This window comes from Roseateles sp. GW821-FHT09B06, from assembly GCF_059418245.1.
In genome coordinates, this window is the sequence record NZ_JBWKPM010000004.1 from 163,751 (window position 1) to 219,532 (window position 55,782).

The window sequence follows — 55,782 nt, forward strand, 5'->3', positions numbered from 1 at the left end:
GGGTCCAGGTGATGGGCGTCGGAGCGTTTTTCCTTGCGCTGGGCAGGGGTCAGTTGAATAGCAGGCATGGCCGTATTATCGGTGCAAGATGAAAATTCAGACAAAAAGCAAGAAGGTCAACAAGGCTTGGCTGCATGGACACATCAACGATCCCTATGTAAAGCTGGCGCAGAAAGAAGGCTTTCGGGCCCGTGCGGCCTACAAGCTGAAGGAAATCGACGAGGAATTGAGGCTGATCCATCCGGGTCAGGTGGTCGTCGATCTGGGCGCCTCGCCGGGTGCCTGGAGCCAGTATCTGCGGCGCCGTTTCGCGCCCAAGGAGGCCGGTGTGGGCGGCGCGGCGGTCGGCGCGCTGAACGGCACCATCATCGCCTTGGATCTGCTGGATTTCGAGCCGATCGAGGGCGTGCAGTTCATCCAGGGGGACTTCCAGGAGGAGGCGGTGCTGCGGCAGCTGGAGGCTGCCCTGGCCGGCCGGCCGGTGGATCTTGTGGTTTCGGACATGGCCCCCAATCTTTCGGGCATCGAGGGCGTGGATGCCGCGCGCGTCGCCGGCCTGGTGGAACTGGCCATCGACTTCGCCCAGCAACACCTCAAGCCGGAAGGTGCCCTGGTGGCCAAGGTCTTTCACGGCAGCGGGTACAACCAGTTGCTCGATGCCTTCAAGAAGAGCTTCAAAAAGGTCAAGGCCATCAAGCCCAAGGCCTCGCGCGACCGCTCCTCCGAGACCTTTCTGGTCGGTATTGGTTTGAAGTAAGGGGCGCCAGCCCGGCAATCTCTATCGCCGAGCATGGGAAAGCCAATCGGTTGCCGGCCTTGACTGCAATAGAATCAACCCCATATGCCGTGCAAGGGCCGTCGTTGGTACGGTCCAGCTGAATGGAATCAAAGGAGTCGCGGTGAACAATCAGTGGTTCTCGAAAGTAGCTGTTTGGATGGTGATCGCCCTCGTGCTGTTCACCGTCTTCAAGCAGTTTGATCGGGGCGCGACTCAGGGCAACCAGATCGGTTACTCCGACTTCCTCGAGGAAGTCCGCGCCAAGCGTGTCAAGCAGGTCACGCTGCAGGAAGGCAATGGCGGGACCGAGATCATCGCCATCACCAATGACGACAAGCGTCTGCGCAGCACGGCCACCTATCTGGACCGCGGCCTGGTCGGCGACCTGATCAACAACGGCGTCAAGTTCGACGTCAAGCAGCGCGAGGAACCCTCGCTGCTGATGAGCCTGCTGGTCAGCTGGGGCCCGATGCTGCTGCTGATCGGTGTCTGGGTCTACTTCATGCGCCAGATGCAGGGCGGCGGCAAGGGCGGGGCGTTCAGCTTCGGCAAATCCAAGGCCCGCATGCTGGACGAGGCCAACAACTCGACCACCTTCGCCGATGTCGCCGGTTGCGACGAGGCCAAGGAAGAGGTCAAGGAACTGGTCGACTTCCTGAAGGACCCGCAGAAATTCCAGAAGCTGGGTGGCCGCATTCCGCGCGGCGTGCTGCTGGTCGGCCCTCCGGGCACCGGCAAGACCCTGCTGGCCAAGGCGATTGCCGGCGAAGCCAAGGTGCCGTTCTTCTCGATCTCGGGCTCCGACTTCGTCGAGATGTTCGTCGGCGTCGGCGCGGCCCGCGTGCGCGACATGTTCGAGCAGGCCAAGAAGAGCGCCCCCTGCATCATCTTCGTCGACGAAATCGACGCCGTCGGTCGCCATCGTGGCGCGGGCCTGGGCGGCGGCAATGACGAGCGCGAGCAGACGCTGAACCAGATGCTGGTCGAGATGGACGGCTTCGAGACCAATCTCGGCGTCATCGTGATGGCCGCGACCAACCGTCCGGACATCCTGGATCCTGCCCTGCTGCGTCCCGGCCGTTTCGACCGCCAGGTCTATGTGACCCTGCCGGACGTGCGTGGTCGCGAGCAGATTCTGAATGTGCATATGCGCAAGGTGCCGGTCGGCCAGGACATCCGCGCCGACATCCTGGCGCGCGGTACCCCGGGCTTCTCCGGTGCCGATCTGGCCAATCTGGTCAACGAGGCCGCCCTGTTCGCCGCGCGCCGCAGCGGCCGCGTGGTCGAGATGGTCGACTTCGAGAAGGCCAAGGACAAGATCATGATGGGCCCCGAGCGCAAGTCCATGGTCATGCCCGAGGAAGAGCGCAAGAACACCGCCTATCACGAGGCCGGCCATGCGCTCGTCGCGCGCCTGATGCCCAAGACCGATCCGGTCCACAAGGTCACGGTGATCCCGCGCGGCCGCGCCCTGGGCGTGACCATGCAGTTGCCGGAAGGCGACCGTTACAGCCTCGACAAGGAGCGCATGCTCTCGACCATCTCGGTGTTGTTCGGCGGCCGCATCGCCGAGGAAGTGTTCATGCACCAGATGACCACCGGCGCCAGCAATGACTTCGAGCGCGCCACCGCGATTGCTCGCGACATGGTGACCCGCTACGGCATGACCGACGAGTTGGGCCCGATGGTCTACGCCGAGAACGAGGGCGAAGTGTTCCTGGGCCGCTCGGTGACCAAGACCACCAGCATGTCCGAAGAGACCATGCGCAAGGTCGACGAGGTGATCCGTCGCATCATCGACGAGCAATACGGCATTGCCCGCAAGCTGATCGAGGACAACCAGGACAAGATGCACGCGATGGCGACCGCCCTGCTGGAATGGGAAACCATCGACACGGAACAGATCGACGACATCATGGCCGGCAAGCCGCCGCGTCCGCCCAAGGACTGGACACCGCCTTCCGGCGGCAGGCCGGACGGTGGTGGCACGCCGGCGGTCAGCGCCGACGGCGCACCTGCCGCGGCCTGATCCTCTCGCCTTCGCGACGGGGCCTGTCTGGCAAGGACGGGCCCCGTTTTCGTTTTGCTTTCCTTGAGCCGCCGAGATGTATTGGCAGACCACCCGCTTCGCGATCGATCTGAGCCGCCCCCGGGTGATGGGCATCGTCAATGTCACGCCCGATTCCTTCTCGGAGGGCGGCCGGCATGGCGAGACGACGGCGGCGATCGACCATTGCGAGCGGCTGCTGGGTGAGGGCGTCGATATCCTGGACATTGGCGGCGAGTCGACGCGCCCGGGCTCGCAGACGGTCACGCCAGATACGGAATGGCTGCGCATTGCGCCGGTGCTGCGGGCCGCGCTGAGCATGGGCGTGCCGGTCTCGGTGGACACGCGCCGAGTCGATGTGATGCGCCGGGCGCTGGACCTCGGTGCCGACATCATCAACGACGTGCAGGCGCTCAGCGCATCGGGCGCGCTGGAGTTGCTGGCGGCCCAGCCCTATGCCGGCATTTGCCTGATGCACATGCGCGGCGAGCCGGACACGATGCAGGGCCTGACCGACTATGGCGATCTGGTCGGTGAGGTCAGCGCCCATCTGGCTGCGCGCGCCGATGCCGCCCGCGCGGCCGGCATTGCGGCCACGCGCATCACGCTGGATCCCGGCTATGGCTTTGCCAAGACCGCCGAGCAGAACTGGGAGCTGCTGCGCCACCAGCGCAAACTGCTGGCGCTGGGCTATCCGCTGCTGGTCGGCTGGTCGCGCAAGCGCACCCTGGGCGACCTGACCGGCCGCGCGGTGGACGAACGCCTGGCCGCCAGCCTGGCGGCGGCGCTGGCGGCCGTAGCACATGGTGCGCGCGTGCTGCGTGTGCATGATGTCGCGGCAACGGTGGACGCGCTGAAGGTCTGGGCCGCGGCCGGCGGCCCCGGCGTAGCGGACAATAGCGGGCATTAGATAAACATCAGGAGGCTGCTCGCGATGAGCCGTACCTATTTCGGAACCGACGGTATCCGCGGCACCGTCGGCCAGGCGCCGATCACGCCGGACTTCATGCTGCGCCTGGGCCATGCGGTCGGGCGCGTGCTGCGCAAGGAGATGGACCGCCCCAGCGTGCTGATCGGCAAGGACACGCGCATCTCCGGCTACATGCTCGAGTCCTCGCTGGAGGCGGGCTTTGCGTCGGCGGGCGTCGACGTGCGACTGACCGGCCCGCTGCCTACCCCCGGGGTGGCCTATCTGACCCGTGCGCTGCGCCAGCAGCTGGGTGTCGTGATAAGCGCCTCGCACAACCCCTTCGCCGACAACGGCATCAAGTTCTTCTCGTCCAAGGGCGAGAAGCTGTCCGATGCCTGGGAGCTGGCGGTGGAGCAGGCCCTGGCCGACGAGCCTTCTTGGGTGGACTCGGCCAGCCTCGGGCGGGCGCGCCGCATCGAGGATGCACGTGGTCGCTATATCGAGTTCTGCAAGAACAGCTTTGGCTCCGACCTCACCCTGCGCGGACTGAAGATCGTCGTCGATGCCGCCCATGGAGCGGCCTACAACGTGGCGCCGGACGTGTTCCACGAACTGGGAGCCGAGGTGGTGGCCATCGGCTGCAGCCCTGACGGTTTCAACATCAACGCCGGTTTTGGTGCCACCGCACCGGCTGCGCTGATCCAGGCCGTCAAGGATCATGGTGCGCATTACGGCGTGGCGCTGGATGGCGATGCCGACCGGCTGCAGCTGGTCGACGCCCAGGGGCGCCTCTACAACGGCGACGAGCTGCTCTATGTGATGGTGGCCGACCGCCTGACTCAGGGGCAGCGCGTGCCCGGCGCCGTCGGCACCTTGATGACCAATATGGCGGTGGAACTGGCCCTGAAGGCGCGCGATGTGGACTTCGTGCGCGCCAAGGTGGGCGACCGCTATGTGCTGGAGGAACTGGCCGCACGCGGCTGGCAGCTGGGTGGCGAGGGCTCGGGCCATCTGCTGGCGCTGGACAAGCACACCACCGGCGACGGCATTGTCAGCGCCCTGCTGGTGCTGCAGGCGGTCTGCCGCACCGGCAAGAGCCTGGCCGAGTTGCTGGCCGGCGTGGACCTGTTCCCGCAGACCCTGATCAATGTGCGTCTGCAGCCTGGGCAGGACTGGAAGGGCAATGCCCGCCTGGCGCGGGAGCAGGCCGAAGTGACGGCCGATCTGGGTGCCAAGGGCCGGGTGCTGATCCGAGCCTCCGGCACCGAGCCGCTGCTGCGCGTGATGGTGGAAGCCAGCGACGCCGGCTTGGCCCAGCAATGCGCCCAGCGCCTGGTGGACGCCGTCAAGGCCTGAGCCTCGCCGGTCCCCAAAAGACAAAGCCACCGCGGCTCGCGCCCGGTGGCTTTTTACTGTGGTTCGAGCTTTACTTCTTCGGGGGCATCAGCACGCGGTCGATCACATGGGCCACGCCATTGGTGGCCGTGATGTCGGCCTGCTGCACCATGGCGTCTTCCACGGTGACGAAACTGCCGGCCTTGGCCAGGGCCACGTCGCCGCCCTGCAGGGTCTTGGCATTGCCGTTCTTCAGTTCGGTGCTGGCCAGCTTGCCGGCCACCACGATGTGGTAGCTCAGCATGGCCTTCAGCTGGGCGGGATCCTTGGCCAGCGCGTCCATGGTCTTGGCCGGCACGGCCTTGAAAGCCTCGTCGCTGGGGGCGAACACGGTCAGCGGGCCGGCGGCGCGCAGGCTGTCCTTCAGGCCCGCCTGTTCGACCAGGCGGTTGAAGGTGCTGAGCTGCGGGTCGCGGCCCAGGGTGTCGGCCAGCGGAGCCGGGGCGGGCGTGCTGGCGCAGGCCACGAGGCCCAGGGCCACGGCGGCCAGGGCCAGGAATTGCGAGGGTTTGTTCATGGGTTTGTGGTCTCCGGTCGGGTGGGCGGGGGCCCTGGGCGGCGACTCTAGGCGGGGTACATGACAACTCCATGAATCGAATGTGACAATTCTGGTGGGATCGGATCCTGGCGCCAATTCAGTCACGGGCCTGTCATATTGGCTTCATAGGATGACGGTCATCGTCAACCAAGCACTTCGATAGGGCTGCTATGAATTTCATGCAACTGAGCAAGGGTTTTGTCTTTGCGGCCGGCGTGGCCGTCGCGCCGCTGGCCCTGGCACAGGACGTGACCGGTGCCGGCGCCTCTTTCCCCGCGCCGGTCTACGCCAAGTGGGCCGATGCCTACAACAAGGCCACCGGTGCCCGCATCAACTATCAGTCGGTCGGTTCCGGCGCCGGCATCCGTCAGATCAAGGCCAAGACGGTGGACTTTGGCGCCTCGGATGCGCCGCTGAAGGATGACGAGCTGGCCAAGGACGGCATGATCCAGTTCCCCACCGTGATCGGCGGCGTGGTGCCGGTGGTCAATATCAAGGGCATCACCCCGGGGCAGATCAAGATGACCGGCCAGGTGCTGGGCGACATCTACCTGGGCAAGATCACCAAGTGGAACGACGCGGCCGTGACGGCGCTGAATCCCGGCGTGCCGCTGCCGGACGCCGCGATCGCCGTGGTGCGCCGCGCCGACGGTTCGGGCACCAGCTTCCTGTTCACCAACTACCTCTCCAAGGTCAACGCCGAGTGGAAGAGCAAGGTGGGCGAGGGCACGGCCGTCAACTGGCCGACCGGCGCGGGTGGCAAGGGCAATGAAGGCGTGTCGGCCTTCGTGACCCGTCTGCCGAACTCGATCGGCTACGTCGAGTACGCCTATGCCAAGCAGAACAAGATGTCCCATGTGCAGATGAAGAACCAGGCCGGTGCCTTCGTCAACCCCGACGACAGCGCCTTCAAGGCCGCCGCCGCCGGTGCCGAGTGGAACAAGAGCTTCTATCAGGTGCTGACCGAGCAGCCTGGCAAGGACAGCTGGCCCATCACCGGTGCCACCTTCATCCTGATGCACAAGAACCAGGAAAAGCCCGCCAGCGCAGTGGCCACCCTGAAGTTCTTCGACTGGGCCTATGCCACCGGCGACAAGATGGCCGATGATCTGGACTATGTGCCGCTGCCGACCGCGGTCAAGGACCTGATCCGCAAGCAGTGGGCCGACAATCTGAAGGACGGCGCAGGCAAGGCCATCGCCTACAAGTAAACCTCTCTGGGTTGACCGCTGCTCGAAATTCGGCAGCCCGGCAGTCTGATTCAGCCTGCCGGGCTGTTGTCGAATCTAGCCACCCCACTCGCACGACCCGTAAGGAGCCTCCGTGGCCGCCATACTTCCCGCCAACAGCTACGAACCGGACCGCCCGCTGGAGCGCGTCCAACCCCAGGGCGGCCCGCCTGCGCGCCGCAAGGTCGCCCCTTGGGCCGATGCTGTGTTCTCTTTCCTGGCCCATGGCGCGGCCTGGCTGACTTTGGCCCTGCTGGCCGGCATCATCGTCTCGCTGCTGATTGGCGCGGCGCCGGCCATCAAGCATTTCGGCCTGTCCTTCCTGTGGACCAGCGACTGGGATCCGGTGCAGGAGAAGTTCGGCGGCCTGGTGATGATCTACGGCACGCTGATGACTTCCTTCATCGCGCTGCTGATTGCGGTGCCGGTGAGCTTCGGCATCGCGTTGTTTCTGACCGAACTGTCGCCCAACTGGCTGAAGCGGCCGCTGGGCATCGCGGTGGAACTGCTGGCCGCCGTGCCCTCGATCGTCTACGGCATGTGGGGCCTGCTGGTGTTCGGCCCCATCCTCGCCACCTTCGTGCAGCAGCCGCTGCAGAGCCTGCTGTCGGGCGTGCCCTTCCTGGGTGCCCTGGTGTCGGGGCCGCCGGTGGGCATCGGCATCCTGTCGGCCGGCATCATCCTGGCCATCATGATCATCCCCTTCATCGCCTCGGTGATGCGTGACGTGTTCGAGGTCACGCCGCCGATGCTGAAGGAATCGGCCTATGGCCTGGGTTCCACTACCTGGGAGGTGGTCTGGAAGGTGGTGCTGCCCTACACCAAGACCGGCGTGGTCGGCGGCGTGATGCTGGGCCTGGGGCGCGCCCTGGGCGAGACCATGGCGGTCACCTTCGTGATCGGCAATATGAACCAGCTGAACTCGCTGTCGGTGTTCGAGGCTGCGAACAGCATCACCTCGGCGCTGGCCAATGAGTTCGCCGAGGCCGGCGAGGGCCTGCACCAGGCCTCGCTGATCTATCTGGGCCTGGTGCTGTTCTTCATCACCTTCGTGGTGCTGTCCTGCTCCAAGCTGCTGCTCAACAAGCTCAAGAAGAACGAGGGAGCGCGTTCATGAATATCTCCGTGATGGATGCCAAGCGCGCGGCCATGCATGCCAAGCGCAAGCGGGTCAACACGGTGGCCCTGGCCCTGTCGCTGGCGGCCATGGCCTTCGGCGTGTTCTGGCTGCTGTGGATCCTGTTCGAGACGGTGCGATTGGGCGTCGATGGTCTGGCCCTGACCACTTTCACCGAGATGACGCCGCCGCCGCAGGCCGAGACCGGCGGTCTGGCCAATGCGATCTTCGGCTCGGCCGTGATGGTCGGGCTGGCCACCTTCATCGGCACGCCGGTGGGCGTGCTGGCCGGCGTCTACTTGGCGGAGTATGGCCAGAAGGGCTGGCTGGGCAGCACGGTGCGCTTCATCAACGACATCCTGCTGTCGGCACCGTCCATCGTCGTCGGCCTGTTCATCTATGCGGTCGTGGTGGCCAAGATGAAGAGCTTCTCGGGCTTCGCCGGCATCCTGGCCTTGGCACTGATCGTGATCCCGGTGGTGATCCGCACCACCGAGAACATGCTGAGCCTGATCCCGAACGCGCTGCGCGAGGCGGCCTATGCCCTGGGTACGCCGAAGTGGAAGGTAATCCTGTCGGTGACCCTGAAGTCGGCGCGCGCCGGTGTGCTGACCGGCATCCTGCTGGCCCTGGCACGCATCTCGGGCGAGACCGCGCCGCTGCTGTTCACGGCATTGTCCAATCAGTTCTGGACCGCCAATCTCGGCGAGCCGATGGCCAGCCTGCCGGTCACGATCTTCAAATTCGCGATGAGCCCCTACGAGAACTGGCAGAAGCTGGCCTGGGCGGGCGTCTTCATCATCACCATCGGCGTGCTGCTGCTGAACATCCTGGCGCGCGTGCTGTTCAAGAACAAGCATTAAGAGAAAAGGGATCCACCATGGACGCCAAGGTCGACATGCCCGTCACCGAAAAAGCCAAGCTCTCGGTGCGCAATCTGAACTTCTATTACGGCAATTTCCACGCGCTCAAGAACATCAACCTGGACATTCCGGAAAACAAGGTCACGGCCTTCATCGGCCCCTCGGGCTGCGGCAAATCCACCCTGCTGCGCACCTTGAACCGCATGTTCGAGCTCTACCCCGAGCAGCGTGCCGAAGGGCAAATCCTGCTCGACAGCTCGGACATCCTGACCAGCCGCGAGGATGTCTCGCTGATCCGCGCCAAGATCGGCATGGTGTTCCAGAAGCCGACCCCGTTCCCGATGTCGATCTACGACAACATCGCCTTTGGCGTGCGCCTGTTCGAGACCCTGCCGCGGGTCGAGATGGACGAGCGCGTCGAATGGGCGCTGAAGAAGGCGGCGCTGTGGACCGAGGTCAAGGACAAGCTGAACCAGAGCGGTTCCGGCCTCTCCGGCGGTCAGCAGCAGCGCCTGTGCATCGCGCGCGGTATCGCGATCAAGCCAGAGGTCCTGCTGCTCGACGAGCCCTGCTCGGCACTGGATCCGATCTCCACCGGCAAGATCGAGGAGCTGATCCATGAGCTCAAGAGCGAGTACACGGTGGCCATCGTGACCCACAACATGCAGCAGGCCGCGCGCTGCTCGGATTACACGGCCTATATGTACCTGGGGGACCTGATCGAGTTCGGCCCGACGGCCGAGCTGTTCATGAAGCCCAAGCGCAAGGACACGGAAGACTACATCACGGGCCGCTTCGGCTGAGCCCAGGGAGACGACATATGAGCGACAAGCATCTCTCCACCCAGTTCGACGCCGAACTGAGCGGCATCTCCACCCGCGTGCTGGAAATGGGCGGCATGGTCGAGGCCCAGGTGGCCCAGGCCGTCGAGGCCCTGGTGCAGTTCAGCAGCGAACAGGCCAACACCGTGCTGCAGACCGAGGAGCGCGTCAATGCGATGGAGGTCGAGATCGACCGCGATCTGCACAGCATCATCGCGCGCCGCCAACCCACCGCGCGCGACCTGCGCCTGCTGATCGCCATCTCCAAGACCATCGCCAACCTGGAGCGCGTCGGCGACGAGGCCTCGCGCGTGGCGCGTACCGTGCAACGCCTGATCAATGCGGGCGTGTCCAGCCGGCTGCGTCTGCCGATGTCCGATCTCAGCTTCGAGGCCGATCTGGCCGTGGCCCAGCTGCGCAAGGCGCTGGACGCCTTCGCCCGCCTGGACGTGGAGCGGGCCCTGGAGGTGCTGAAGCAGGACGACGCGATCGACAAGGAGTTCGATGGCCTGCTGCGCAAGCTGATCACCTACATGATGGAAGACCCGCGCACCATCTCCTCGTCGATCGACCTGGTGTTCGTCGCCAAGGCGATCGAGCGGGTGGGCGACCATGCGAAGAACCTGGCCGAGGCCATCATCTATGTGGTCAAGGGGACGGACGTGCGCCACAACACGCCCGAAGCCGTCGAGACCATGGTGCGCTGATGCTGCCCCCTGGCCGATGGGCACATCGGCCGATCCCTCCGAAGGGATCGATGGCCGCGGCTCCAGGCTCGCGTGCGCGAGCTGGTCGACCCGGGTGCCAACCGCGTCTTGCGGTCGGCAGGGGTCGGCTAGGGAGCGGCCCAGCGCTTGACAGACTCCACAGGAGCAAAGAATGAGTCGAATTCTCGTGGTGGAAGACGAATCGGCAATCGCCGAACTGATCTCCATCAATCTGCGTCACGCCGGCTTCGAAGTGACCCTGGCCAACACGGCCGATCAGGCCCAGCTGGAGGTGGATCGCGTGTTGCCCGACCTGGTGGTGCTGGACTGGATGCTGCCCGGCCAATCCGGCCTGGCGCTGGCGCGTCAGTGGCGCGGCGCGGCCCGCACCAAGGAACTGCCCATCATCATGCTGACCGCCCGCGCCGAGGAGGGCGACAAGGTCTCCGGCCTGGATGCCGGCGCCGACGACTACCTGACCAAGCCCTTCTCGACCAACGAACTGCTGGCCCGCATCCGCGCGGTGCTGCGCCGCAAGGCGCCCGAGGCGCTGGATTCGGTGGTGGAGGTCGGTGGCCTGAGCCTGGATCCGGGCACGCGCCGGGTCAGCCGCGAGGGCGTGGAGGTCAAGCTGGGTCCGACCGAGTTCCGCCTGCTGCATTTCTTCATGACGCATCCCGAGCGCGTGCACAGCCGCTCGCAGCTGCTGGACCGCGTCTGGGGCGATCATGTCTTCATCGAGGAGCGCACGGTGGACGTGCATGTCAAGCGCCTGCGCGAGGCACTGGAGCGCGTGCAATGCGCGCGCATGATCGAGACCGTGCGCGGAGCCGGCTACCGGCTGACGCAGCAGGCCAGCGCCCTGTCGGCCTGAGGTACTGAACCGCGTGGCTGAATCGCTGAACTGGCTGGTGCCGCGCCTCGTGATCGCCGCGCTGGCGGTGGCGCTGGGCACCTTCGTGGGCAACTGGGCCGGCGGCTGGTCCAGCCTGCCGCTGCTGGGCGAACTGCTGGGGGCCGCCAGCGGCGTCGGCGCCCTGGTGTTGCTGGATGCGGTGCGCGGTCACCGGCTGATTCAGTGGCTGCGTGGCAACCAGCAGGGCGGCGCACCGCGCGATACCGGCCTGTGGGGCGAGCTGGGCTACCGCATCGAGCGCACGATCCGCGAGCGCGACCGGGCGCTGAGCCGCGAGCAGGGGCAGCTGCAGCAGTTCCTGTCGGCCATCGAGGCCTCGCCCAACGGCGTGCTGATGCTGGACGCGCAGGACCAGATCGTCTGGTGCAACCGCGTCGCCGGCGACCATTTCTCGCTGGACCCGATCCGCGACCTGCGCCAGCGCATCACCAATCTGGTCCGCTTCCCGGCCTTCGTGGCCTATCTGCAGGCGGGCCAGTACACCGAACCGCTGACGCTGGCGAATGCGCGCGGGCGCGCCACGCTGTCGGTGCTGGTGCGTGCCTACGGCGATGGCATGCGCCTGGTGCTGAGCCTGGACGTCACCGAGCGTGAACGCGCCGAGGCCATGCGGCGCGACTTCGTCGCCAATGTCTCGCACGAGATCCGCACCCCGCTGACCGTGCTGACCGGCTTCATCGAGACCATGAGCAGCCTGCCGTTGACCGAGGTCGAGCGCAAGCGTGTGCTGCAGCTGATGGACCAGCAGACCCAGCGCATGCTGGGCCTGGTCTCGGACCTGCTGACCCTGGCCACCCTGGAGGGCAGTCCGCGGCCGGCGCCGGACCGCTGGGTGGCGCTGGATGCGCTGCTGCTGCGCATCGCCTCGGACGCGCAGGCGCTTTCCAATGGCCGGCACCAGATCCGCGTGCAGCAGGACACCCAGATCGAGCTGGCCGGCGTCGAATCGGAGTTGCTCAGTGCCGTGGCCAATCTGGTCACCAATGCCGTGCGTTACACGCCGGAGGGCGGCGAGATCGAGGTGGCGTGGCGCCTGCTCGGTGATGGTGGCGGCGAGCTGAGCGTCAGCGACACCGGCCCGGGCATCGCGCGCGAGCATCTGCCGCGCCTGACCGAGCGTTTCTATCGCGTCGACGGCAGTCGCTCGCGCGAGACCGGTGGCACCGGCCTCGGCCTGTCCATCGTCAAGCATGTGGTGCAGCGCCACGGCGGCGAGCTGCAGATCCAGAGCGAGCTCGGCAAGGGTTCGAAATTCCGCCTGCTGCTGCCGGCCGTGCGCGTGCGCGGCCGCAACGGCGAGGTCGAGGTGGGCGTCGAGGCGGCGATGCCGGCAAGCGGCCGCTGAAATGCGCCGGCTGGCAGCTGAGAGCTGACCCCGCTCAGCCCGGGCGGCGCAGCACCAGGTAATGCTGGGCGCGGTCGGTGGGGCGCCGTGCGATGCCGGCCAATTGCCAGCCCGTCGGCACCACCGGCAGGGCCTGCACCTCGCCGCTCAGCAGCGCGTAGGGGCAGCTGGTCTGCTGCAAGCTCTTGCGGCCCTCGACCTTCCAGCCGCCCTGGAACTCCAGCGCCGCCAGCAGCGACAAGGGCTGGTCCGGCGCGGCCAGGCAGGCCACGTCGCGCGGCACATGGGTGCTCAGGCGTTCCACCAGCGGACGGTTGCTGCGCGCGTAGTCCAGCACCGGCAGCCACAGGGTCAGGCCCAGCAGCCAGACCAGGGCCACGCCGCCGGCCGGCAGCACGAGGCTCTTCCACAGCGCGTGCTGATGGCGAGCGGTGCGCCAGCGCACCAGGAACAGCCAAGCGAGCGTGCCGGCCAAGGCCATCGCCAGCGCCAGCGGATGGAAGCTCGGTTCGAAGCCCTGCGCCAGCTTGCGCACATTGGCCAGTGCCTTGGCGGGCCAGCCCAGCTGCATGGCCGCGTAATAGACCCAGATGAAGAGCGCGCCGGCGCTGAAGAAGAACACCGAGAACCAGTCCATCGCCGCGGCCACGCCGCGCCTGAGGGTCGGCAGGGCGAAGCTGGCCAGCACCGCCAGCGCGGGCAGGGTCAACAGCAGGGCGCGGTCGGAGGCATTCATCAGCAGGCAGGTCAGCAGGGGCACGATCACGACCAGCAGCGGCACGCTGACATGGCGATGCTGCCAATGCCGGCGCCAGCGCCACAAGGTCCACAGCGCCATCGGCCAGGCCGGCCAGCAGAACCAGGCCAGCAGGCTGAAGACGCGCAGCGGTTCCTGCACATAGCCGTCGAAGCCGATGCGCCAGGCCCAGCCCTTGAAGGCCCAGGCGCTCAGGGCGCTCAGCACGGTGGCGGCCAGGACCCAGGGCAGGAGCTTGCGCACCTGCTCGAAAGTCGACTGCCGGCACAGCAGGGCGCCGCCCAGCCCCAGGGCCAGCGCCACCGCCGGCGCTCCGCTGGCCGACAGCACCGGCAGGGCCAGCAGGGTGGCGAACCGTGCCTTCGCGCCGCGGTAGGGCGCAGCGGCCAGGCCGTAGAGGAACAGCGCGCAGGCCAGCAGCTGCATCAGCTCCGGCGTGGTTTCATGGCCCAGCAGCAGCAGGCCCAGCGAGGCCACCAGGGCCAGCACGGCGCCATCGGCCAGGGCGCGGGCATAGTCGATCGCATGGGCCTCGCCGCCGAAGGCGAAGGCCACCGGCTGGGCCGCATCGGTGCGGGCCAGGTGGAAGCAGCTGTACCAGACCAGCAGCAGTACGCCCGCCAGCGCCAGACCGAAGGGCAAGCGCGCCGCCAGCGCGGGATCCAGGAAGGGCAGGGCCTTGATCGCCAGCGCCCCCACCCAGTAGGGCAGCAGGCCGCCCTCGGCCGCCACGTCGGCGATGGCCGGCTGCCACCAGGGCGCATGACCTTGGGCGATGCTGGCCATGAAGCCGAAGGCGCTCAGATCGGCGTTGCGCCAGGGATCACGGCCGAACAGGCCGGGCAGCACATAGGCGGCGCAGAACAGCAGCAAGGCCAGACGCGGCAACGCTTGGGCGCTGCGCTCGGGCACGATGGCGGGATTGGGCAGATTCACGCGGATGTCTTTGTTCTTGGTTCTGCTGGTTCGCGATCATGCCGCAGGGCGCATTAAAAAAGGCAGCCGAGGCTGCCTTTGTCGATCGCTTTGCGCTTCTTCTTACTTCTTGACGCCGCCGAGACGGGCGAACTTGTTGCGGAACTTCTCGACACGGCCGCCGAGGTTGTCCACGCTCTTCTGCGTACCGGTGTAGAAGGGATGCGACTCGCTGGTGGTTTCCAGCTTCACCAGCGGCATGGTCTTGCCGTCGATTTCGATGCTTTCCTTGGTCTGGACGGTCGAACGCGTCACGAACTGGAAGCCGTTGGACTGGTCCACGAACACGACGTCGCGGTAGTTTGGGTGAATGCCATCTTTCATGGAAACCTCTCGCCTGTGGAGTTCAATGCCGGGAGCCACGCGCGCACCATGCGCGCGCACTTTCTGGCGGCGGAAAAACGCGAAGTATAACCTGAAACGACAACGCCGCCCGGGGGGCGGCGTGCGGAAGTCTCGTGGAATCGGGCTGTCTCAGCCGCCGCGACGCATCATGTCGAAGAAGTCGTGGTTGTTCTTGGAGGCCTTCATCTTGTCGAGGATGAACTCCATCGCCTCGATCTCGTCCATGTTGTAGAGCAGCTTGCGCAGGATCCAGCTCTTTTGCAGGATCTCGGGCTTGAGCAGCAGCTCCTCGCGGCGGGTGCCGGACTTGTTGATCAGGATCGAGGGGTAGACGCGCTTTTCGGCCATGCGGCGATCCAGATGGATTTCGCAGTTGCCGGTGCCCTTGAACTCCTCGTAGATCACCTCGTCCATGCGGCTGCCGGTGTCGATCAGCGCGGTGCCGATGATGGTCAGCGAGCCGCCTTCCTCGACATTGCGAGCCGCGCCGAAGAAGCGCTTGGGGCGCTGCAGCGCATTGGCGTCGACGCCGCCGGTCAGCACCTTGCCGGAGCTGGGCAGCACGTTGTTGTAGGCGCGGGCCAGGCGGGTGATCGAGTCCAGCAGGATCACCACGTCCTTCTTCAGCTCCACCAGGCGCTTGGCGCGCTCGATCACCATCTCGGCCACCTGCACATGGCGCGCGGCCGGCTCGTCGAAGGTCGAGCTGATGACCTCGCCGCGCACGGTGCGCAGCATCTCGGTCACTTCCTCGGGACGCTCGTCCACCAGCAGCACGATCAGGTGCGCGTCCGGGTGATTGGCGGTGATGGCATGGGCCAACTGCTGCATCATCACCGTCTTGCCGGTCTTGGGCTGGGCGACGAGCAGGGCGCGCTGGCCTTTGCCGATCGGGGCGATCAGGTCGATGATGCGGCCGACGATGTTCTCGTCGCCCTTCATGTCGCGCTCGAGCTTGAACTGCTCCTTGGGGAACAAGGGCGTCAGGTTCTCGAACATGATCTTGTGCTTGCTCTCCTCGGGGGTGAGGCCGTTGACACGGTCCACCTTGACGAGCGCGAAGTAGCGCTCGCCATCCTTGGGCACGCGCACCTCGCCCTCGACCATGTCGCCGGTGTGCAGGTTGAAGCGGCGGATCTGGCTCGGCGACAGATAGATGTCGTCGGTCGAGGCCATATAGCTGGCCTCGGGCGAGCGCAGGAAGCCGAAGCCATCGGGCAGCACTTCCAGCACGCCGTCGCCGAAGACCTGCTCGCCGGCCTTGGCGCGCTTTTTCATGATCGCGAACATCAGCTCCTGCTTGCGCAGACGAGCGACGTTGTCGATCTCCAACTCCTCGCCCATCTTGATCAGGGCGGAGACGTGAAGCGCTTTCAGTTCGGAAAGATGCATGGGGTGGATACCCTCGGGTAGCGTCCAAGACCCTGCCAAGGGTCGGGAACCATCACTTCGGCGGCAAGCTGGCTACGCGTTCGGGGCACGGCTGCAATGCATCAGCTCGTGACCAGAGAACAAGACGGAAAACGCGGGAGCTTGGGCGCCGAGTCCATGCGCCGAAACCCTTGATTGGGCCGGGCATGTTGGCAATCTGCTGCTCGCGGTCTCGGGTGGGAACCCGAAGAGCCGCGAGCAGATGAGGGGGATTATAGGTTAGCGTCCAGGAAGGCCGTCAACTGGGCCTTGGAGAGCGCACCGACCTTGGTGGCGGCCAACTGGCCGCCCTTGAACAGCATCAGCGTGGGGATGCCGCGGATGCCGAACTTGGCCGGCACTTCGCGGTTCTCGTCCACATTCATCTTGGCGATCTGCAGCTTGTCCTGGTAGCTGCTCGACACCTCGTCCAGGATGGGGGCGATCATCTTGCAGGGGCCGCACCATTCGGCCCAGTAGTCGACCAGCACGGGCTTGTCGGCTTGGATCACGTCGGCTTCGAAAGACGAGTCGGAAATATGTTTGATCAGTTCGCTGCTCATAGCTTGTCCTTGGGCTGGCCGCAGTTCCATGATCCTTCATGGGTCGGCAACAGGGCACAATCATTCTGACACAAAGCCCTGCATCCCGAGGGAGAGGGGTCCTGAAGCCTCAGATCGGGCCAGACAAGAACATTCATAGTCCTGCAGAACCGGTGCACAGCATTCGCCAATTTCCTCTTGACAAGCGCCACGGCACGGCCGAATTCTGGCTGCGTCTGGCCGAAACCGCCCAGGCCTGGCTGGAGGCCGAGGGGCTGGCCGCGCGCGATGCCGTGTTGCTGCTGCCCTTCGCCCAGCACCTGGCGCCGGCGCGACGCGCCTGGATGCAGCTGCGTTCGCGCTGGCAGCCGCGCATCGAGACCACGCACAGCCTGGCCTCGGCCCTGGGCCCCAGCCCCTTGCCGCAGGCCCAGCAGATCAGCTTCGATGCCGCGATCGACGGGCTGGCCGCGCGCAGCCTGCTGCAGGGGCAGAGCTGGGCCCAGGCGCTGAAGGCCGGCGATCCGCGCGCCTTCGATCTGGCGGTGCAGCGCCTGGTGGAGGCCGCGCATGCTTTCGCGCGTGCCGCCGCGCAGCGCGCGCCGGCCGAGCGCGCGGCCTTCTGGACCGAGGGCCGCGAGGCCTTGGTGCTGCAGGCCGGCCCCGGCGGGACGGAGCGCGCGCTGGCCCTGGTGGCGCTGGAATGGGCCGCCTCCGACCCGCGCAGCCCGGCCACCGATGCGCTGTTCGAGTTGCGCCCCGATGCCTGGATCCATCTGCAATGCGGTGGGCCGGACCCGCTGGCCGAGAGCCTGCTGGCCCAGGCCGAGGCGCAAGGGCTGCGCTGTCTGCGCCTGTCGGCCGACCTGCCGCTGGACGAGGCCTTTGCCGTGAGCCCGCCGCCGGGCCGGCTGGAACAGGCGCTGTGCCAGGACTTCGAGGACCTGGCCCAGTGCAGCGCCGCGGCGGTGCTGGATCATCTGAACGCCGGCCGCGCGCCGGTGGCCCTGATCGCGCAGGACCGCGTGCTGCTGCGCCGCGTGCGGGCGCTGCTGGAGCGGCGCGGCATCGGCATGGCCGACGAGACCGGCTGGAACCTGGCCACCACGCCGCCGGCCGCCCAGCTGATGGCCCTGCTGCGGGCCTGCCGGCGCGAGGCCTCGCTGGACGAATGGCTGGCCTGGCTGAAGACCGGCCTGGCCGCGGCCTTGGGCGAGCGCGCCGGCAGCGGCGCGCTGACGCTGCTCGAGGCGCGCTGCCGCAGCCGCGGCTGGTCGCGGCCGCAGGCCCTGCGGGTGGACAGCCTGGCGCCCGCCAGCGCGCGCCTGTGGCGTTCGGCGCAGGAGGCGGTCGAGCCTCTGTTGCAGCATGGTGCGGCGCTGAGCCTGGCGGACTGGCTGGAGCGGCTGCGCGAGGTGCTGCTGCGGCGCCTGAATGTGCAGGCCCTGCTGGAGGAATTGCCGGCCGGCCCCGAGCTGCTGGACGCGCTGTGGCTGCGCCGCCAGCCCTGGCCCGATTCGGCGCACGAGGCGGTGCTGCAGCGTTCGATGCTGAGCCAGGCCGACTTCCTGGCCTGGGTCGATGCGACGCTGGAAGCGGCACAGTATGTGCCGCCACCGGCCGGGCCGGTGGAGGTGATGATCACGCCGCTGGCGCGCGCGATGCTGCGGCCCTTCGGTGCCATCGTGCTGCCGGGCGCCGACGCGGCCACGCTGGGGCCGGTGCCGGCCGGTCCGGCGCTGATCGGCGATGCGCTGGCGCGGCGTCTCGGACTGGCCACGCTGGAGGGCAAGCGCCAGGCCCTGGCCTGGCAGTTCGCCCAGGCCCTGCGCGCGCCGGCCCTGACCCTGCTGCGCTGCCGCAGCCAGGGCAGCGAGCCGCTGGCACCCAGCCCCTTGCTGGAGCGGCTGTCGCTGGCGCTGCAGGCGGGCGGTCATGGGCCCCTGGAAACCTGGCGGGACGCCCGCGTGCCGGAGCCCGTACCGGCACGGGCGAGCGCGCGTGCCGAGGCGCGGGCCGGCGGGCGCCTGCCGGCGGCGCTGAGTGCCAGCGCGGTCGATGCGTTGCGGCGCTGCCCCTACCAGTTCTTCGGCCGGGTGCTGCTGGGCCTGCGCGAGCAGGAGGAGCTGGAGGCCGAGGCCGACAAGCGCGACTACGGCACCTGGCTGCATGCCGTGCTGCACCAGTTCCATCAGGAGCGCCTGGCCCCCGACGAGGCCCTGCCCGACGAGGCGCGGCTGCAGCGCGCAGCGGCCGCGCAGATGCAGGCGCTGGGCCTGGCGCCGGCGGAGTTCCTGCCCTTCTCGGCCAGCTTTGCACGCTTCGTGCCGCGCTACCTGGGCTGGCTGCAGGAGCAGGAAGGGTCAGGCCTTGCCTATGCGGCCGGCGAACTGGCGCGCGAGGTGCGGCCCTGGGCTGGCCTCGACGACGTGTTGAGCGAGCTGCTGCTGCGCGGCCGGCTGGACCGGGTCGACCGGGGTGCCGAGGCGCGCGTGCTGATCGACTACAAGACCGGCAGCCTGAAGGGTCTGAAGGACAAGGTGGCCGAGCCGCTGGAGGACACGCAGCTGGCCGTCTATGCCGTGCTGATGCAGGGCGCCGAGGTTCCGGCCGGCCCGCCGGCCCTGGCCGCGCGATACCTGGCCCTGGACGATGCCAAGGGCATCGCGGCGGTCGAGCATCCCGAGGTGGCGCATAGCGCGGCCCTGCTGCTGGAGGGCCTGCGCGGCGATCTGCGCGCGCTGGCGGGGGGGGCGCCGCTGCCGGCCCTGGGCGAGGGTCTGGCCTGCGCCTATTGCGAGATGCGCGGCCTGTGCCGGCGCGACGATTGGGAGAGTGTGGCCCTATGAGCATCCTGACTCGGGCCGCCTACACGGTGGACGGCGCGCCGGTGGCGCGCGAGCGGTTCTATGAGCTGGCCTGCGACCCGCGGCGCAGCGTGGTGGTCGAGGCCTGCGCCGGCGCGGGCAAGACCTGGATGCTGGTGTCGCGCATCCTGCGCGCGCTGCTGGAAGGGGCGCAGCCGCAGGAGATCGTCGCGATCACCTTCACCCGCAAGGCCGCGGGCGAGATGCGCGAGCGCCTGTCCGAATGGCTGGACGAATTCGCCCATTGCGCGCCGCCGGCGCGGCGCGAAGCGCTGGTGCAGCGCGGCATGTCGGCCGCCGAGGCCGAGGCGCTGGAGCCGGCGCTGGCCGCCCTGCAGCAGCGCCTGCTGCAGGGCGGGCGCATGGTGGAGATCCGCACCTTCCACGCCTGGTTCTCGCAGTTGCTGCGTGCGGCGCCGCTGGAGCTGCTGGAGGCCGAAGGGATCGCCGCCGAGCTGCAGCTGCTGGAGGACGAGGCCGAGCTGATGCCGGAACTCTGGCAGCGCTTCCATGCCGCGGTGCTGGCCGATGCGGCCTTGCTCGCGGACTATCAGGATCTGGTGCTGAGCCAGGGCCGCAACAAGCTGCAGAGCTGGCTGGAATCGGCCTTCGCCAAGCGGGTCGAGATCCGCCTGGCCCAGGCGCAGGGCCGGCTGTTTCCCAGCGTGCCGGACGCCACCATCGATCCGCTGGCGGCCTTTGCCGCGCAGCGCGCCGAGCTGCAGGCCTTGGCGATCCAGCTGGGCCAGGCCAGGAACGCCACGCCCAAGAAGGCGGCGACCGCCGTCGAGCAGGCGCTGGCGCTGGACGACGAGGCCGCGTTCGAGGCCATCTGGGGCGCGCTGTTCACCGACAAGGGCACGCCGCGCAAGAATCTCGGCGAGGCGCCCGAGCTGCAGGCCGCCTGCGACGCGCTGGCCGCGATCAGGCAGGCGTCGGAGCAGCGCCGGGCGGCGCGCTGGCACCGCCAGATGTGCGGCCTGGCGCTGGTGCTGCTGGACGAGTTCGAGCGGCTCAAGCGCACGCGCGGCCTGGTCGACATGAACGATCTGGAGCGCGGCGCGCTGGCCCTGCTCTCCGATCCGGTGCTGGCCGGCTGGGTGCAGGAGCGGCTGGACAGCCAGATCCGGCATCTGCTGATCGACGAGTTCCAGGACACCAGCCCCTTGCAATGGCATGCGCTGCATGCCTGGCTGGCCGGCTATGTGGGTGCGGGCGGGGGGCAGAGCGGCCAGCGGCCGCCGGCGGTCTTTATCGTCGGCGACCCCAAGCAGAGCATCTACCGCTTCCGCCGCGCCGAGCCGCGCGTGTTCGCCGCCGCGCGCGATTTCGTGCGCCAGGGGCTGGACGGCGTGCTGCTGGCCTGCGACCACACGCGCCGCAACGCGCCGCCGGTGCTGGCGGCCGTCAATGCGGTGTTCGACATGGCCAGCCGCGCGCAGGAGTATGCGGGCTTTCGTCCGCACACGACCGAGTCGTCCGGCGCCGCGTCCGCGCTGGAGGGCGTGTTCTTTATCGACGATGCCGTGGCGGGCACCGAGGAGGATGAGGTCGCCGAGGTCGATGAGCAAGCCGGCGAGGCCTGGCGCCCCAGCCTGACCGAGGCCCGCCATGAACCTGAGCTGCACCGCCGCGCGGCCGAGGCCCGGCGCATTGCTGGCTGCATCGGCGCGCTGCTGGCCGAGGGGCAGATCTTGCCCGGCGAGATCTTCGTGCTGGCGCGCAAGCGCGAGGGCCTGCGCGTGCTGGCCCAGGTGCTGAAGGCTCAAGGGCTGCCCCATGTGGCGCCGGAGGACCAGCTGTTGCTGGAGGCGCCGGACGTGCGCGACCTGCTGGCCCTGCTGGACGTGCTGGCCTCGCCCGGCCACAACCTCTCGCTGGCCCATGCGCTGCGCAGCCCGCTGTTCGGCGCCGACGAGACCGATCTGCTGCTGCTGGCCGAGCGCTCGGGCAGCGCCGAGTGGCTGGGCATGCCGCGGCCCGAGGAGCGCTGGTCCTGGTGGGCCGCGCTGATGGAAGCGCAAGACCTGTCCCCGGCGCTGGCGCGCGCCCGCGAACTGCTGGTGCGCTGGGCGCGGCTGGCCCTGGAGCGCAGCCCGCATGACCTGCTGGATGCGATCGTGCACGAGGGTGAGCTGATGGTCCGGCTGGCGGCCGCGGTGCCGGCCAGCGAGCGGCACTCGCGTCTGCATGCGGTCGATGCGTTGCTGGCCCTGGCGCTGGATCTGGACGGCGGGCGCTATGCGGGGCTCTACGGCTTCGTGCGCGCCTTGAAGAGCCGCGCGCTCAATCTGACGGCCCCGGCCGAGGCCGAGGCGGTGCAGCTGCTGACCGTGCATGGCGCCAAGGGGCTGGAGGCCAGGGTGGTGTTCCTGATGGACTGCGAGGCCGGCCCGGCACGGGCCGAGAGCAGCAGCCTGGCGATCGCCTGGCCGGTGCAGGAGGAGGCGCCGAGCACGGTGGCCTTCCTGGCCTCGGAAAGCCGGCCGCCGCCCTCGCTGCAGGCCCTGCTGGACGACGAGCGCGAGCAGCGCCAGCGCGAGGAGTTGAACGCGCTGTATGTGGCGATGACGCGGGCGCGCTCGCGCCTGGTCGTCAGCCGCACCGTCGCCAAGCGCCAGAGCGGCAGCGCCACCTGGTGGCAGCGCCTGCAGCCGCTGGCCACGGGCCTGACGGCGCCGGCCGCGCTGCCGCCCTTGGCACAGCAGGGGGACTTCGTGCTGCGCCAGCTGCCGCCGGCACCGCCGCGGCGCCTGGTGGAGGAGGCGGTCGCCGCGGTGGGGCAGGGCCCCGAGGTGGTCGACGACAGCGCGGCGCTGGGCGAGGCCCTGCACCGGGTGCTGGAATGGCACAGCGGCCCGCGCGGCGCGGCCCAGCCGCTCGAGCGCCTGCTGGCCGCGGCCAGCCAGATGTACGGGCTGGATGCCAAGCGCAGCGAGCGGCTGGAGCGCAGCGCCCGCGCCATCCTGGCTAGCGCCGAATGCGCCCCGTTCTTCGACGCCCCGGCGCTGCACTGGGCCGGCAACGAGGTGGCGGTGAACTGGCAGGGTCAGGACATGCGGCTCGACCGGTTGGTGTGCCAGAGGGCGCCCGAGGGGCCTGTCTGGTGGGTGCTGGACTACAAGCTCAACCCCGCGCCGCATACCAAACCGGAGTATCTGGAGCAGCTGCGCCGCTATCTGGCGGCGGTGCGGGAGATGCAGCCCGGCGAGATGGTGCGCACGGCCTTCATCACCGGCCAGGGGCGGCTGATCGACTGCACCGAACGTTTGTAGCCGGGTGAGTCGGGCGGAGGCAAAACCCAGGCTACAATGCACGGCTCAGTCGGGGCGTAGCGCAGCCTGGTAGCGCATCTGCTTTGGGAGCAGAGGGTCGCGAGTTCGAATCCCGCCGCCCCGACCAAGAAAAAAAGCGAGCCCGCCACAGCGAAAGCTGCGGCGGGCTTTTCTTTGAGAGGCCGGCCCAAGAGGCCATGCCCGACGAGACAAGCACAGGACCGACCCCATGGCCATTCAGCAACTCACCGACGAGCAGACCCGCAGCTGGACCCGCGCGCAAAAAGACGAGTGGTGGTTCAGGAACGTGTTCCGCGGCGACATGCCGCAGCTGACCCTGCGCTCGGCGCTGACCGGTTTCCTGCTGGGCGGCATCCTTGCCGCGACCGGCCTGTACATCTCGGCCAAGACCGGCATCACGATCGGCGTGGGCCTGACCTCGGTGATCATGGCCTTCGCGATCTTCCGCATCATCGCGAGCAGCGGACTGGCCTCTGACTACACGATCCTGGAGAACAACTGCACCCAGTCGATCGCCACGGCGGCCGGCTATGTGGTGTCGCCGCTGACCTCCTCGCTGGCGGCCTATATGCTGATCACCGAGCGCATCGTGCCCTGGTGGCAGATGATGATCTGGATGGTGGTGATCTCCATCCTCGGCGTGCTGGTGGCCTTTCCGATGAAGCGCCGCTTCATCAACGAGGACCAGCTGCCCTTCCCGGAAGGGCGCGCCAGCGGCGTGGTGCTGGATTCGCTGTACAGCGGCGCGGCCGGCGACGGCATGTTCAAGGCGCGCCTGCTGGGCGTCACGGCGCTGATCACCGGCACCTATCAGGCCCTGGTCAGCGACGGCTGGATGAAGCTGATCCAGTTCAAGCTGCTGCGCCTGGACCAGTGGGCCGGCATGAAGGAGCCCTGGGTCTTCCACGAGCGCTTCGATACCTATTACTACCAGGCCGCGGTGAAGGCCGAGCTGTGGATCCCCAAGATCCTGGGCACCGATTTCCGCGCGCTGGGTCTGCGCTTCACCTTGGATGCGGCGATGCTGGGCGTTGGCGGGCTGATGGGCATCGCCGTGGCCACCAGCTGCCTGCTGGGCGGTTTCATCAATTTCGTGATCCTGGCGCCGCTGATGATCCAGGCCGGCGACATCGTGCAGCGCGTGGCGCCCAACGGCGCGGTAGTGCCGATCTCGCGCGCTGAGATCGTCAACCAATGGTCGATGTGGTGGGGCGTGACCATGATGGTAGTCGGCTCCCTGGTCAGTCTCGCGGCCAAGCCCGAACTGTTCACCAGCACCTTCAAGTCCTTCTTCGGCCGCAAGAGCGGGCCGGCCGTCGCGGCCAAGGGGCCGGACCTGCTGGCGCATATCGAGGTGCCGCTGTGGGTGTCCTATGTGGGCGTGCCGGTGTTCAGCGTGCTGGGGGCCTGGGTGACGCACCATTTCTTCGGCGTCTCGATGGGCCTGGCCCTGGTGTCGCTGCCGCTGATCTTCGTGCTGACCGTGATCTGCACCAACTCGATGGCCCTGACCTCCTGGACACCGATCGGCTCGCTGTCCAAGATCACCCAGTTCACGATGGGCGCGATCGACCGCACGAATCCGGCCAGCAACCTGCTGCCCGCCGGCATGACGGCCGAGATCGCCTCCAACGCGGCCAACCTGCTGTCGGACATCAAGCCCGGCTATATGCTGGGCGGCAAGCCGCGCCACCAGGCCGTCGGCCATGTGATCGGCATCTTCGCCGGCGTGCTGGCCTGTGTGCCGCTCTATTTCCTGCTGTTCCTGCCGGCCGACGTCAACGGCCTGCGCAGCACCGCCACCATCCTGTCCGAGCAGTTCGCGATGCCCGCGGCACTGCAGTGGAAGGGCGTGGCCGAGCTGATCGCCAAGGGCTTGCAGGGCCTGCCGAACTCCGCGCTGATCGCGATGGCCGTGGCCGCGGTGGCGGCGGTGGCCATCGAGCTGGCGCGCGTGTTCACCAAGGGGCGTTTCCCGCTGTCGGCCGTGTCGATCGGCCTGGGCGTGGTGCTGCCGCCGGAAGCGGTGCTGGCCATGTTCGCCGGCGCGCTGCTGTTCTGGGTGATGGGGCTGCGCCACAAGAACAAGGCACCGGGCACGCTGGCGCGCCGCATCTGGGTGGAAGGCGCCGAGCCCGTCTGCGCCGGCCTGATCTCGGGCGCCGCGCTGATGGGCATCGGCAACGCCCTGGTCAATGTGCTGCTCTGATCCTCAGGCACAATTTCAAAGATCTGTTCATAACGTCTGCCCGTAGCTCAACTGGATAGAGCAGCTGCCTTCTAAGCAGCAGGTCGGGGGTTCGAGTCCCTCCGGGCAGGCCAAATCAGAGTCGCACAACGGCTCACCACCTCTCAAGCGTCTAGGTAAATCAAAGACCTAGGCGCTTTTTTTATTGCAGGACGGATCAGGAAGCCTCTTTACAACGCGGGGGAACAGGGGGGACATGTAGGGGAATAAATCGCCAATTCCCCCGCCGTGGGGGAACGCGCTCCGCCAAGAGGCTGTTTCCCATGCTCACCGACGCCGCCTGCCGTAACGCCAGTTGCCCCGCCGACAAGCCCCGGGCCAGGTTCGCCGACGCTGGGGCCTGTACCTGGAAGTGGCGGCCAGCGGCTCCAAGCGCTGGTTCGTAAAGTACCGGTTCGGCGGTAAGGAAAAGCGGCTGGCGCTGGGCAACTACCCGCTGGTGAGCCTCAAAGAGGCCAGGGACGGGCGCGACAAGGCCAAGAAGGCCCGCGGCGACGGGGAAGATCCGGTCCAGGCCCGCCGCGTGGCCAAGGTCCTGAGCTTGACCGCCAGCGCTCAGAACTTCGAGGTGGTCGCTCGAGAGTTCTTCGAGACGAAGAAGGGGGGATGGAGCCCTAAGTACGCCGCCCGCTGGATCGAGCGCATGGAGAAGGATCTGTTCCCCCACCTCGGCGCGTTGCCCATGGGGAACATCCCGGCCCCACTGCTGCTGGAGGCGCTACGCCGGGTTGAAAGGCGGGGCGCCATCGAGACGGCCCACACATTGCGCCAGTCCGCAGGCCAGGTGTTCCGCTATGGCGTCCAGACGGGCCGCTGTGAGCGCAACCCGGCGTTGGACCTACACGGCGCCCTGAAGCCCGTCCAGGTCACGCACATGGCTGCCGTGCTGGAGCCGACCAGCGCTGGCGACCTGATGCGCGCAATCGACGGGTATTCCGGTCACCCTGCAGGCCGGGTTTGCGCTTGAGGGCTACGCGCTTCATCGCCGCGACGATGGGCTGATGCTGGTCGATCGCGCCGGCCTGAGGCGCCGGCTTGATTCCGTCGACCAAGCCAGACTGGTTCTCGCAGAGATCGGCGGTGCGAGGTGAGCCAGTTGTTCCCCATCACCCCACCGGATCGCGTTAGAGCACTGCACGCGATCCGCGACGCCGTCGCCCGTGCGGCGCCGGTTACCGCGACGAACACCGGCCTCTTCTGACCCCCTCGGCCCCGCAGCGGGCCGGCATTCGACAAGGAAAATTACCATGCAAGACGATCTGTCCACCATCGAGCGGGCCTGGATGCACAGCGACGCGATCCGCGACGGAGTCTTTCGCGTCAACTTTCAGAGCGACCAAGAGCGCCTGCGCCGAATCAAGGCCGCCGAGCCCGGACTTCAATTCGAGGCCGCCGCGCGGGCACTGCCCGATGCCTTGTTCGACGACGATCCCGAGATCCGCGCCCTGGCCAGCGAAGCCGACGCGCACGAGCACCGCATCGATCGATTAGAGCGCGCCGTCCCTCGCGCTGCATTGCAAGAGATCGTCACCCGGATCGAAGCCGAACTGGATCAGGCTCAGACCGAAATGCGCCGCGCCGCTGTGGATGACGCGCTCGACGGCGACATGAGCTTCGCGCGCGCCGGCGTCCACCGCGGCTGCATGGAAGCCTTGCGGAACCAGTTGGAGTGCACCCGCGCTGCGCTGGAGATCATCAACCTGACGCCATCGGCTCGCGTCGGCAGGTTCGCCAACGACGCCCAGCGCGCCCGGGCGGCCTTGCAGGATGCCTTGATCCTCAAGAAGCGCGCCCATCTCAAGGCGCACCCCGAACTGCTGGCTGAATCGGGCGCAGGAAGCTAGACCCCAATGAGGAATCCCCTGCAGCTCAATGGGTTGACGCAGCAGCCGCCGCCGATGGCGTCGACCTGACTTCAATCCGCTCTGCAGGGGACGTGCGTAGTTTAGCGGAGCAGGTCGAGCGCGGCGGCGCCGAAACTGCAGCAAAATCTCACCGTCCCCCGCTCCCAGGACGCCGTCGCTAGAGTCAGCGGCGCTCTGCGTAGGGCGCTTAGCGTCATTGGCCGCCTGTTGTTCACCGGGGGCCTGTCGGAAATCCGGCCCCCCCTTGGCAACGCGCAACGACGACGATGTATCTCCCGACTCCTGACGACGACCCAAACGATCCGAAGCTTCACTCGCGGCGCGTGACCGTGGTACTGCCAGACACGTTCGACGAGGAGGGCAGGCCGCTGGAGATCACGTTCTTTGGTTTGTCCAAGGCCAAGTACGAGGAGTTGAAGCGCTCCGAGAAATCGAGCGAGCCTTCGGGGCCCGGGGCCAGCGCTTCGACCTCACCCCTGACCTTCTAGGGTCGGATCGCGAGCGCCAGGCTTTTTAATCCGTCTAGCCGCGCGCCTTGCTGTCCACGTGTTGGCAACAGGCGCTTTCGGTGCGGCGAGCGGGCAGCAGTGGCTGGGCGCTGACGGCCTTCGAAGCGAGGCCCGATGCAGAGGTGGGGGGCGACCCGACCCTCTGCTACGCAGAACACCCCTATACGTTCTCGTGGTGAGCTGGGAGCGAGCGAAAACATTGTCACCGCAGTTCATCCGCGCCCGCCGCCGAAGCCAAGGTTAGTGCGGTGATGGTTAGCGACGAAGTTAGCGCACAAACCAAGGCCATGGAGCGCCAGGACATCGAACGTGACCCGAGTCTGCCGTGCACCGTCGAAGCGGCCGACTTCGATGAAAGGCCCCCTGCAGCTCAATGGGTCGCCGCATCTGCCGATGTCGATGGCATCAGCCTGACTTCGATCCGCTCTGCAGGGGACGTGCTCAGTCTACCGTCATGCCGGTGGGGGAACAAATGGGGGAACGTGAGACCTTGATCCATGGGCGCCACTAGCATCCATGAGGCCTGTCTGGCAGTGTTCAGCACCCTCCGGGCCATATCAGGCTGTCACGACAGCGCAGGAATCGTTGGCCGTCAAGTGGATCAAGCGCTTGACGGCTTTTTCATTGATGTTGGCGGACCTGCCGGCTCCGCTGCCGCGCTCCGGGACTTAAGTTTCACCAAAGTGACGCCCGTTAGATTGGGGTTCCCGGCGCACGAACTCCCTCCTCCTCCCATCCTCCTTCCTTTGCGCCGGCCTCGCCCAGCGGCCCAGGCCGCTGGGCTTTTCTGCGTGGCCTGGCTTGCCCCCGTCTGCCGTCGCTGCCGTTTTGCCGGCCATCGGTCGAAGGTCTCGGCGCTCTCCTAGGCCGGTAGCAGCCCCAGCGTCATGGCCTTCAGCGTTGCCGCCGCGCGCGTGCTGCAGCCGAGCTTGCGGAAGGCGCTTTCCATATGGGTGCGCACCGTGCTCGGGCTGATGCTCAGCGCGCGGGCGGCTTCCTTGTTGCTCTCGCCCAGCGAGACACGGGCCAGCACCTCGATCTCGCGGCCCGTGAGCGCCGCTGCCGGCGCCGCGGTCGCCCGCCCGGGGCTCTCGCCGAGCGAGCGGGGCGCCGACGTGCCGCAGAGGGCGTCCACGACGGCGGCGTCGAGCCGGCCCTGGTGGGCCTCCTCGCGCAGCGCGGCAGCGGCGTCTGCGGGCCCCAAGGCTGGGTGCCCGGGCTGAGCCGTCGACAGCCGGACCCAATGCGCGGCCGCGGCCAGCACGCGGGCCGGCAGGCCGATCGATGCGCCCGGTGCAGCACGGAATGCGCCGGAGCCGTCGATGCGCTCGTCCACGAAGGACGCCAGCTCGGCCTCCTCGGCCAGCGCGGGGACGCGCCGCGCCGCGCGGCCCGTCCAGTAGGGGGCGAGCCGCAGCCGCTCGAGGTCCGCCTCGCTGCGGCGCCGACCCGCGGCCCACAGCATATTGGGCACCGATGCGCGACCCATGCTATGGATCAGGCCGGCTCGGTAGAGGCGGGCCTGGGTGGCCTCGTCCAGCCCCAGCCTTTGCGCCGCGTCGCGGGAGGCCCCGGCAACGCGCCGCGAGAAGCCGGTCATCCAGGGCAGCTTCAGGTCGATGACATCGGCCACCAGTTCCAGCGGCGTCTCCAGGGCCGCGAATCGCGGCGAATGCGGAGGAGGCTGGCGCTCATGGATGCCCTGATCCAGGGCGGCAAGCCAGGCGCCGGCCTGCTGCTCGGCGATGCGCACCAGCGCCGCGGGATAGCGGGCGTCGGCTCGATCGGCCATGTGGCGCAGCGCGGCCTCCAGGCCGTAGGCGCGTGAAAAAATCTCCAGATCGCCCGCCAGCGCGACCTGGAACACGGTCGGCGGCACCTGCTCGGCCGGCAGGCCGGCCGGCGTGCCGCGACCGTCGGCGGTCTCGAAAATGTGGCGCAACGGCTGTTCAACCTCGGACGGCATGCCGAGGATGGAGGCGATCTCCCCGGACACCTCGCAGTGGATGCGCGCCAGTTCGCCGACCGAGCCGGCGAATGCGGCCGCGGCGCCGGCGGAGGCCGTGGTCAGCATGGCGTCGCGGCCGCCCACATCGTCGCCCAGCAGCGCGGCGAACTCGGGCGCGTTGGCGGTGCAGCCGGACCAGCGCAGCAGCGCGACGCAGGCGGCATGGTCGACCGCCGCCTCGTCGCCGCCGCTGGCGCACGCCAGGCGGCCGGCCAACCAGGCGGTGCGGGCGGAATGGTCGATCGGCTGGCCCATGCTCAGGTCGCCAATGAAGGCGAGCGCACGGATGGCATCGAGGGCCGGGACTCGGGAGGCGGGGGAGGTGGGGGAGGAGGGCAACACTCGGAGCAAGGGCAGGGGTGGATGGGGCGCGGGATGATGCGCCCCGGGCTGCCCACCTTACTGGGACTGGCGAACCGCGTCCAGGATCAGCGCGGCGACATCGGCCGGGCGCGACTGCTGAGGCACATGGCTGGTGTTCACGCTGCTGACGCGGGCACCGATGCGCTGGGCCATGGCGCGTTGCAGCTCGGGCGTGATCATGTGGTCGGCGCCGGCCACCAGATACCAGGACGGCTTGCCCTTCCAGGCGGCCACCGAGACCGGCTGCTCGAAGGCCTTGGCCTGGATCGGCCCCTGGGTCGCTGCCATCACGGCCGTGGCGGCGGCGGGCAGGTCTTGCGCGAAATGCTTGCGCATGCCTTCCTCGCTCAGGCGCAGAAAGCCTTCGGCATCGGCCTTGAAATGAGCCAGGCCGGGGGGCGGCGGGAAATTCTTGCCGAGATCGGCGGTGGACTGGCCGGCCTCGGGCGCGAACGCGGCGACATAGACCAGGGAAGCCACCTTGTCGCTGGCGCCGGCCTCGGTGATCACGGTACCGCCCCAGGAATGCCCGACCAGCACGACCTTGCCCGGCTGGGCCTCGATGGCGCGGCGCGCGGCGGCCACATCGTCGGCCAGCGATGTCAACGGGTTCTGCACGGCAACGACCGACACGCCCTGGCGCTGCAGCAGCGGGATGACCTTGCCCCAATCGGAGCCATCGGCAAATGCGCCGTGGACGATCACGACGCTGGGTTTGGTGGCGGCTTGCGGCACCTTGGCGGATTCGGTGGCGAAGGACGACGCGGTCGAGAAGCATCCCAGGGCGGCAGACATGGCAATGACGAGGCGACGGGTGGTGTTCATCTAGGTACTCCGGGGTGTCAATGAAGGCCTTGACTATGGGCAAGGCCGCGGGCCGTCGGTATCGGACGAATGACCGATGGCAGCGACCCGGTCCTCCTCCGCCAGCGCGTAGGCCGGGTCCTACGCGCTGGCGGGGCGTATGCCGGCTTGCATGGCTGCGGCTCACGCCTAGCATTGAGTCGTCGAGTCCCCGCGGTTGCGCGTGTGTCGTCAGCGCCGGGGCAAGACCGGGGCCCAGCCGCCCAGTGGCGCTGGGCCCTTCGTCATGGCCGGGCCATCCGATGCGGGCCCGGCTCCGGCCCGGGCTTCGCGAACCCTGGCACAAGGGGCGAATGGGGGGCAATGGGGGGCGGGCGAAAAAAAACCCGACGACGGTGAGGTCATCGGGTAAGTCTGGCAGTCGGTGTTGTCTACCGCACCACCAGACGAAGCTGACAGGGTCAGGCTTGGTCTCGCGGTTGCGAGTCTCAGAGCAAATTCTTCACGATCACTGGGCGGTCGCGGGCTGGCCGGCCAGCAGTTCGTTCGCCGACTGGTTCCGCTTCAGCGCAGCCAGGTGCGGATAGTCGGAACGGTCCCCATTGACGACATCCAGTTGGCCGGTGGCGCGGGCACGCTGCAGGTCGGCGACGACTTCGGCGCGGCTGCGGGTCGAGCCGAAGGCGATCGGGGTGCCGTAGCTTTCGCTGTCGACGCGCTCCAGTTCACCATTGGCGCGGGCCTGCTTCAGATCGGCCAGCACGGCGCTGCGGCTGGTCTGCGAGCCGCCGGCAGTGATGCCGCGGCCGAAGGCTTCGGGGTTCTCGCTCTGCCACTGGCTCAGCTCGCCGGTGCTGCGGGCACGCTGCAGCTCGGCCACGACCTGCTGGCGGCTCAGGCCATCGGCCATGGCGGCACCGGCGGCGATCAGGGACAGGGCAATGACGGTCAGCTTCTTCATGATGATTTCCTTTGGGTTGCGTTGCCGGACCTCGCTTGGGGCTTGCTTGTTGCGCCTTGCGCTGCGTCCATGGGCTCTACTGTGAAACTTCATCGGCCGGAGAAAAACCGCCTGCGCCCGAATGCACTGTTTGTGATTCCGGTACGGTGGCTGGCGTTCCACGCATATTGAGCCTGGAATGGCCTGGTCACGGGCGAGCGACGACGAGCGAGTTCGGCATCGCGCCGATCGACGCGACGGGGAGTCGTTGCCGAGGCGGTCGGCGCAGCTTTGAGGGCCTTGGCAAGCCCCGGACCGATGGGTTCGGAAATTTGCGCAAACGCATGGATGCTGGGGCGCAAACGTTTAGCGTTTTCCTTATCCGTCCAGTACACTGCGCCTCCTTACAATCGCGCTCCTGTGCTCCGCTGGTCGGGTCGTGCGCTCCCGGATCCTCGCTAGGCGTGCGGGGAACGAGGCATGACGGCAGGGCGCTTCTCAACAGTCTTGATGGGTATGCAATGAAGCTTGCTTTCTCCTCGCTTGCCGCTGCCGTGACGGCCGTCGCGCTGTCCGCCTTGGGCATGTCGGCGCTGGCGGCTCCGGCCGTCATCTTCGACATGGGCGGCAAGTTCGACAAATCCTTCAACGAAGCCGCCTATCGCGGCGTCGAACGCTGGAAGCAGGAAACCGGCAAGACCTATCTCGAGTTCGAGATCAGCAACGAGACCCAGCGCGTGCAGGCGATCCGCCGTATGGCCGAGCGTGGCGCCAGCCCCATCATCTCGGTGGGCTTCGCCCAGGCCTCGGCCCTGGCGCAAGTGGCCAAGGAGTTCCCCAAGATCCAGTTCGCCATCATCGATGCCGAGGTGAAGGCGCCGAATGTGCAGGCGGTGCTGTTCAAGGAGCATGAGGGCAGCTTCCTGGTCGGTGCGATGGCCACGCTCTCCAGCAAGAGCGGCAAGGTGGGCTTCATCGGCGGCATGGACATTCCGCTGATCCGCAAGTTCCAGTGCGGCTACGAGCAGGGCGCCAAGGTGGCGAATGCCAAGACCGAGGTGAGCAGCAATATGACCGGCACCACGGCCAGCGCCTGGAACGACCCGACGCGCGGTGGCGAGCTGGCCAAGGCCCAGTTCGCCAAGGGCGTGGACGTCGTGTTCGCGGCCGCCGGCGGCACCGGCTCGGGCGTCTACCAGGCTGCCAAGGATGCCGGCAAGCTGGCGATCGGCGTGGACAGCAACCAGAACCACATGCAGCCCGGCACGATGCTGAGCTCGATGGTCAAGCGCGTGGACGTGGCCGTCTACAACGTGCTGAAGGAATTCAAGCCCGGCGTGGCGGTGCTGGGCCTGAAGGAGGGCGGCGTCGACTATGCGATGGACCAGCACAATGCCAAGCTGGTGAGCACCGCGCTGAAGACCAAGGTCGATGCCTACAAGGCCGACATCATCGCCGGCAAAATCCGGGTGGCTGACTACATGGCCGACAACGCCTGCAAATACTGATCTCCTGCAACTCTGATGTCTGAGAAGAGCAGCGGCACCGCGGTGCCATCCGCAGGTACTCCCGCTGTCCGCCTGTGCGGCATCAGCAAGCGCTTCGGCGCGGTGCAGGCCAACCGCGGCGTCGAACTCGCCGTGGCGCCGGGCACGGTGCATGGCCTGGTGGGCGAGAACGGCGCCGGCAAGAGCACCTTGATGGCCATCCTTTATGGCTATTACCAGGCGGACGCGGGCCATATCGAGGTGAACGGCGCCACGGTCCAGATCGCCAACTCGCACCAGGCCATTGCCCTGGGCATCGGCATGGTGCATCAGCATTTCATGCTGGTGGACACGCTCAGCTGCCTGGACAACGTGATGCTGGGTGCCGAGCCTGCCTTCTTCCTCGCCCGCGCCAAGCGCGCGGTGCGCGCCAGGCTGGAGGCGCTGATGCGCGACACCGGCCTGCATGTGCGGCTGGACGCCTTGGTGTCGGAGCTGCCGGTCGGCGAGCTGCAGCGCCTGGAGATTCTGAAGGCCCTGTACCGCGGCGCGAAGATCCTGATCCTGGACGAGCCCACCGCGGTGCTGACGCCGCGGGAAACCCTGCAGCTGTTCGAGACCCTGCGCCGCCTGCGCGAGCTGGGCACCACCATCATCCTGATCACGCACAAGCTCAAGGAAGTGATGGCGCTGTGCGACGCGGTCACGGTGATGCGCGCCGGCCAGGTGATCAAGACCTGCGGCATCGGGGACACCAGTCCCGAGGACCTGGCCGAGGCGATGGTGGGGCGCAAGGTCAATCTGGGCCGCAACGGCATCGAGGCGGCTCAAGCCAAGGAGCTACGTCTGGCCGTCGAGGGCCTGCAGCTCAGCAGCGAGCAGGGCGTCGCGCTGCTGAAGGACGTCGGCCTGAACTTGCGTGCCGGCGAGATCGTCGGCGTGGCCGGCGTGTCGGGCAATGGCCAGAGCGAGCTGCTGGAGCTGCTATCGGGCATGCGCGTGCCGGATGCCGGCCGCATGCGGCTCGGCGCCGCGAGTTTCGATGCCAAGCACTGGCTGGAGCCGCGCCTGGCGCGCCGGCTGAAGCTGGCCCATGTGCCGGAAGACCGCCATAGCTGCGGCATGGTGCTGAGCTTCCCGGCCTGGGAGACGGCGGCGCTGGGCTATCACGAACAGGCGCAGTACGGCACCGGCCCCGGCGGCCTGACGATGGACCAGGGCCATATGCGCGCGCAGACCGCCGAGATGATGGAGCGCTTCGACGTGCGCCCGCGCAATGCGGAGCTGGGTTCGTCCAAGTTCTCCGGCGGCAACCAGCAGAAGCTGGTGCTGGCGCGCGAGATCGGCCAGGCGCCGGCCGTGCTGCTGGTGGGCCAGCCCACACGCGGCGTGGACATCGGCGCGATCGAGTTCATCCATCAGCAGCTGCGCCAGCTGCGCGACGAAGGCTGCGCGGTGCTGCTGGTCAGCTCCGAACTGGACGAGATCCTGGCGCTGGCCGACCGCGTCCTCGTGATGAACGGCGGCCGCATCACCGGCGAGCTGGGCATTGAGGCCTGCGACGAAAAAAGCCTGGGCCTCTTGATGGCCGCCCAGGCAGAGTAAGTCTTTAACGATCAAGTCATGAGTCAACCGGTTCAATTGCCGCGCTGGATGGACATCGGCCTCTTGCCGCTGTGGAACCTCGGCGTGGCGCTCGCGGTGGCGGGCCTCGTCGTGCTGGCGATCGGGCAGAGCCCGGCCCAGGCGCTGACGGTGCTGCTGAACGGCGCTTTGGGCAGCGCGCGCGGCCTGGGCTACACGCTCTACTACGCCACCACCTTCATCTTCACCGGCCTGGCCGTGGCCGTGGCCTTCCACGGCGGGCTGTTCAATATCGGCGGCGAGGGCCAGGCAGCCTTCGGCGGCATCGGCGTCGGCGTGGTGGCGCTGGCCTTGAGTCCGCTGCTGCCGGGCTGGCTGATGCTGCCGGTGCTGGTGCTGTCGGCCGCGCTGTTCGGCATGGTCTGGGCCGCGATCCCCGCCTATCTGCAGGCCTGGCGCGGCAGCCATATCGTGATCACCACGATCATGTTCAACTTCCTGGCCAGCAGCCTGAACGTCTACCTGCTGGTCAATGTGCTGCGCCCCAAGGGCAGCATGGCGGTGGAGAGCGCCGAGTTCGCCGAGAGCGCGCGCATGCCGGCCCTGCACCAGATCGCCGAGAAGCTGGGCGTCGAGCTGCCCAGCTCGCCGCTGAACCTGAGCCTCGTGCTGGCGCTGGCGGCCTGCATGTTCGTCTGGTGGTTCCTGTGGAAGAGCCGCGCCGGCTATGTGCTGCGCGCGGTGGGCAGCGCACCCAAGGCCGCCCATTACGCCGGCATCAAGCCGCGCCTGCAGGTGCTGATCGCGATGGGCCTGTCCGGCGCGCTGGCCGGCATGGTGGGCATCAACGAGATCTCCGGCGTGCAGGGCAAGCTGACCCTGGACTTCGTTGCCGGCGCCGGCTTCACCGGCATCGCGGTGTCGCTGATGGGGCGCAACCATCCGGTGGGCATCCTGCTGGCCGCGCTGCTGTTCGGCGTGCTCTACCAGGGCGGCGTCGAGGTGGCCTTCGAGATCCCCGGCTTCAGCCGCGAGATGGTGGTGACGGTGCAGGGCCTGATCGTGCTGTTCGCCGGCGCGATGGCCATGGTCAGCGCGCCGCTGCTCGGCCGGCTCTACCAGCTGTTCCAGCAGAAGGAGGCCGCCCGTGGATGAGATCCTGATCGGCTCGGTGCTGGCCTCCACGCTGCGGGTCACGACGCCGCTGCTGCTGTGCGCGCTGGCCGGCCTGGTGTCAGAGCGCTCCGGCGTGATCGACATCGGCCTGGAGGGCAAGATGCTGTTCGCGGCCTTCGCCGCCGCGGCCGCTGCCAGCGTCGGCGGCTCCACGGCCCTGGGCCTGGGCGCCGCGATCGCGGTGGCCTGCGCGCTCTCGCTGCTGCATGGTTTCGCCTGCGTCAGCCACAAGGGCGATCAGGTGATCACCGGCGTGGCGCTGAACACGGTGGCCGCGGGCCTGACCGTGGTGCTGGGCATCGCCTGGTTCGCCCAGGGTGGCCAGACCCCGCCGGTCAGCCCCGAGGTGCGCCTGACCGGCCTGTCGAGCGCCCATGCCGAGCCGGTGGCCGGCAGCTGGTTCGCCTCGGTGATCGGCCACGGCCTCTTGAGCCACAACGCGCTGGTGTATCTCGCCTTCTTCCTGGTGGCCGCGGTCTGGTTCTTCCTGGAGCACACCAAGCCGGGCCTGCGCCTGCGCGCGGTGGGCGAGAACCCGGCCATGGTCGATGCCGCCGGCGTCTCGGTGCCGCGCCTGCGCTATGCGGCCCTCATGATGAACGGCGTGCTGTGCGGCCTGGCCGGCAGCTATCTGACCCTGGCCCAGAACGCCAGCTTCAGCCCCAATATGACCGCGGGCCGCGGCTTCATCGCGCTGGCCGCGATGATCTTCGGCAAGTGGCGTCCGGTGCCGACCCTGCTGGCCTGTCTGCTCTTCGGTTTCCTGGACGCGGTGGCGATACGCTTGCAGGGCGTCGCCTTGCCCGCCGCCCTGGGCGGGGGCGAGGTGCCGGTGCAACTGATCCAGGCCCTGCCCTATATCCTGACCGTGGTGCTGCTGGCCGGCTTCATCGGCCAGGCCATGGCGCCCAAGGCGCTGGGCCGGCCCTACGTGAAAGAACGGTGAAAGAACGCTGAGATGGTGCTGACCCCCGAACTCCAGCAGCGGCTGCTGGCTGCCTCGCTGCAGGCGCGCGAACGCTCCTATGCGCCTTACTCGCGCTATGCCGTCGGTGCCGCCATGCTGGACGAGCAGGGCCGCATCCATGTCGGCGCGAACATGGAGAACGCCGCCTACCCGCAGGGCTGGTGCGCCGAGACCACGGCCCTGGCCGCGATGCGCATGGCCGGCGGCGAGCGAGCCACCGCGGTGCTGGTCAGCGGCCCCGGCCCCGACATCATCACGCCCTGCGGCGGCTGCCGCCAGAAGCTGCGCGAGTTCGCCGGCCCGGAGCTCCTCATCATCGCCGCCGATCCCGGCGGCATCCGCCAGCAATGGACCCTGGACCAGCTGCTGCCCTTCAGTTTCGGGCCCGAGCATCTGACGAAGCTCTGACGCCCTCGGGAGACACAACAATGATCGATCACAAGACCCTGAACCCGCGCATCGACGCGACCGTCGAGAAGCTCAACAGCCTGTTCGGTGCCGCGCCCGAGGTGGCCGTGGTGCTGGGCTCCGGCTGGGCCGGCGCGGTCAGCCATGTCGAGGACGCCAAGCACCTGCCCTATACCGAGTTGCCGGCCTTCCCGCAGCCCAAGGTCGAGGGCCATGTCAACGAGATCGTGGTCGGCCAGATCGGCGCCCAGCGCGTCGTGATGCTGCGCGGCCGCGCCCACACCTACGAGAGCGGCGACTGCACCGGCATGGCCGGCGCGTTGCGCAGCCTGAAGCGCTGGGGCGTCAAGGCGCTGCTGCAGACCAATGCCTCGGGGTCCTTGCGCGCCCATATGCCGCCCGGCGGACTGATGCTGATCGGCGACCATATCAATGCGCCGCAGCGTTCGCCGCTGGTGGGCGAGCCCGGCAGCGAGCGTTTCGTCGACATGGGCGCGGCCTATGACACCGAGTTGCGCGACCTGGCCAAGAAGATCGCCAAGGCCAACAATCAGATCGTCTGCGAGGGCACCTACTGCTGGGCCCTGGGCCCGCAGTTCGAGACCCCGGCCGAGATCCGCATGTTCGCCGCCTGGGGCGCCGACGCCGTGGGCATGAGCACGGTGCCCGAGACCATCCTGGCGCGCCATGCCGGCCTGCGCGTGATGGGCCTGGCCCTGATCACGAACATGGCGGCCGGTCTGTCGGCCGAGGCCCTGACCCATGCCCTGACCCTGCAGCAGGCCCAGGTCTCGGGCGAGCGCGCCGCGACCTTCCTGGCCCAGGTGATCGCCGGGCTGGCCAGCCTGCCCTCGCTGCACCAGGCCTGAACATGGACACCCTGGAGCAATCGGCGCGCCAGGCGCTGCAATGCCTGGACCTGACCAGCCTGAACGACGGCGACACGGCCGAGGATATCGCCGCGCTGTGCGCCAGGGCGCAGACGCCCTTCGGCCCGGTGGCCGCGGTCTGTGTCTGGCCGCGCTTCGTGGCGCAGGCGCGGGCGGCCCTGCCGGCGGCGATCAAGGTGGCGGCCGTGGCCGATTTCCCCGACGGCGCGCTGGATCTGGCGCGCGCGCTGGCCGACGTGGACACCATCGCCCGGGCCGGCGGCGACGAGGTCGACGTGGTGCTGCCCTACAAGGCCCTGATGGCGGACCAGCGCAGCGAGGTGGCCGAGTTCCTGGCCGAGGTGCGCCATGCCAGCCGCCCGCTGACCCTGAAGGTCATCATCGAGAGCGGCGAACTGGCGACGCCGGAGCTGATCCGGGAAGCGACCCGCCTGGCCCTGATGGCCGGCGCCGACTTCGTCAAGACCAGCACCGGCAAGAGCCCTGTCTCGGCCACGCCGGAGGCGGCCGCGGTGATGCTGCAGGAGATCAGGATCAGCGGCCTGTCGCATGCCGGCTTCAAGGCCAGCGGCGGCATCCGCACCGTGAGCGAGGCCCAGGCCTATCTGCGCCTGGCCACCGAGAAGCTGGGGGCCGCGGCCGTGACGCCGCAGCGCTTTCGCTTCGGTGCCAGTGGCCTGCTGAACGACATCCTGGCGGTGCTGTCGGGGCAGGCCGCGGCGACCGCCTCGTCCAGCGCCTACTGAAGAGACAGGGCCGCGATGCTGGCTCAGCAAATCATCCGCGCCAAGCGCGACGGCCTGGCCCTGTCCGAGGCACAGATCCAGGCCTTTGTGCGCGGTCTGGTGGACGGCAGCTGGAGCGAGGGTCAGGTGGCGGCGCTGGGCATGGCCGTGTTCTGGCGCGGCATGGGGCGCGATGAATGCGTGGCCCTGACCCGCGCGATGATGCGTTCCGGCCGCGTGCTCGTCTGGCCCGACATGCCCGGCCCGGTGCTGGACAAGCATTCCAGCGGCGGCGTCGGCGACAAGGTCAGCCTGATGCTGGCGCCGCTGGTGGCGGCCTGTGGCGGCTATGTGCCGATGATCGCCGGCCGCGGCCTGGGTCACACCGGCGGCACGGTCGACAAACTGGAGGCCATTCCCGGCTACCGCACGACACCCGCCCCGGCCGAGTTCGAGCGCATCGTGCGCACCTTGGGCTGCGCCATCATCGGCCAGACCGGCGATCTGGCCCCGGCCGACAAGCGCTTCTATGCCACCCGCGACGTGACCGCCACGGTGGAGAGCGTGCCGCTGATCACCGCGTCCATCCTGTCCAAGAAGCTGGCGGCCGGCCCGCAGGGCCTGGCGATGGACGTCAAATGGGGCAACGGCGCCTTCGCCGATTCGCCCGCGATGGCGGCCGAACTGGCCCAGAGCATCGTTGAGGTGGCGAAGGGCGCCGGCATGCAGACTCGCGCGCTGATCACCGACATGAACCAGGTGCTGGGCCGCGAGGTCGGCAATGCGCTGGAGATCCAGGAAACCATCGCCTACCTGAAGGGCGACAAGGGTGCGCGCGAGCCGCGCCTGCACGAGCTGACCCTGGCCCTGGCGACCGAGATGCTGCTGCTGGGCGGTCTGGCCGACGACGAGGCTGGGGCGCGGGTGCGGCTGCAGCATGCGCTGGACAGCGGCGCGGCGGCCGAGAAATTCGCGCAGATGGTCGCCGGCCTCGGCGGCCCGGCCGATCTGCTGGAGCGGCCCCAGGTCTACCTGGCCGAGGCGCCGGTGCTGCGGCCCGTGCCCGCGCCGCGTGCCGGACGGCTGTTGGCGATGCGCACGCGGGATATCGGGCTGGCCGTCGTCGAGCTCGGGGGCGGGCGCCGCCAGGCCGGCGACGCGATCGACATGCGCGTGGGCCTGTCGGGCATGCGTCAGCTGGGCGACGAGCTTCGGATGAGCGAGCCGCTGGCCTGGGTGCATGCGGGCAGCGAGGTGGATGCCGAGCGCGCGGTGGCCGCGCTGCTGGCGGCCTGCGAGATCGGTGATGCCAACGCGCCCTGGGTCGAGCGGCCGCTGGTGGCAGCCCGGGTCGACTAAAATCCCGGCCCTTTCCCCGACCGTTTTTTCATTCAGCTTCATGTCCGATACGCCCGAGCAGCCCCCGCGCCGCGCCATCAAGAGTTTCGTCGTGCGCGCCGGCCGCATGGGCACCGGCCAGATCAAGGCCCTGGCCGAGCTGGGCCCGCGTTTCGTGCTGCCCTTCAGGCCCGAGCCGCTGCGGCCCGCCGAGCTGTTCGGTCGCGAAGCCCCGCTGGTGCTGGAGATCGGCTTCGGCATGGGCGGCGCCACCGCGCAGATCGCCAAGACGTTGCCGGACCATGACTTCATCGGCTGCGAGGTGCACGAGCCGGGCGTCGGCGCGCTTTTGAAGCTGATCGCCGAGCAGCAGATCCCGAACATCCGCATCTTCCAGCACGACGCGGTCGAGGTGCTGGAGCAGATGATCGCGCCCGCCTCGCTGGCCGGCGTGCACATCTTCTTTCCCGACCCCTGGCACAAGAAGCGCCACAACAAGCGCCGCCTGATCCAGCCCGAGTTCGTCGCCAGGCTGGTCAAGCACATCCGGCCCGGCGGCTATCTGCATTGCGCCACCGACTGGGAGCCCTATGCTCAGCAGATGCTGGAGGTGCTGATCGCCGAGCCGCTGCTGGAGAACACGGCGCAGGGCTATGCCGAGAAGCCGGCCTACCGGCCGCTGACCAAGTTCGAGAACCGTGGCCTGAAGCTGGGCCATGGCGTCTGGGATCTGGTGTTCCGCAAACGCTGAAGGGTCTGGCTGATAGAGTCGCGCTCCATGAGCGAATCCACACAACTCGCCGGCAAGCATGTCTTGCTGGGCCTCTCGGGCGGCATCGCCTGCTACAAGGTCGCCGAGCTGACCCGCCTCTTGATCAAGGCCGGCGCCGAGGTGCAGGTGATGATGAGCGAGGCCGCCACGCAGTTCATCACGCCGGTGACCATGCAGGCGCTCTCGAACCGCCCGGTGCTCTTGAGCCAGTGGGATGCTCGCGAGCCCAACAATATGGCGCATATCAACGCGACGCGCGCGGCCGATGTCATGCTGGTGGCGCCGGCCAGTGCCGACTTCATCGCCAAGCTGGTGCAGGGCAGGGCGGACGAGTTGCTGAGCCTGACCGCGCTGGCGCGGCCGATCGAGCGTTGCCCGCTGCTGGTGGCCCCGGCGATGAACCGCGAGATGTGGTCCCATCCGGCCACGCAGCGCAATCTGGCGCAGCTCAGGGCCGATGGCGCCTTCGTGCTGGGGCCCGGCAACGGCGACCAGGCCTGCGGCGAATTCGGCGACGGCCGCATGCTGGAGGCCGCGGAACTGCGCGACGAACTGATCGCCTTCTTCCGGCCCAAGCTGCTGGCCGGCCAGAAGCTGCTGATCACCGCCGGGCCGACATTTGAGCCGATCGATCCGGTGCGCGGCATCACCAATCTGTCCAGCGGCAAGATGGGTTTTTCGATCGCGCGCGCCGCGGCCGAGGCCGGTGCCGAGGTCACGCTGGTGGCCGGGCCCGTGCATCTGCCGACGCCGCGCGGCGTGCGCCGCATCGACGTGCGGACCGCGCAGCAGATGTTCGACGCGGTGCTGCCGCGCGCGCGCGAGCACGACATCTTCGTCGCCACCGCGGCCGTGGCCGACTGGCGGCCGGCGCAGATGAACGCGCACAAGATCAAGAAGAAGGATGGCGGCGAGGGCAAGGCCGCGCCGATGTTCGAGCTGACCGAGAACCCCGACATCCTGGCCGCCGTGGCGGCCCTGCCCGAGAGCAGGACCTTCTGCGTCGGCTTCGCGGCCGAGAGCCAGGATCTGGCCAGGCATGCGCGCGCGAAGCTGGTGAGGAAGGGCGTGCCGCTGATCGTCGGCAATCTGGGGCCGGCCACCTTCGGCCGCGACGACAATGCGCTGTTGCTGGTCGATGCGACCGGCGAGCGCGAACTTCCCCACAACGACAAACTGAGCCTCGCGCGCGAACTGGTGCGCGAGATCGCCGAACGGATCTCTTCCAAGCCATGACCACGACCCTCGTCGACCTCAAGGTGCTCGATGCCCGCATGGCCGAGCAACTGCCCGCCTATGCCACGCCCGGCTCCGCCGGTCTTGATCTGCGCGCCTGCCTGGACGCGCCGATCGCCCTGGAGCCCGGCCAGACCACGTTGATCCCGACGGGCCTGGCCATTCATATCAACGACCCCGGCATGGCGGCGCTGATACTGCCGCGCTCGGGCCTGGGGCACAAGCATGGCATCGTGCTGGGCAATCTGGTCGGCCTGATCGACAGCGACTACCAGGGCCAGCTGATGGTCAGCTGCTGGAACCGCGGCGGCACAAGCTTCGTGATCCAGCCGCTGGAACGTATCGCGCAGCTGGTGCTGGTGCCGGTGGTGCAGGCGGCCTTCCGCGTGGTCGAGGACTTCGACGCCTCCGCGCGCGGCGACGGCGGGTTCGGGTCCACCGGAAAGAGCTGAGCTGCCTTGACCCAGCGGAGCCCGAGGATCCGGCTCTGCCGGTCTCCTGCGGGCTGCGCGCAGCGCGCGGGCTATTCCTTCAGTGCAGCGGCTCGTCGGGCGGTGCGCCGTTGACGACGCTGAACACCGTCTCGCCGACGCTGCCCTCGCGGATCTCCGCCTCGCTGGCCTCGCGCACATCGCGCACCTTGATGTGCATGCGCAGGCCGACGCCAGCCAGCGGGTGGTTGCCGTCCAGCACCACATGCTCGGGGTAGACCTCGGTGACCGTGTAGACCACCTCCTCGGGCATGTTCTCGCTGGCCGCGCCCTCGGGCAGGCCTTCGAACTGCATGCCCTCGGAAACGTTCTCGGGCAGCACGCTGCGGCTCTCGAAGCAGACGAGGTTGGAGTCGTAGTCGCCGAAGGCATCTTCGGGCTCCAGCGCCAGGCTGGTTTCGAAGCCGATCTCCTGACCGGCCAGGGCTTGCTCGACCTTGGCGAACAGGTCGTCGCCGCCGTAAAAGAATTCCATCGGCTCGGCCAGTTCGTCGATCAGCTGGCCTTGGGCGTCTTCCAGTCTCCAGCTCAGGGAGACGACGCAGGGAGAGGTAATTAGCATGGGCGAGATGATCGCATACCGGACAATGCCGCCATGATCGACATCGCAAAGCCCATGCCGCTGCTCGGCGGCCTCTCTCCCGAACAGTTCATGCGCCGGCATTGGCAAAAGAAGCCCTTGCTGGTGCGCCAGGCCCTGCCCGATGTGGCGCCGCCCGCCGGCCGCAAGGAACTGGCCACGCTGGCCGCCAGCGAGGATGTCGAATCGCGCCTGGTCACGGCCTTCGACGGGCGCTGGACCCTGCGCCAGGGGCCGGTGGCCAAGCTGCCGCCCTTCGGCAAGGCCGGCTGGACCCTGCTGGTGCAGGGGCTGGATCTGCATCTGCCGGCGGCGCACGAGTTGCTGTCGCGCTTTCGCTTCGTGCCCGAGGCGCGCCTGGACGATCTGATGATTTCCTACGCCTCGGACGGCGGCGGCGTGGGGCCGCATTTCGATTCCTACGATGTGTTCCTGATCCAGGTGCAGGGGCGACGCCGCTGGCGCATCGGCGCCCAGAAGGACGCGCAACTGCGCGACGACGTGCCGCTGAAGATCATCGCCAACTTCAGGCCGGAGCAGGAGTACCTGCTGGAGCCGGGCGACATGCTCTACCTGCCGCCCGGCTGGGCGCATGACGGCGTGGCCGTGGGCGACGACTGCATGACCTGCTCGGTGGGCTTTCGCACGCCCTGGCAGGCCGAGCTGGCGCGCGAGCTGCTGCCGCGCCTGACGGACGAGGAACCGCGGGCCAACCGCATGTACGCCGACCCGCGCCAGGCCGCGACCGCGACGCCGGGGCTGGTGCCGCCAGGCCTGGTCGAGTTTGCCCGCGCCGCGGCCGAGCGGGCGCTGCGGGAGCCGCTGGCGCTGGAGCGCGCGCTGGGCGAGGCCCTGAGCGAGCCCAAGCCCAAGGTCTTCTTCGAGATCGGCGATCCGCTGCCGGCGGGTTGCGCCGCCCTGCTGGACCGGCGCAGCCGCATGATGTACGACCGGGCTCATGTGTTTTTGAACGGCGAGTCCTTCCGCGCGGGCGGCCGCGATGCCAAACTGATGCGCCTGCTGGCCGATCGCCGGCGTCTCACGGCCGCCCAGGTGGCGCAGCTGTCCGATGGCGCGCGCGAGCTGCTGGATCAATGGACCGAGGATGGCTGGGTGCAGGCGGGCAAGGACTGAGGCAGGACACCATGCTGGAAGAGGGCATCATCATCGGCCGCCAGGCCTTTGTGCAGGCGCTGCGCGAGGCCTTGCAAGGGCTTGGCGAACAGGGCTGCCGCGAGCTCTGCTGGCTGGACTCCGACTTCACGGCCTGGCCGCTGTCCGAACCCGCCGTGCTGGAGGCGCTGGCGCATTGGGCGCTGCCGCACCGGCGCCTGAGGATGCTGGCGACCGGCTATGAGGAACTGCGCCGCCAGCAGCCGCGCTTTGTGGATTGGCGGCGCCGCTGGGACCATGTGGTGCAGGCCGGGGAATACCGGTGCGAGGATCTCGGCGCCGGAAATCCGGCCGGACTGCTGCTGGCGCCGGGACGGTTCAGCCTGCGGCTGCTCGATGCCCAGCAATGGCGCGCGGTCTATGCCGTGCGATCAGCGGATGAAATCGCCGCGCGGGAATGGTTTGATGCTGTTTGGCAACGCTCCGCGCCATCGTTCGCCGCGAGTACCTTGGGACTTTAAGGAGTTTCCCGGATTACGGATACAATATCGGGCTAGGCGATGGAAGCGCTCGAGGTTTCCACGTCTTGGTCTGCTGAGGCACCCCAACGATTTGTCGGTGATTGGTCGGGAGGTGGGGCCTCTTTAATTACCGGTAATTGATTCTTCGTTAATTCGAATCTGAGGACACCTATGAAAAAGTCGATCCTGTTGGCTTCCCTGCTGGCTGCTGTTGCTCTGGCCGCTTGCGGCAAGAAGGAAGAGGCTCCCGCTCCTGCTGCTGAGCCGGCTCCGGTGGCTGCTCCCGCCCCCGTCGCTTCGGACGCCGCCATGGCTCCCGCCGCTGACGCTTCGGCTCCTGCCGCCGCTGCGGCCGCTTCGGAAGCCGCCAGCAAGTAATCGGGTTCCTCCGATCACGGCGAAAGCCGCCCGGCCGCGAGGCCCGGCGGCTTTTGTTTTGCCGGCCGCCCGGCATACCGCGGTCGCAAGCGGTATTTGAGTGGATTCTCTAAATAAGAGTTTGCCAATCCAAACCCTGAACCTGATCGGCCACGAGTATCTGCGTGGCCGCGCCATCCCCCAGGACGCCGGCCAGCGCCGCGCGGGCCAGCTCGGGGCGGTTGTTGCTGGCGCTCAAATGGGCCGCCGCCACCCACTGCAGATCCGCATGCCGGCATTGCGCCAGGATCTGCGCCGACAAGTCGTTGGACAGGTGGCCGTGGCTGCCCAGGATACGGCGCTTCAGGCTGGCCGGGTAGCGGCCGTGGCGCAGCATCTCCTCGTCGTGGTTGCACTCCAGCAGCAGGGCGTCCAGGCCTTGCAGGCGCGCGATCAGCGTTGCCGGGGCGCTGCCCACATCGGTCAGCAGCCCGAAGCGCCGCGCGCCGTCGCCGCACAGCAGTTGCAGCGGCTCCTGCGCGTCATGCGGCACGGCGAAGGGCTGCAGCCAGAGATCGCCCAATGCCAGGGTTTCTTCGGCATGAGCGAAGTGCAGCAGGGCCGGGTCCAGGGCCTGCGCGGCCGGGCCATGGCTGACGGCCTGCCAGGTGCCGCGGCTGGTCCACAGCGGGATGCGGTAGCGCTGCGCCAGGGCCAGCGAGCAGCCGACATGGTCGCCATGCTCGTGGGTGACGAAGATCGCGTCCAGCTGCTCCGGCGTGCGCCCGGCGCGCGCCAGCCGGCGCAGCAGCTCGCGCTGGCTGAAACCGCAGTCGACCAGCAGCAGGGTGCTGGTGATGCCCTGACTGGCCTCGACAAGGCTGGCATTGCCGCCGCTGCCGCTGCCCAGGCTGCAAAAGCGCATCGGGTGACTCCGAAAAACAAAACGCCGCCGGCGGTCTGCGCTGGCGGCGTTGGCGAATGCTGCCGCGCTGTCAGCGCAGATCGTCCATCAGCAGATTCAGGATGCGCTTGGCATTCTCGTCGGTCTGCTGCTGGCCCTTGGTGTCCTGCACGGTGACGAGGCTGCGCTCGCCCTGGGCCTTGACCGAGACCCGGTAGCGGTTGGCGGTGACGGCCTTCTCGCCCTTGAACAGGCGCTCGAAGAAGTTCGGCTCCTCCTTGCCCACCTGGGTCGGATCGGCATAGCGCAGGTAGAACAGACCCTGGTTGCGGTCGCGGTCCTCGATGGTGAAGCCGTGGCGGTCCAGCGACTGGCCGACGCGGCGCCAGGCGCGCTCGAAGCCCTCGTTGACCTGCAGGCTGTCCGGCACCTCGCTGAGCGGCCGGTTGCGGGCGCCGCCGCGCGGCGACGGGGGCAGTTCGGCCGAGGGCAGGGCGGCCGCGGAGGCGCCGGCCACCACGGCCTTGGCGGCATCTTCCTTGCCGCCCAGCTTGAGCAGCAGGCGCGACAGCATCTCGCCTTCCAGCGTGGGCTCGGCGGCGCGCGGCTGCCAGGCGGTCTGGTCGCGCTGGGTGCTGGTGTAGACCTCCTGCATGCCGCGGTGCACGATGTAGATGTCGGTGCCGCCGCTGGGCGAGCGCTCGACGCGGGTGCGGTACATGTCGCGCTCGCTGGTCGAGTAGATCGAGTCCAGCACCTTGCCGATGGTCTTGCGGATGAAGTCCTGCGGCAGTCGGGCGCGGTTTTCGGCCCAGTTGGTCTCCATCACGCCGACGGCCGGATCGTCCTTAGCCAGGTCGAAGCCGCGCTCCTGCCAGAAGGCGCGCAGCTGCGGCCAGAGCTGGTCGGGCGTCAGGCTCGAATGCACCCAGCGGGTCTCGCCGGCGCGCTGCAGGCTGGCCTCGCCGGCGCTGGACAGGGCCACCTGGTTGCTGTTCGCGGCGCCGGGGCGCGGCGCGGCATTGGCCTGCTGCTGCAGGGCCGAGGCGCTGATCGCGCCGCCCTGTACCTGCGAGCGGTTGTCGCGCGCCAGCTGTGTCAGGTCGGGCGGGATGTCCAGGCCGCTGGTCTGGCGGGCCTGGCTGCGGTAGTCAACCTTGTCGGAACTGAGGGTGCCATCGAAGGTGCTGCAGGCGGCCAGCGAGGCGATCAGGGCCGAGCAGGCCAGGCGCTGCGCCGTGGGAGCGAAGGAAGGGGAACGGGTCACGCTAGACATCTCCGAAGGTCGTGGGGCAGGGCCCCGGCCTGGTCTCAAATGGGGTGGGTGTATGCCGCTGCTCAGAGCAGGCCGGCTTCCTGCATGGCCTGGGCGACGCTGGCCTGGCCGGCGGCCGTCAGCGGCGTGATCGGCAGGCGCAAGTTGCTCTTGCAGCGGCCCAGGCGCTCCAGCGCCCACTTGGTGGGCGCCGGGCTCGGTTCGCAGAACAGCTGCTTGTGCAGCGCGAGCAGCTGGAAATGGATGCGGCTGGCTTCGCGCACATTGCCGGCGATCGCGGCCTTGCAGAGCTCGTGCATCGCGCGCGGTGCCACGTTGGCGGTGACACTGACATTGCCATGGCCACCCAGCAGCAGCAGGGCGACCGCGGTACCGTCGTCGCCCGAGTAGATCGAGAAACCCTTGGGCGCGTGCTTGATCAGGAAGGCGGCGCGCTCGATATTGCCGCTGGCCTCCTTGACGCCGATGACGCCCGGCAGCGGCGCGCAGCGCAGCGTGGTCTCGGGTGCCATGTCCGCGACCGTGCGGCCCGGCACGTTGTACAGCATCATCGGGATGTCGACGGCTTCCGCGATGGCCTTGAAATGCTGGTAGATGCCTTCCTGGCTGGGCTTGTTGTAGTAGGGCACGACCGACAGCGTGCAGTCGGCGCCGACCTTCTTGGCATAGCGGCTCAGGTTGATGGCTTCGGCGGTGGAGTTGCCGCCGGTGCCGGCCATGATGGGCACGCGGCCCGCGGCATGCTCGACCGCGACGCGGATGATCTCGCAATGCTCCTCGACGTCCACGGTGGGCGATTCGCCGGTGGTGCCGACCACGCCGATGCAGTCCGTGCCTTCGGCGATATGCCAGTCGATCAAGCTGCGCAGCGCGGCGTAATCGACGCTGCCGTCTTCCTGCATCGGCGTCACAAGCGCGACGATGCTGCCAACAATCGGTGTCATGAGAGGATTCCTCGTAATCCCGCGATTCTACTCAGCGCCCGGGCCGTCTTTTCTCAGGCCAGGGTGTAGCGCTGGTAAACCCCGGGTGTCGGGGCGGTTTCGCGCACCGCTGCAACGCGCTGGACATAGCGCGGGTTGACCCCGCCGGCATCCTCGCTGAAGCCGTTCTCGTAGGCCACCACGCGCAGGCCCTGGCAGGCCTGCAGCAGTTCGCCGGGCTGCAGCAGGAAATCCGGCCGGGCCGGCCGGCCGATGCTCTGCTGGCCGTCGGCAAAGGTTTCGTAGATCAGCCAGCCGCCCGGCGCCACCGCGCCGACGATGGCCGGCAGCAGCGGCCGCCACAGATAGTTCGTGACCAGCACCAGGTCGAAGGAACGCCCGGCCAGGGGCCAGGGGCCGGCCTCGAGGTCGGCCGCCAGGGTCTCGGCCAGACCGGGCTCGGCGGCCAGCGGCCCCAGGGCCTCGGCATCGCGGTCCACTGCCGTGACCCGCATGCCGCAGGCGGCCAGGTGGCGCACATGGCGGCCGGAGCCGCAGGCCAGGTCCAGGGCCGTATGGCCGGGCCGGCAGGCCTGCTGCCAGCGCAGCAGCCAGGGGGAGGGCTGCGCGCCGCTCATCGAGGGCGCTCCTCCTTCTTCAGCGCGGCCCGCGCCATGCGGTCCACCAGGCCGGGAGCCAGCAGCTTGAGCCAGCGGCCCAGCCGGCCCTTGGCCGTCATCACGATCTCGCGCCGGCGCGCCAGGCCGCCCTCCAGGATCAGCCGGGCGCAGGTCTGCACCGTCATCGCGCCGCGCTCGTCCATCGCGCTGCGGCCCAGCGGCTGCCCCTGGGCGTTCAGGCCGCGGTGGCGGATCTGGGTGTCGACCACACCCGGATAGGCGACCGTGACGCTGACCCCGTCGGACGCCAGCTCGCCGCGCAGGGCCTCGAAGAAGCCGCCCATCGCGAACTTGGCAGCGCTGTAGGCGGTGCGGCCGGGGATGCCGACCAGGCCGGCCAGGCTGGAGATCGCCAGCAGGCGGCCACGGCTGGCCTTCAGATGGGGCAGGGCGGCATGGGTGGTCCAGACGCTGCCCCAGAAATTGATGCGCATCAGGCGCTCGTACCAGGCCAGGTCGTCCACCTCGGCCAGCAGCGCATGGGCCGAGATGCCGGCGTTGTTGACCAGGGTGTCGAGGCGGCCGAAGCGCGCCACGGCGGCGGCGATCAGGGTCCGGCAGTCGGCCTGCTGCTCGACGTCGCAGCGCTGCACCAGCACCTCGGCGCCCAGGGCCCGGCATTGCGCGGCCACGGCTTCCAGCTTGTCCAGGCTGCGCGCGGCCAGCACCAGGGCCAGTCCGGCGCGCTCGCGCGCCGCCCATTGGCGCGCCAGCTCGGCGCCGATGCCGTCCGAGGCGCCGGTGATCACGACGACGATTTTGCTCATCCGCTCCCCAGGATTCTGTGTTCGGAGCGCGGATTGTGGCTAAAAACAGGCCCAGAGCTGTTGGGACAAATGCTGCATCAGCTCCGGCTGCAGATAAGCCAGGAAGACGGCCGCCAGCACCAGGGCGATGAGGCCCCAGGCCAGGCCGCGCCGCCAGCCCAGTCTCATGCCGCCGCCGGCGTCGCGCCGCGCGCGATCGCATGCTCGCGCACCGGCAGGTTGACCAGGGCGGCCAGCCCGCCCAGGGCCACCGCCAGCCACCAGACGATGTCGTAGCTACCGCTGGCGTCATAGAGCTTGCCGCCCAGCCAGACGCCCAGGAAGCTGCCGATCTGGTGGCTGAAGAAGATGAAGCCGCCCAGCATCGACATGTGCTGCACGCCGAAGATCTGCGCTACCACGGCGTTCGTCGGCGGCACGGTGGACAGCCACAGCACGCCCATCACGGCCGAGAAGATGTAGACGCTCGTCGGCGTCAGCGGCACGCTGAGGAACACGACGATGGCCACCGAGCGCAGCGCGTAGATGATGGACAGCAGGTAGCGCTTGGGGAAGCGCTGGCCCAGGGTGCCGGCGGCATAGGTGCCGAACACATTGAACAGGCCGATCAGGGCCAGCGCATAGGTGGCGACCTGGGGGCTCAGACCATGGTCCTTCAGATAGCTGGGCATGTGCACGCCGATGAACACCACCTGGAAGCCGCAGACGAAATAGCCGGCCATCAGGAGCTGGAAGCTGCGATAGCCGAAGGCCTCGCGCAGGGCCTGGCCGATGCTTTGGCGGTGGGCGCTGTGCGCACTTGTCTTGGCCGGCTCGCGCAGGCCGAAGGCCAGTGGCAGGATGGCCAGCGCGGCGATCGCCAGGACGAAGAGGGCGTTCTGCCAGCCGGTGCCGGAGATCAGCCAGTTCTCCACCGGCACCATCAGGAACTGGCCGAAGCTGCCGGCCGCCGCCGCCACGCCCATGGCCCAGGAGCGCCTGTCGGCCGCCACATTGCGGGCGATCACGCCATAGATCACCGCGTAGGTGGTGCCGGACTGGGCCATGCCGATCAGCAGGCCCGCGCTGCCGGTGAAGGCCAGGCCCGAGCTGGAGATGGCCATCAGCACCAGGCCCAGCGCATAGAGCAGGCCGCCGACCACGATCACCTTGAAGGCGCCGAAGCGGTCGGCCAGCATGCCGGTGAAGGGGCCGGCCAGGCCCCAGGCGATGTTCTGCACCGCCAGCGCGAAGGCGAAGGTCTCGCGGGTCCAGCCCCGGTCCATCGTGATCGGCGCCAGCCACAGGCCGAAGCCATGGCGTATGCCCATCGAGAGGGTCACGATCATGGCGCCGCAGAGCAGCACCTGTTTCATCGACAAGGGGGCGGGGGTGGTGTTCATTCGCGCGACTGTAGCCAATGCTGCCAAAGTCTGCCGGGACCGGAAAAATCGGGTCCTAGAATCCCGCCCCATGGCGACCAAAGCAAGCAACAACCCCGGAACCTATGGCGAGGCCTCGATCCGCGTGCTCAAAGGGCTGGAGCCCGTCAAGCAGCGCCCGGGCATGTACACCCGCACCGACAACCCCCTGCATTGCATCCAGGAGGTGATCGACAACGCCGCCGACGAGGCCCTGGCCGGCTTCGGCAAGCGCATCGACCTGACCCAGCATGCCGACGGCTCGGTGTCGATCGCCGACGACGGGCGTGGCATCCCCTATGGCCTGCACCCGGAAGAGGGCGTGCCGGTGGTGGAGATCGTCTTCACGCGCCTGCATGCCGGCGGCAAGTTCGACAAGGGTTCGGGCGGCGCCTACAGTTTCTCGGGCGGCCTGCATGGCGTGGGCGTCTCGGTGACCAATGCCCTGGCCAAACGCCTGGAAGTGACGGTCTGGCGCGAGGGCCAGGTGGCGAATCTCGCCTTCGAGGCCGGCGATGTGGTCGAGCCGGTGACGACGCGCAAGGGTGGCGCCAGCGGCGACCGCAAGCAGGGCACGACCGTGCGGGTCTGGCCCGATGCCAAGTATTTCGAGAGCGCGGAGCTGCCCAAGAACGAGCTGGTGCATCTGCTGCGCAGCAAGGCCGTGCTGATGCCGGGCGTCACCGTCACCCTGAAGAACGAGAAGACCGGTGACCTGCAGACCTGGTCCTACCAGGGCGGCCTGCGCGACTATCTGATGCAGACCCTGGTGGCCGATCCGCTGATCCCGCTGTTCGAGGGCGAGCAGTACGCCAGCGCCTCCGAGAGCGAGAACTTCGCCGAGGGCGAGGGCGCGGCCTGGGCCGTGGCCTTCACCGAGGAGGGTCAGGTCATGCGCGAGAGCTATGTGAACCTGATCCCGACGGTGGCCGGCGGCACCCACGAGTCCGGCCTGAAGGACGGTCTGTTCGGCGCGATCAAGGGTTTCATAGAAATGCATGCGCTTGCCCCAAAGGGCGTCAAGCTGATGCCCGACGATGTGTTCTCGCGCGCCTCCTTCGTGCTCTCGGCCAAGGTCTTGGATCCGCAGTTCCAGGGCCAGACCAAGGAGCGCCTGAACAGCCGCGATGCGCTGCGTCTGGTGTCCACCTATGTGAAGCCGGGGCTGGAGCTGTGGCTGAACCAGCATGTGGAGCTCGGCAAGAAGCTCGCGGAACTGGTGATCAAGCAGGCGCAAACTCGGCAACGCGCCAGTCAGAAGGTTGAAAAGCGCAAGGGCTCCGGGGTGGCCGTGCTGCCCGGCAAGCTGACCGACTGCGAAAGCCGCGATCTGCTGCACAACGAGGTCTTCCTGGTCGAGGGCGATTCGGCCGGCGGCTCGGCCAAGATGGGCCGCGACAAGGAGACCCAGGCCATCCTGCCGCTGCGCGGCAAGGTGCTGAACACCTGGGAGGTCGAGCGCGACCTGCTGTTCAAGAACAACGAGATCCACGACATCTCGGTGGCCGTGGGCGTTGACCCGCATGGCCCGAACGACAGCCCGGACCTCAGCGGCCTGCGCTACGGCAAGATCTGCATCCTCTCGGACGCGGACGTCGACGGCTCGCATATCCAGGTGCTGCTGCTGACCCTGTTCTTCCGCCATTTCCCCAAGCTGGTCGAGGCCGGCCATGTGTTCATCGCCCGGCCGCCGCTGTACCGGGTCGATGCGCCGGCGCGCGGCAAGAAGCCGGCCGCCAAGATCTATGCGCTGGACGAGGGCGAGCTGACCGCCACCTTGGACAAGCTGCGCAAGGAAGGCGCGCGCGAAGGTTCCTGGACCATCAGCCGTTTCAAGGGTCTGGGCGAGATGAGCGCGGAGCAGCTGTGGGACACGACCCTGAACCCCGAGACGCGGCGCCTCTCGCCGGTGCGCTATGGTGAGCTGGACTTCGGCCAGACCATCGAGGCGATCAACAAGCTGATGGGCAAGGGCGAGGCCGCCTCGCGTCGCGAGCTGATGGAAATCCACGGCGACGCCGTGGAAATCGATATATGACCCACCCCCTACGCGCTGCGCGCGCCCCCTCAAGGGGGCGCTGCCGACCGACCGGCGGAGCCGGATCGGCGGCAGCCGCTTGGGAATGCCGAACCTGTGCGGTGTTTTGCAAGGCAGGATCCTGCTGATGAAGACGGTCTACAACCAGCGCCACGGTTTGCATGCGGCCACGCACGAGTTCTTTCGTGGCCGCCTGGTGCCCGCCTTCGAGGTGCCGGCGCGGGCCGACTATGTGCTGAAGGCCGTGCAGGAGGCACGCCTGGGCGAGGTGCTGATGGCTCCGCTGGACCATGGCTTGGCGCCGCTGGAGCGCGTGCATGCGCCGGCCTATCTGCGTTTCCTGCAGGGCGCGCATGCCGAATGGCTGGCGCTGGGCGGGGCGGGCGATGCCTTTCCGGCCGTCTGGCCCATCCGCAGCCTGCGCGCCGATGTGGAGCCGCAGAGCTTCGCCGCCCGCATGGGCCTGTACTCGATGGACAGCGGCACGCCGCTGACCGCCGGGTCCTGGCAGGCCGCCTACTGGGGCGCGCAGGCCACGCTGACCGGGCTGAACATCGCGCTCGGCGATGAGAAGAAAAGCGCTTATGTGCTGACCCGCCCGCCCGGCCACCATGCCGGCGCGGACTTCTTCGGCGGCTACTGCTTCATCAACAACGCCGCGGTGGCGGCCCAGGCCGCGCGCGACGCGGGCCTGGCGCGGGTCGCGATCCTGGACGTCGACTACCACCATGGCAACGGCACGCAGGCGATCTTCTACGAGCGCGCCGACGTCTTCTATGCCAGCCTGCACGGCGACCCGCAGACCGAGTACCCCTTCTTCCTGGGGCACGCCGACGAGCGCGGCACCGGCGCGGGCCTGGGGCTGAATGCCAATGAGCCGCTGCCGGCCGGCAGTTCCAACGAGGCCTGGTTCGCGGCGCTGGACCGGCTGTTGGCCCGGCTGAAGGCCTATGCGCCCGAGCTGCTGATCGTCTCGCTGGGCGTCGATACCTATGGCGGCGACCCGATCTCGCATTTCAAACTGGACCGGCCGGAGTTCACCGAGATGGGCCGGCGCCTCGCCGGCTTCGGCGCGCCGCGCACCCTGTTCCTACAGGAGGGCGGTTACGCGACCGAGGCCATCGGCCACAACGTGGTGGCGGTGCTGCGGGGCTTTGAATCGCCATGAGCGCGCCCCGCGTCAGCCTGCGGCCGACGATGCTGTCGGACCTGGACTTCGTGGTCTCGGTCGAGCAGGACGCGGCCAACGCGCCCTTCATCACGGTGTGGGAGCGCACCCAGCATGAGGGCGCGATCCGCTTCCCGGACTCGCGCCATTTCATCGTCGAGAACGAGGCGGGCGCGGCGATCGGCTTTGTGATCCTGCAGGGCTGCCGCAACCCGCACCGCTCGGTGGAGCTCAAGCGCATCGTGCTGGCGCCAAGGTTTCAAGGTACCGGCCAGGGTCTGGGCCGCGCCTGCGTGCGCCAACTGAAGAAGCTGGCCTTCGCGCAGCTGCGGGCGCACCGTTTCTGGCTCGACGTCAAGGCCTTGAACACCCGCGCCCAGCATCTCTACCAGAGCGAGGGCTTCGTCGAGGAAGGGCGCTTGCGCGAGAGCGTGCGCGTCAGCGGCGCCGATGGCTATGACAGCCTGATCGTGATGTCGATGCTGGATCGCGAGTACCAGGCCCGCTTGGCGCTGGGCCAGGAGGCCGCATGAGGTATGGCAGGCTGTTATTCCTGCTGCTGGCCCTGGCGGGCCCGGCGCATGCCGAACTCTGGGGTTATGTGGACGGCGCCGGCGTCGCCCATATTGCCGCCCGGCCGCTGAGCAGCCGCTACAGCCTGGTAATGGGCGCGCCGCACGACGAGCCGGGCCGGGTGCCCGGCAAGCAGGACGGCAGCCAGGGGCTGCTGACCTGGCTGGAGTTCGCGCCCGAGGTCAAGAGCGTCCAGCCCTGGCTGCGCGAGGCCGCGGCGCACCATGGCGTGGACATGGAGTTGCTGAAGGCCATCATCGCGGTCGAGTCCGGTTTCAAGGCGGACGCGGTGTCGCCGCGTGGCGCGGTGGGCCTGATGCAGATCATGGCGCCGCCCGAGCAGGCGCGGCGCCTGCAGGAGCCGCGCCGCAATATCCAGGCGGGTGCGGCCCAGTTGGCGCGCCTGATCAGGCTTTTCGGCCGCATCGACGTGGCCCTGGGGGCCTGGAATGCCGGCGAGGGCACGGTGCGGCGCCACGGTGGCCAGATGCCGCCGATCGCCGAGACCCAGGCCCATGTCCATCTGGTGCTGGAACTCTACTGGGCCCTGCTGCAGCGAAGCCTGCCGGCCCAGGCCCGGCACCTAAGAATCCATAGCAGTTGATTTATGAGCGATACGAACACCCTCGATCTGTTCTCCACCCCGGCCGAGGAGCCGGGCGATGCCCTGACCCTGGCGCATTACGCCCAGCAGGCCTATCTCGAATACGCGCTCTCGGTCGTCAAGGGCCGGGCCCTGCCCGATGTCTGCGACGGCCAGAAGCCGGTGCAGCGCCGCATCCTGTACTCGATGGAGCGCATGGGCCTGTCCTT

General features: G+C 68.3%; 52 protein-coding genes and 2 tRNA genes (2 of these 54 only partly in view). 37 read left to right on the plus strand and 17 right to left on the minus strand.

The window, feature by feature from the left end:
- A protein-coding gene (locus AC07OQ_RS05520; protein WP_495052090.1) for a YhbY family RNA-binding protein crosses the window boundary here: on the minus strand, positions 1-68 show its beginning. It extends 406 nt beyond the left edge of the window; only the first 68 of its 474 coding nucleotides appear in the window; its start codon is at positions 66-68; its stop codon lies beyond the left edge, outside the window.
- Between the two features lie 20 nt (positions 69-88).
- Between AC07OQ_RS05520 and AC07OQ_RS05525 the strand changes: the two genes are divergently transcribed.
- The 4 genes from AC07OQ_RS05525 (at position 89) to glmM (ending at position 5,091) form a co-directional block, all read left to right on the plus strand.
- Positions 89-757 (plus strand): RlmE family RNA methyltransferase, encoded by a 669-nt coding sequence (locus AC07OQ_RS05525; RefSeq protein WP_495052091.1) that lies wholly within the window; start codon positions 89-91, stop codon positions 755-757.
- A gap of 142 nt (positions 758-899) precedes the next feature.
- Positions 900-2,807, plus strand: a complete 1,908-nt coding sequence (ftsH, locus tag AC07OQ_RS05530) for an ATP-dependent zinc metalloprotease FtsH (RefSeq protein WP_495052092.1) — start codon at positions 900-902, stop codon at positions 2,805-2,807.
- A 76-nt stretch (positions 2,808-2,883) separates the two neighbouring features.
- The gene (gene folP / locus AC07OQ_RS05535) at positions 2,884-3,735 is read left to right on the plus strand and encodes a dihydropteroate synthase (RefSeq protein WP_495052093.1); all 852 of its coding nucleotides are present in this window, start codon (positions 2,884-2,886) and stop codon (positions 3,733-3,735) included.
- Positions 3,736-3,759: 24 nt separating this feature from the next.
- A complete protein-coding gene (glmM, locus tag AC07OQ_RS05540; protein WP_495052094.1) occupies positions 3,760-5,091 on the plus strand; it encodes a phosphoglucosamine mutase in 1,332 nt (443 codons plus the stop codon).
- 70 nt (positions 5,092-5,161) lie between these two features.
- Here glmM and AC07OQ_RS05545 read toward each other — a convergent pair whose 3' ends face one another.
- Entirely contained in the window at positions 5,162-5,647 is a 486-nt protein-coding gene (locus AC07OQ_RS05545) for a fasciclin domain-containing protein (protein ID WP_495052095.1), read from the minus strand.
- A gap of 200 nt (positions 5,648-5,847) precedes the next feature.
- On the opposite strand from AC07OQ_RS05545, the gene pstS reads away from it, so the two are divergent.
- From pstS to phoR, 7 genes are all read left to right on the plus strand, one after another.
- A complete protein-coding gene (gene pstS / locus AC07OQ_RS05550) occupies positions 5,848-6,879 on the plus strand; it encodes a phosphate ABC transporter substrate-binding protein PstS (protein WP_495052096.1) in 1,032 nt (343 codons plus the stop codon).
- 121 nt (positions 6,880-7,000) lie between these two features.
- The gene (pstC, locus tag AC07OQ_RS05555; RefSeq protein WP_495052178.1) at positions 7,001-8,014 is read left to right on the plus strand and encodes a phosphate ABC transporter permease PstC; all 1,014 of its coding nucleotides are present in this window, start codon (positions 7,001-7,003) and stop codon (positions 8,012-8,014) included.
- Positions 8,011-8,877 (plus strand): phosphate ABC transporter permease PstA, encoded by an 867-nt coding sequence (gene pstA / locus AC07OQ_RS05560; protein ID WP_495052097.1) that lies wholly within the window; start codon positions 8,011-8,013, stop codon positions 8,875-8,877. Before pstC ends, pstA begins: the two co-directional genes overlap by 4 nt.
- Before the next feature lie 17 nt (positions 8,878-8,894).
- The gene (pstB, locus tag AC07OQ_RS05565) at positions 8,895-9,680 is read left to right on the plus strand and encodes a phosphate ABC transporter ATP-binding protein PstB (RefSeq protein ID WP_495052098.1); all 786 of its coding nucleotides are present in this window, start codon (positions 8,895-8,897) and stop codon (positions 9,678-9,680) included.
- A 17-nt stretch (positions 9,681-9,697) separates the two neighbouring features.
- Positions 9,698-10,405: a phosphate signaling complex protein PhoU gene (gene phoU, locus AC07OQ_RS05570; protein ID WP_495052099.1), complete on the plus strand. Its 708-nt coding sequence runs from the start codon at positions 9,698-9,700 to the stop codon at positions 10,403-10,405.
- Between the two features lie 172 nt (positions 10,406-10,577).
- Entirely contained in the window at positions 10,578-11,279 is a 702-nt protein-coding gene (gene phoB, locus AC07OQ_RS05575; protein ID WP_495052100.1) for a phosphate regulon transcriptional regulator PhoB, read from the plus strand.
- 25 nt (positions 11,280-11,304) lie between these two features.
- Positions 11,305-12,666 carry a phosphate regulon sensor histidine kinase PhoR gene (gene phoR / locus AC07OQ_RS05580; RefSeq protein ID WP_495052179.1) on the plus strand — a complete coding sequence of 454 codons (1,362 nt, stop codon included), beginning with the start codon at positions 11,305-11,307 and terminating at the stop codon, positions 12,664-12,666.
- 34 nt (positions 12,667-12,700) lie between these two features.
- Here the strand turns inward: phoR and AC07OQ_RS05585 are convergent, their stop codons facing one another.
- The 4 genes from AC07OQ_RS05585 to trxA form a co-directional block, all read right to left on the minus strand.
- The gene (locus AC07OQ_RS05585; RefSeq protein WP_495052101.1) at positions 12,701-14,359 is read right to left on the minus strand and encodes a hypothetical protein; all 1,659 of its coding nucleotides are present in this window, start codon (positions 14,357-14,359) and stop codon (positions 12,701-12,703) included.
- Between the two features lie 102 nt (positions 14,360-14,461).
- Positions 14,462-14,722 carry a type B 50S ribosomal protein L31 gene (locus AC07OQ_RS05590; protein ID WP_495052102.1) on the minus strand — a complete coding sequence of 87 codons (261 nt, stop codon included), beginning with the start codon at positions 14,720-14,722 and terminating at the stop codon, positions 14,462-14,464.
- 150 nt (positions 14,723-14,872) lie between these two features.
- Complete coding sequence (gene rho / locus AC07OQ_RS05595; RefSeq protein ID WP_495052103.1) at positions 14,873-16,135, minus strand: transcription termination factor Rho; 1,263 nt, start codon at positions 16,133-16,135, stop codon at positions 14,873-14,875.
- Positions 16,136-16,386: 251 nt separating this feature from the next.
- A complete protein-coding gene (trxA, locus tag AC07OQ_RS05600; RefSeq protein ID WP_495052104.1) occupies positions 16,387-16,716 on the minus strand; it encodes a thioredoxin TrxA in 330 nt (109 codons plus the stop codon).
- A 152-nt stretch (positions 16,717-16,868) separates the two neighbouring features.
- On the opposite strand from trxA, the gene AC07OQ_RS05605 reads away from it, so the two are divergent.
- The 7 genes from AC07OQ_RS05605 (at position 16,869) to AC07OQ_RS05635 (ending at position 26,950) form a co-directional block, all read left to right on the plus strand.
- Positions 16,869-19,544, plus strand: a complete 2,676-nt coding sequence (locus AC07OQ_RS05605; protein ID WP_495052105.1) for a PD-(D/E)XK nuclease family protein — start codon at positions 16,869-16,871, stop codon at positions 19,542-19,544.
- Complete coding sequence (locus tag AC07OQ_RS05610) at positions 19,541-22,837, plus strand: UvrD-helicase domain-containing protein (RefSeq protein WP_495052106.1); 3,297 nt, start codon at positions 19,541-19,543, stop codon at positions 22,835-22,837. Before AC07OQ_RS05605 ends, AC07OQ_RS05610 begins: the two co-directional genes overlap by 4 nt.
- Positions 22,838-22,887: 50 nt before the next feature.
- A tRNA-Pro gene (locus AC07OQ_RS05615) sits at positions 22,888-22,964 on the plus strand.
- Positions 22,965-23,066: 102 nt separating this feature from the next.
- On the plus strand, positions 23,067-25,067 hold the full coding sequence (locus AC07OQ_RS05620) for an OPT family oligopeptide transporter (RefSeq protein WP_495052107.1): 2,001 nt from the start codon (positions 23,067-23,069) through the stop codon (positions 25,065-25,067).
- 36 nt (positions 25,068-25,103) lie between these two features.
- Positions 25,104-25,180, plus strand: a tRNA-Arg gene (locus tag AC07OQ_RS05625).
- A 221-nt stretch (positions 25,181-25,401) separates the two neighbouring features.
- Positions 25,402-26,073 carry a tyrosine-type recombinase/integrase gene (locus AC07OQ_RS05630; protein ID WP_495052108.1) on the plus strand — a complete coding sequence of 224 codons (672 nt, stop codon included), beginning with the start codon at positions 25,402-25,404 and terminating at the stop codon, positions 26,071-26,073.
- 280 nt (positions 26,074-26,353) lie between these two features.
- Positions 26,354-26,950: a hypothetical protein gene (locus AC07OQ_RS05635; protein ID WP_495052109.1), complete on the plus strand. Its 597-nt coding sequence runs from the start codon at positions 26,354-26,356 to the stop codon at positions 26,948-26,950.
- Positions 26,951-28,342: 1,392 nt separating this feature from the next.
- On the opposite strand, the gene AC07OQ_RS05640 is transcribed toward AC07OQ_RS05635, so the two are convergent.
- From AC07OQ_RS05640 to AC07OQ_RS05650, 3 genes are all read right to left on the minus strand, one after another.
- Positions 28,343-29,743, minus strand: a complete 1,401-nt coding sequence (locus AC07OQ_RS05640; RefSeq protein WP_495052110.1) for an HD domain-containing phosphohydrolase — start codon at positions 29,741-29,743, stop codon at positions 28,343-28,345.
- 144 nt (positions 29,744-29,887) lie between these two features.
- Positions 29,888-30,676, minus strand: coding sequence for an alpha/beta fold hydrolase (locus AC07OQ_RS05645; protein WP_495052111.1), 789 nt, complete (start codon positions 30,674-30,676; stop codon positions 29,888-29,890).
- Between the two features lie 487 nt (positions 30,677-31,163).
- Positions 31,164-31,616, minus strand: a complete 453-nt coding sequence (locus AC07OQ_RS05650) for a DUF4148 domain-containing protein (protein ID WP_495052112.1) — start codon at positions 31,614-31,616, stop codon at positions 31,164-31,166.
- Positions 31,617-32,116: 500 nt separating this feature from the next.
- Here AC07OQ_RS05650 and AC07OQ_RS05655 point away from each other — a divergent pair, with 500 nt between their 5' ends.
- The 11 genes from AC07OQ_RS05655 to dut are packed head-to-tail and all read left to right on the plus strand — an operon-like array spanning position 32,117 to position 42,630.
- On the plus strand, positions 32,117-33,103 hold the full coding sequence (locus AC07OQ_RS05655) for a BMP family lipoprotein (protein WP_495052113.1): 987 nt from the start codon (positions 32,117-32,119) through the stop codon (positions 33,101-33,103).
- A 15-nt stretch (positions 33,104-33,118) separates the two neighbouring features.
- Positions 33,119-34,687, plus strand: coding sequence for an ABC transporter ATP-binding protein (locus tag AC07OQ_RS05660; RefSeq protein ID WP_495052114.1), 1,569 nt, complete (start codon positions 33,119-33,121; stop codon positions 34,685-34,687).
- Positions 34,688-34,705: 18 nt separating this feature from the next.
- Positions 34,706-35,821, plus strand: a complete 1,116-nt coding sequence (locus tag AC07OQ_RS05665) for an ABC transporter permease (protein WP_495052115.1) — start codon at positions 34,706-34,708, stop codon at positions 35,819-35,821.
- On the plus strand, positions 35,814-36,788 hold the full coding sequence (locus AC07OQ_RS05670) for an ABC transporter permease (RefSeq protein WP_495052116.1): 975 nt from the start codon (positions 35,814-35,816) through the stop codon (positions 36,786-36,788). The genes AC07OQ_RS05665 and AC07OQ_RS05670 overlap by 8 nt, the downstream gene beginning before the upstream one ends.
- Positions 36,789-36,800: 12 nt before the next feature.
- Complete coding sequence (gene cdd / locus AC07OQ_RS05675) at positions 36,801-37,217, plus strand: cytidine deaminase (protein ID WP_495052117.1); 417 nt, start codon at positions 36,801-36,803, stop codon at positions 37,215-37,217.
- A 20-nt stretch (positions 37,218-37,237) separates the two neighbouring features.
- Positions 37,238-38,086 (plus strand): purine-nucleoside phosphorylase, encoded by an 849-nt coding sequence (locus AC07OQ_RS05680; RefSeq protein ID WP_495052118.1) that lies wholly within the window; start codon positions 37,238-37,240, stop codon positions 38,084-38,086.
- A 2-nt stretch (positions 38,087-38,088) separates the two neighbouring features.
- A complete protein-coding gene (gene deoC, locus AC07OQ_RS05685; RefSeq protein WP_495052119.1) occupies positions 38,089-38,853 on the plus strand; it encodes a deoxyribose-phosphate aldolase in 765 nt (254 codons plus the stop codon).
- Between the two features lie 15 nt (positions 38,854-38,868).
- Positions 38,869-40,191 carry a thymidine phosphorylase gene (gene deoA, locus AC07OQ_RS05690; RefSeq protein ID WP_495052120.1) on the plus strand — a complete coding sequence of 441 codons (1,323 nt, stop codon included), beginning with the start codon at positions 38,869-38,871 and terminating at the stop codon, positions 40,189-40,191.
- Between the two features lie 40 nt (positions 40,192-40,231).
- On the plus strand, positions 40,232-40,921 hold the full coding sequence (gene trmB / locus AC07OQ_RS05695) for a tRNA (guanosine(46)-N7)-methyltransferase TrmB (protein WP_495052121.1): 690 nt from the start codon (positions 40,232-40,234) through the stop codon (positions 40,919-40,921).
- A gap of 27 nt (positions 40,922-40,948) precedes the next feature.
- Positions 40,949-42,178 carry a bifunctional phosphopantothenoylcysteine decarboxylase/phosphopantothenate--cysteine ligase CoaBC gene (gene coaBC / locus AC07OQ_RS05700; protein ID WP_495052122.1) on the plus strand — a complete coding sequence of 410 codons (1,230 nt, stop codon included), beginning with the start codon at positions 40,949-40,951 and terminating at the stop codon, positions 42,176-42,178.
- Entirely contained in the window at positions 42,175-42,630 is a 456-nt protein-coding gene (dut, locus tag AC07OQ_RS05705) for a dUTP diphosphatase (protein WP_495052123.1), read from the plus strand. Before coaBC ends, dut begins: the two co-directional genes overlap by 4 nt.
- Positions 42,631-42,709: 79 nt before the next feature.
- Here dut and AC07OQ_RS05710 read toward each other — a convergent pair whose 3' ends face one another.
- Positions 42,710-43,231 carry an FKBP-type peptidyl-prolyl cis-trans isomerase gene (locus AC07OQ_RS05710; RefSeq protein WP_495052124.1) on the minus strand — a complete coding sequence of 174 codons (522 nt, stop codon included), beginning with the start codon at positions 43,229-43,231 and terminating at the stop codon, positions 42,710-42,712.
- 36 nt (positions 43,232-43,267) lie between these two features.
- Here AC07OQ_RS05710 and AC07OQ_RS05715 point away from each other — a divergent pair, with 36 nt between their 5' ends.
- From AC07OQ_RS05715 to AC07OQ_RS05725, 3 genes are all read left to right on the plus strand, one after another.
- Complete coding sequence (locus AC07OQ_RS05715) at positions 43,268-44,383, plus strand: JmjC domain-containing protein (RefSeq protein WP_495052180.1); 1,116 nt, start codon at positions 43,268-43,270, stop codon at positions 44,381-44,383.
- Positions 44,384-44,394: 11 nt separating this feature from the next.
- On the plus strand, positions 44,395-44,883 hold the full coding sequence (locus tag AC07OQ_RS05720) for a hypothetical protein (protein ID WP_495052125.1): 489 nt from the start codon (positions 44,395-44,397) through the stop codon (positions 44,881-44,883).
- Between the two features lie 171 nt (positions 44,884-45,054).
- Positions 45,055-45,261, plus strand: a complete 207-nt coding sequence (locus AC07OQ_RS05725; RefSeq protein ID WP_495052126.1) for a hypothetical protein — start codon at positions 45,055-45,057, stop codon at positions 45,259-45,261.
- 109 nt (positions 45,262-45,370) lie between these two features.
- On the opposite strand, the gene AC07OQ_RS05730 is transcribed toward AC07OQ_RS05725, so the two are convergent.
- From AC07OQ_RS05730 to AC07OQ_RS05760, 7 genes are all read right to left on the minus strand, one after another.
- A complete protein-coding gene (locus AC07OQ_RS05730) occupies positions 45,371-46,165 on the minus strand; it encodes an MBL fold metallo-hydrolase (RefSeq protein WP_495052127.1) in 795 nt (264 codons plus the stop codon).
- A gap of 70 nt (positions 46,166-46,235) precedes the next feature.
- Positions 46,236-47,420 (minus strand): NlpB/DapX family lipoprotein, encoded by a 1,185-nt coding sequence (bamC, locus tag AC07OQ_RS05735; protein WP_495052128.1) that lies wholly within the window; start codon positions 47,418-47,420, stop codon positions 46,236-46,238.
- A gap of 62 nt (positions 47,421-47,482) precedes the next feature.
- Complete coding sequence (dapA, locus tag AC07OQ_RS05740) at positions 47,483-48,364, minus strand: 4-hydroxy-tetrahydrodipicolinate synthase (RefSeq protein WP_495052129.1); 882 nt, start codon at positions 48,362-48,364, stop codon at positions 47,483-47,485.
- A 53-nt stretch (positions 48,365-48,417) separates the two neighbouring features.
- Positions 48,418-48,981: a class I SAM-dependent methyltransferase gene (locus AC07OQ_RS05745; RefSeq protein WP_495052130.1), complete on the minus strand. Its 564-nt coding sequence runs from the start codon at positions 48,979-48,981 to the stop codon at positions 48,418-48,420.
- On the minus strand, positions 48,978-49,790 hold the full coding sequence (locus tag AC07OQ_RS05750; protein ID WP_495052131.1) for an SDR family oxidoreductase: 813 nt from the start codon (positions 49,788-49,790) through the stop codon (positions 48,978-48,980). Before AC07OQ_RS05750 ends, AC07OQ_RS05745 begins: the two co-directional genes overlap by 4 nt.
- A 39-nt stretch (positions 49,791-49,829) precedes the next feature.
- Positions 49,830-49,958: a hypothetical protein gene (locus tag AC07OQ_RS05755; RefSeq protein WP_495052132.1), complete on the minus strand. Its 129-nt coding sequence runs from the start codon at positions 49,956-49,958 to the stop codon at positions 49,830-49,832.
- On the minus strand, positions 49,955-51,172 hold the full coding sequence (locus tag AC07OQ_RS05760; RefSeq protein ID WP_495052133.1) for an MFS transporter: 1,218 nt from the start codon (positions 51,170-51,172) through the stop codon (positions 49,955-49,957). The genes AC07OQ_RS05755 and AC07OQ_RS05760 overlap by 4 nt, the downstream gene beginning before the upstream one ends.
- Positions 51,173-51,242: 70 nt before the next feature.
- Here AC07OQ_RS05760 and AC07OQ_RS05765 point away from each other — a divergent pair, with 70 nt between their 5' ends.
- The 5 genes from AC07OQ_RS05765 to parC form a co-directional block, all read left to right on the plus strand.
- Positions 51,243-53,228 carry a DNA topoisomerase IV subunit B gene (locus AC07OQ_RS05765; protein ID WP_495052134.1) on the plus strand — a complete coding sequence of 662 codons (1,986 nt, stop codon included), beginning with the start codon at positions 51,243-51,245 and terminating at the stop codon, positions 53,226-53,228.
- 127 nt (positions 53,229-53,355) lie between these two features.
- Positions 53,356-54,396 carry a histone deacetylase family protein gene (locus AC07OQ_RS05770; protein ID WP_495052135.1) on the plus strand — a complete coding sequence of 347 codons (1,041 nt, stop codon included), beginning with the start codon at positions 53,356-53,358 and terminating at the stop codon, positions 54,394-54,396.
- Positions 54,393-54,929 (plus strand): GNAT family N-acetyltransferase, encoded by a 537-nt coding sequence (locus tag AC07OQ_RS05775; protein WP_495052136.1) that lies wholly within the window; start codon positions 54,393-54,395, stop codon positions 54,927-54,929. The genes AC07OQ_RS05770 and AC07OQ_RS05775 overlap by 4 nt, the downstream gene beginning before the upstream one ends.
- On the plus strand, positions 54,926-55,573 hold the full coding sequence (locus tag AC07OQ_RS05780) for a lytic transglycosylase domain-containing protein (protein ID WP_495052137.1): 648 nt from the start codon (positions 54,926-54,928) through the stop codon (positions 55,571-55,573). The genes AC07OQ_RS05775 and AC07OQ_RS05780 overlap by 4 nt, the downstream gene beginning before the upstream one ends.
- A 3-nt stretch (positions 55,574-55,576) precedes the next feature.
- On the plus strand, positions 55,577-55,782 hold the start of the coding sequence (gene parC, locus AC07OQ_RS05785; RefSeq protein ID WP_495052138.1) for a DNA topoisomerase IV subunit A. The gene runs 2,122 nt beyond the window's last position; 206 of the gene's 2,328 nt are visible here — the first part of the coding sequence; it begins with the start codon at positions 55,577-55,579; the stop codon falls past the right edge of the window.

What these genes read in the sequence shown, in the direction of transcription:
- rho (WP_495052103.1), bottom strand. Translation starts at nt 16,135, where the DNA reads ATGCATCTTTCCGAACTGAAAGCGCTTCACGTCTCCGCCCTGATCAAG.
- AC07OQ_RS05755 (WP_495052132.1), bottom strand. Translation starts at nt 49,958, where the DNA reads ATGAGACTGGGCTGGCGGCGCGGCCTGGCCTGGGGCCTCATCGCCCTG.
- phoB (WP_495052100.1), top strand. Translation starts at nt 10,578, where the DNA reads ATGAGTCGAATTCTCGTGGTGGAAGACGAATCGGCAATCGCCGAACTG.
- AC07OQ_RS05775 (WP_495052136.1), top strand. Translation starts at nt 54,393, where the DNA reads ATGAGCGCGCCCCGCGTCAGCCTGCGGCCGACGATGCTGTCGGACCTG.
- AC07OQ_RS05725 (WP_495052126.1), top strand. Translation starts at nt 45,055, where the DNA reads ATGAAAAAGTCGATCCTGTTGGCTTCCCTGCTGGCTGCTGTTGCTCTG.
- AC07OQ_RS05635 (WP_495052109.1), top strand. Translation starts at nt 26,354, where the DNA reads ATGCAAGACGATCTGTCCACCATCGAGCGGGCCTGGATGCACAGCGAC.
- AC07OQ_RS05760 (WP_495052133.1), bottom strand. Translation starts at nt 51,172, where the DNA reads ATGAACACCACCCCCGCCCCCTTGTCGATGAAACAGGTGCTGCTCTGC.
- AC07OQ_RS05545 (WP_495052095.1), bottom strand. Translation starts at nt 5,647, where the DNA reads ATGAACAAACCCTCGCAATTCCTGGCCCTGGCCGCCGTGGCCCTGGGC.
- AC07OQ_RS05730 (WP_495052127.1), bottom strand. Translation starts at nt 46,165, where the DNA reads ATGCGCTTTTGCAGCCTGGGCAGCGGCAGCGGCGGCAATGCCAGCCTT.
- pstA (WP_495052097.1), top strand. Translation starts at nt 8,011, where the DNA reads ATGAATATCTCCGTGATGGATGCCAAGCGCGCGGCCATGCATGCCAAG.
- pstB (WP_495052098.1), top strand. Translation starts at nt 8,895, where the DNA reads ATGGACGCCAAGGTCGACATGCCCGTCACCGAAAAAGCCAAGCTCTCG.
- cdd (WP_495052117.1), top strand. Translation starts at nt 36,801, where the DNA reads ATGGTGCTGACCCCCGAACTCCAGCAGCGGCTGCTGGCTGCCTCGCTG.
- AC07OQ_RS05780 (WP_495052137.1), top strand. Translation starts at nt 54,926, where the DNA reads ATGAGGTATGGCAGGCTGTTATTCCTGCTGCTGGCCCTGGCGGGCCCG.
- glmM (WP_495052094.1), top strand. Translation starts at nt 3,760, where the DNA reads ATGAGCCGTACCTATTTCGGAACCGACGGTATCCGCGGCACCGTCGGC.
- AC07OQ_RS05590 (WP_495052102.1), bottom strand. Translation starts at nt 14,722, where the DNA reads ATGAAAGATGGCATTCACCCAAACTACCGCGACGTCGTGTTCGTGGAC.
- coaBC (WP_495052122.1), top strand. Translation starts at nt 40,949, where the DNA reads ATGAGCGAATCCACACAACTCGCCGGCAAGCATGTCTTGCTGGGCCTC.
- AC07OQ_RS05610 (WP_495052106.1), top strand. Translation starts at nt 19,541, where the DNA reads ATGAGCATCCTGACTCGGGCCGCCTACACGGTGGACGGCGCGCCGGTG.
- AC07OQ_RS05680 (WP_495052118.1), top strand. Translation starts at nt 37,238, where the DNA reads ATGATCGATCACAAGACCCTGAACCCGCGCATCGACGCGACCGTCGAG.
- trmB (WP_495052121.1), top strand. Translation starts at nt 40,232, where the DNA reads ATGTCCGATACGCCCGAGCAGCCCCCGCGCCGCGCCATCAAGAGTTTC.
- AC07OQ_RS05765 (WP_495052134.1), top strand. Translation starts at nt 51,243, where the DNA reads ATGGCGACCAAAGCAAGCAACAACCCCGGAACCTATGGCGAGGCCTCG.
- AC07OQ_RS05645 (WP_495052111.1), bottom strand. Translation starts at nt 30,676, where the DNA reads ATGAACACCACCCGTCGCCTCGTCATTGCCATGTCTGCCGCCCTGGGA.
- AC07OQ_RS05650 (WP_495052112.1), bottom strand. Translation starts at nt 31,616, where the DNA reads ATGAAGAAGCTGACCGTCATTGCCCTGTCCCTGATCGCCGCCGGTGCC.
- AC07OQ_RS05655 (WP_495052113.1), top strand. Translation starts at nt 32,117, where the DNA reads ATGAAGCTTGCTTTCTCCTCGCTTGCCGCTGCCGTGACGGCCGTCGCG.
- AC07OQ_RS05665 (WP_495052115.1), top strand. Translation starts at nt 34,706, where the DNA reads ATGAGTCAACCGGTTCAATTGCCGCGCTGGATGGACATCGGCCTCTTG.
- dut (WP_495052123.1), top strand. Translation starts at nt 42,175, where the DNA reads ATGACCACGACCCTCGTCGACCTCAAGGTGCTCGATGCCCGCATGGCC.
- AC07OQ_RS05710 (WP_495052124.1), bottom strand. Translation starts at nt 43,231, where the DNA reads ATGCTAATTACCTCTCCCTGCGTCGTCTCCCTGAGCTGGAGACTGGAA.
- dapA (WP_495052129.1), bottom strand. Translation starts at nt 48,364, where the DNA reads ATGACACCGATTGTTGGCAGCATCGTCGCGCTTGTGACGCCGATGCAG.
- AC07OQ_RS05620 (WP_495052107.1), top strand. Translation starts at nt 23,067, where the DNA reads ATGGCCATTCAGCAACTCACCGACGAGCAGACCCGCAGCTGGACCCGC.
- trxA (WP_495052104.1), bottom strand. Translation starts at nt 16,716, where the DNA reads ATGAGCAGCGAACTGATCAAACATATTTCCGACTCGTCTTTCGAAGCC.
- AC07OQ_RS05525 (WP_495052091.1), top strand. Translation starts at nt 89, where the DNA reads ATGAAAATTCAGACAAAAAGCAAGAAGGTCAACAAGGCTTGGCTGCAT.
- phoU (WP_495052099.1), top strand. Translation starts at nt 9,698, where the DNA reads ATGAGCGACAAGCATCTCTCCACCCAGTTCGACGCCGAACTGAGCGGC.
- bamC (WP_495052128.1), bottom strand. Translation starts at nt 47,420, where the DNA reads ATGTCTAGCGTGACCCGTTCCCCTTCCTTCGCTCCCACGGCGCAGCGC.
- AC07OQ_RS05660 (WP_495052114.1), top strand. Translation starts at nt 33,119, where the DNA reads ATGTCTGAGAAGAGCAGCGGCACCGCGGTGCCATCCGCAGGTACTCCC.
- AC07OQ_RS05745 (WP_495052130.1), bottom strand. Translation starts at nt 48,981, where the DNA reads ATGAGCGGCGCGCAGCCCTCCCCCTGGCTGCTGCGCTGGCAGCAGGCC.
- deoA (WP_495052120.1), top strand. Translation starts at nt 38,869, where the DNA reads ATGCTGGCTCAGCAAATCATCCGCGCCAAGCGCGACGGCCTGGCCCTG.
- AC07OQ_RS05770 (WP_495052135.1), top strand. Translation starts at nt 53,356, where the DNA reads ATGAAGACGGTCTACAACCAGCGCCACGGTTTGCATGCGGCCACGCAC.
- AC07OQ_RS05720 (WP_495052125.1), top strand. Translation starts at nt 44,395, where the DNA reads ATGCTGGAAGAGGGCATCATCATCGGCCGCCAGGCCTTTGTGCAGGCG.
- AC07OQ_RS05750 (WP_495052131.1), bottom strand. Translation starts at nt 49,790, where the DNA reads ATGAGCAAAATCGTCGTCGTGATCACCGGCGCCTCGGACGGCATCGGC.
- AC07OQ_RS05640 (WP_495052110.1), bottom strand. Translation starts at nt 29,743, where the DNA reads ATGGGCCAGCCGATCGACCATTCCGCCCGCACCGCCTGGTTGGCCGGC.
- folP (WP_495052093.1), top strand. Translation starts at nt 2,884, where the DNA reads ATGTATTGGCAGACCACCCGCTTCGCGATCGATCTGAGCCGCCCCCGG.
- pstS (WP_495052096.1), top strand. Translation starts at nt 5,848, where the DNA reads ATGCAACTGAGCAAGGGTTTTGTCTTTGCGGCCGGCGTGGCCGTCGCG.
- deoC (WP_495052119.1), top strand. Translation starts at nt 38,089, where the DNA reads ATGGACACCCTGGAGCAATCGGCGCGCCAGGCGCTGCAATGCCTGGAC.